We start from the raw sequence: 57,218 nt of genomic DNA, 5'->3' as shown, positions 1-57,218 counted from the left end.
GCCGCCCGCTCCGGGGACCGCGAGTCCGTGGACGCGTTCGTCCGCAGCACCCAGCTCGACGTCCGCCGGTACGTCACCCACCTCAGCGGCGACGCCCAGGCCACGGACGATCTGGTCCAGGACACCTATCTGCGGGCGCTGCGCAGCCTCCCGGGCTTCGAAGGCCGGTCGTCGGCGCGCACCTGGCTGCTGACGATCGCCCGCCGGGTGGTGGCCGACCGGATCCGGGCCACGTCCGCGCGCCCGCGGCTGGCGGGGGTCGAGGACTGGCAGTCGGCGGCGGAACGGGCCCAGCCGCGCGGGCTACCCGGCTTCGACGAGGGCGTGGCCCTCTCCGAGCTGCTGTCGGTGCTGCCGGCGGGGAGGCGGGAGGCGTTCGTGCTGACGCAGCTCCTCGGGCTGCCGTACGCGGCGGCGGCCGCGGTGGCCGACTGCCCCATCGGGACGGTGCGTTCCCGGGTCGCGCGGGCCCGGGAGACGCTCGTCTCCCTGCTCGACGCGGCGGAGGAGGACACCCCGGACTCCCCGGACATCCCGGAGGGCTCGCGGGCGACGGAGCCGGTGGCGCGGCCCGCTCCGGCCGTGCGGAAGCGCCGGCCGGCGCTGCTCGCCGGCGCGTCTCGCTGAGCCGGTCTCGCTGAGGCCGTCTCGCTGAGCACGTCACGGCCGGACGCGGGGAGCGGGCTTCGGTGAGGATGCCGTACGCCTACTCCCCGCGGCGCGGGAGCCGGAACCGGGCCGGGCACCGGGGCGTCCGGTCCGCCCGGCGTCCCCGGATGTCGGGAGCCGGGGAGGCGGGCGAACCGGGGAGCCGGGCCGGCCGGGGCGGCGCCGACGGGTCCGCTCGTCCGGCCCCGGTCGCCCCTGACCGCGCCTTTCGTTCATCCAGCTCCGGCCGCCCCGGCCCGCAGCTTCATTCATCCGACCCCCGTCGCCCCCGCCCGCACCGTCGTTCGTCCGGCCCCGGTCGCCCCCGCCCGCATCGTGGTTCGTCCGGCCCCCGTCGTCCCGGACGGCAACTTCCCCGGAATCTCTGCCGATCGACGGGAACTCCCGTGCGGTTTCGCCCGACCTCTGTACCGACGCGCCGACACCCGCGCGCGGAACAGAGGAAGGAGGCGGTGATGCAGCAGGACACGGGGAGCGATGAGTCCGACCGGTGGAGCCTGGTCGCGGTCGCCGGGATTCTCTCCTTCGTCGCCATGCTCGACATGAGCATCGTCAATGTGGCGCTGGCCGACATCGGGGAGAGCTTCGCGGTTCCCGCCGAGACCGCCCAGTGGGCCGTCCTGGGTTATCAACTGCCGGTGGTGGCCCTGCTGCTGCCCGCCGGGCGGTGGCTCGACCGGGTGGGGATGCGCCCCGCGCTGCTCACCGCGGTCGCCGGGTTCGCGCTGGCCGCCGCGGCGGCCGCCCTGGCCCCGGCCGTGGGGTGGCTGATCGGAGCACGGCTGCTGCAGGGCGCCTTCGGGGCGCTGCTGTTCGTGCTGATGCCGGTGCTGGCCACCCGGGCGGTGCGCCCCGAGGTGCGGGGCCGGGCGATGAGTGTGCCGGCGACGCTCGGCCCGCTCGGCGCGGTCAGCGGACCGGCCCTCGGCGGGCTGCTGCTGGACTACGGGGGCTGGCGCACGGTGCTGCTGGTGAAACTGCCGTTGTGCCTGATCGCCTGGGCCATCGCGCGTGCTGTGCTGCCCCGCGGCGGGCGGCTGGCCGCCCCGGGCCGGCGGGAGGCCGTGGACGCCGCCCTGATCGCGGGCGCGGTGGCGGCGGCGCTGCTGGCCCTGACGCTGGCCCCCGGGTCGCCGCGGTGGGGGTGGGCGGCCCTGCTCGTGGTCCCCCTGGTGGTGGCCTGGGCGCGCGGTCCGGGCGGCCGGCCCGTCCTGGCGGTGCTGCGGGAGGCACGGACGTACGGCACGCAGGGCGCGGTTCTGGCACTCGGTGCGGCGTTCGCCGCGGTGCACTACGTGACCGCGCTCCATCTCCAGCGCGACGACGGCCTGAGCGCCTCGGTCACCGGACTCACCCTGCTCGCCTTCCCGCTGGGCATGGCGCTGGCCGGGCCGGTGGGCGGCCGGCTGGCGGACCGCTGGAGCCCCCGGCCGGTCGCGGTGGCCGGCGGCGTCCTGGTGGCCGTCGGCTTCGTCCTGCTGGCGGCCGGGGACGACTGGCAGCCGGTGCGGATCGCCTGGCAACTCGGCATCGCCGGGCTGGGCATGGGCCTCTACGGCGGTCCCGCGCAGTTCCTGGTGATGAGCGCGGTGCCCGCCGCACAGCTGGCCACCGCCGGGTCCACGGTGCAGCTCGCGCGCAGCCTCGGCTTCACCCTCGGCCCGGCCCTGGCGACCGCGGTGTGGGGGCTGTCCGGGCCGGGTGCCTCCGGCGCACGGACCGCTCTGGCCGCCGCCGCGGTCGCGGCGTGCGCGGCGGTTCCGCTGCTCGCGCTGCGGCCCGGTCCGCGGAGAGCCGGTGCCGCGGCGGTGCGGCAGGGCTGAGGGCGCGGGCCTCCGGGTTCCGGCCGGCCCGGCTCCTGTCCCTCCGGCCCCGCCGGCTTCCGGCCCGTCCCGCTCCTGCCCCGGTTCCGCCACCCTCCGGCGGCCCCGTGCCCGGCGGCCACCCGCCCTCGGATCCCCTGTCTCCCCTTCCCCCTCCCCCGACAGCAAAGGAGCCGCGCCATGTGCGGCATCGCAGGCTGGGTCTCGTTCGACGAGGACCCGCGCCGTCAGGCCCCGGTCATCGAGCGGATGACCGCGTCCCTCGCCCTCCGCGGACCGGACGCCTCCGGGGTCTGGTGCGGCCCCAACGCCGCTCTCGGCCACCGGCGGCTCGCCGTGCTCGACCTCGAGGGCGGGGTCCAGCCGATGACCGCCGGGCCGGAGGGCGCGGAGGTGGTGCTGAGCTACAGCGGCGAGGTCTACAACCATGAGGAGCTGCGGACCGAACTGCGGCGCCGGGGCCACGACTTCCGCACCCGGAGCGACACCGAAGTGGTGCTCCGGGCCTATCAGGAGTGGGGTGACGCGCTCACCGAGCGGCTGGAGGGGATGTACGCGTTCGCCGTCTGGGACAGCGAACGGCAGCGGCTGCTGCTGGTCCGCGACCGGCTGGGCGTCAAACCCCTCCACTGGGCCCGGATCCCCGGTGGCCTGGTCTTCGGCTCCGAGCCGAAGGCGCTGTTCGCGCACCCCGCGGTCCGGCCGCGGGTGGACGCGGACGGCCTGCGCGCGGCGTACAGCCTGCTGTTCTCCACCGGCCCCACGCTCTGGGCCGGGGTGCGGGAAGTGGAGCCGGGCGGCATCACCGTCCTGGACCGCGGCGGCGTGACCGAGCGGCGCTACTGGCAGCTGGAGGCCCGGCCGCACACCGATAGCCCGGAGGAGACCGTCGAGGAGGTGCGGAGCCGTCTGGACCGGGCCGCCCGTGCCCAGCTCGCGGCCGACGTCCCCCGCTGCACGCTGCTCTCCGGCGGGCTCGACTCCACCGTCCTCACCGCACTGCTGGCGGACGAACTCCGGCTCCGGGAAGGGCCCGAGGCCCGGCTCCGCTCCTACGCCGTCGACTACAGCGACCAAGCCGAGCGGTTCACCGGCGATGTGCTGCGCACCGGCCACGACACGCCGTACGCCACCGAGGCCGGGGCGTTCATCGGCACCGACCACAGTACCGTCGTCCTCGATCCGCGCGCCCTGCTCGATCCCGAGCACCGCACGGCCGTGGTCGCCGCGCGGGACTCGCCCATCGGTGTCGGGGACATGGACACCTCCCTTTACCTGCTGTTCGGCGAGATCGCCCGGCATTCGACGGTGGCTCTCTCGGGGGAGGCGGCCGATGAGGTCTTCGGCGGCTACCCCTGGTTCCACAGCCCCCGGGCGCTGGCCGCCGACACCTTCCCGTGGCTGCTCGTCACCGGCGACGAGGCCGCCATGCCGCTGCACCCCGATCTGGCGGACACGCTGGCCATCGGCGCGTTCCAGCGGGACACCTACCGGGACGCGCTGGCCGCCGTGCCCCACCTGGACGGCGAGTCCCCGGTGCAGCACCGGCAGCGGGAGATGCAGCACCTCTCGCTCACCCGCTGGCTGCGTCAACTGCTGCACCGCAAGGACCGGTTGAGCATGGCCCAGGGGCTGGAGGTCCGGGTGCCGTACTGCGACCACCGCCTCGTCGAGTACGCCTTCTCCACCCCGTGGGAGCTGCAGAGCTCCGACGGCCGGGAGAAGAGCCTGCTGCGGGCGGTGGGCACCGGTCTGGCGCCGCACTCCGTGCTGCACCGGGCGAAGAACCACTACCCGGCCACCCATCACCCCGACTACAACCGCGGCCTGCAGGACATGGCGCGCGACGCCCTGGGGGCGCACGGCGGGACGGTCCGCGATCTCGTCGACGAACGCGCCGTCAAGCCCTGCCTGGACACCGACCCCGCACAGCTGGAGTGGGGAGACCGGCTGCGGCTGGAACGGGTCGTCGACCTCGCCCTGTGGCTGGGCCACCACCGGCCCGAACTCGTCCTCTGACCACGCCGGTCCCCGCCGCCGTCCACCCGCCCCGGCTCCCGGGAGCGCCCTCCGGTCCGGTTCAGCGAGCCGCTTTCCGGTCCCTTCCCTCGATTCCGTCCGCCGATCCCCGCAGGTTCCGCCTATCCCCGCAGGTCAGGAGCGACCGCCATGACACAGCCCGACCCCGTGCCGCTGCACGGCGCCGACTACAAGCGCGACCCCTATCCGCTGTACGAAACCCTCCGCGCCGAGGGCCCGGTCCACCGGGTGCGCTTCCCCAGCGGAGTGGCCGCCTGGCTGGTCACCGGCTACGAGGCCGCCCACCGGGCGCTGAACGACGAGCGGCTGGGCAAGCACCACTCCCGGGGCAACGCCGCCTGGCGCCGGCGCGCGTCGATCATGCCGGAACCGCAGCACTCCCAGCTCCAGGTGCATCTGCTGCACCAGGACCCGCCGAAGCACACCACGATGCGCCGGCTGGTCCTCGACGCGTTCGCGCCGCGGCGGGTCGAGGCCCTGCGCCCCCGGTTCCGGGCCATGGCCGACGCGCTGCTCGACGCGGTGCCCGCGGGCGGCGGCATGGACGCGGTGTCCTGTTTCGCCGCCCGGTTCCCGTTCCAGGTGCTGGCCGAGGTCATCGGGCTGGCGCCGGAGCTGGCCGGGCGGTTCGACCGCGACTGGGGGAAGGTCGTCCAGCCCGTGGGCCCGGACGACCCCGGCCGCCCCGCGTACGAGGCACGGCTGCGCGCCCTCCAGACGTACATCGCCGATGTCGTGGCCCATCAGCGGGCGCACCCCTCGGAGGAGTTGCTCGGCCGGCTGGTCGCGGCCCGGGACAGCGGGGAGCTGAGCCAGGAGGAGCTGGACTCCATGATCTTCCAGCTGCTGGTGGCCGGCCAGGAGCCGGTGACCAACCAGATCACCACCGCCCTCGTCGCCCTGCTGCGCCATCCCGAAGAGCTGCAGCGGCTGCGCGCCGAGCCGGAGATCCTCCCGCGGGCGGTGGAGGAACTGCTCCGCTACGACAGCGCCTTCGAGCTGACCACCTGGCGGTTCTTCGCCGAGGACGCCGATCTGCACGGCACCCGGATCCCGGCCGGCGACTCGGTGATCGTCTCGCTCTGTGCGGCCAACCGTGACCCCGAGCGCTTCCCCGACCCGGACCGGCTGGACTTCGACCGGTCACCCAACCCGCATCTCGCGTTCGGGCACGGCATCCACTTCTGCCCGGGTGCGGCGCTGGCCCGCATCGAGCTCCAGGTGGCGATCGGGACGCTGGTCGAGCGGCTGCCGGGGCTGCGGCTCGCCGTGCCGGAGGACGAACTGCGGTGGATTCCGGCGGTCCTGGCGCGCGGGGTGAACGAACTCCCGGTCACCTGGACGCCCGGGGGCTGCCCGGTCACCGGTGCGTCCGGCGGACACGGCGGGGGTGCCCGTGCCGAGACCTGCCCCGACGTCCCGGGAGGGGATGTGCGGGGGGACGGGCACCGCCCCGGCTCGTAGGGCGCGCCCGGCCCCGCTGTGCGGGGCGTGCCGGGTCCTCTCCGTTACGGCTTGCCCGCAGGTCCCCGGTCCGCGGGCGCCCCGATACGCGGGCGCCCCGGCCCGTCCAGCCGCCCCTCGGTCCGTCCACCGGTCCCCGGTCCGTTTCTTCAGCCGGTGCGTGTCCCCGTGTCACCGGCTCCCGACCGGGGGCGCCGTCCCCCACCACCCCCGTCCCACCCAGGAGTTCCCCGATGGCGTCTGCCGGCACCGTACTCACCGGCCCCGTTGCCCACCCGTCACCGTCCCCGGCCGAGCGGAGGACCTGCGCGGCGATCCTGTCGCTGCTGCTGCCGCACCGGCGCACCGTGGACACCGCTCCGGTGCCCCCGGACCTGCCGGCCGCGTTCCCCGAGCAGACGCGCCAGCTCGCCCCGTTCGTCGCGGCCGGGGAGCCGGTGCTGTTCACCCTCCCCGGCTTTCCCTGCAAGTCCCCCAACCCGGCCAAGGTCCTCGGCCATCTGCCGGACGAGGGCGAACGGCGGTCACTGCGCTTCCTGGACCGGCTGTGCGCCCGGATCGCCGCGGTGCATCCGCCCGGCGCGCGCATGCTCATCTGCTCCGACGGCCATGTCTTCGGGGACCTCATCCGGGTCTCCGACGCGCACATCGACGCCTACGGGGACGGCCTGCGGGCGATGATCCGGGACGAGGGCCTGAGCCATCTGGACACCTTCGACCTGCGGGACGTCTTCGGCGACCTGCCGTGCGAGCGGAAGCGAACCGAGGTCCACGAGCGCTACGCGCCGACCGTCGAGGACTTGCGCGCGCGGGCGAAGTCCGACGAGGGGACGCTGCGCCTGTACCGCGGAATCACCCGCTTCCTCGTCGAGGACACCGCGTCCTTCGACGGCTCGCGGTCGGCACTGCAGCGCGACTGCCGCAGACGGGCGTACGGGGTGATGCAGCGCAGCCGCGCCTGGGGAGATCTGATCGCGGAGCACCACCCCCGCTCGGTCCGGCTCTCCATCCACCCGCAGCCGCGCGGGGCCGCCAAGTTCGGCATCCGGCTGCTGGAGGCCCGGGACGCCTGGACCACGCCCTGGCACGCCGCCCCGCTGCTGCACCCTGACGGGGAATGGGAGCTGCTCCACCGCAGGGCGGCGGAGCAGCGGGGCCGTCTGGTGCTGCGGGACGGCCGTCCCAGTCACTTCGAGGCGACAGCCTCCCGTTGACCCCGGTCACCGGCCTCCGCCGCCGGCGCCCGGTGGTCGAACGCGATCAGCGGGTCGCCGGTGAGCGGATGGTCGGTCACCGCCGCCCGGACGCCGAAGACCTCCGACAGCAGCTCCGGGGTGAGGACCTCGCGCGGGGTGCCGGAGGCGACCACCGCGCCGCCGGCGAGCACGTGCAGCCGGTCGCAGAGCGAGGCGGCGGCGTTCAGGTCGTGCAGCGCGATGAGGGTGGTCCGGCGGATGTCCCGGAGCAGGGTGAGGAGTTCCACCTGGTGCCGGATGTCGAGGTGGTTCGTCGGTTCGTCGAGGACGAGCACATCGGGCTGCTGCGCGAACGCGCGGGCGAGCAGCACCCGTTGGCGTTCGCCGCCGGAGAGCGCGGAGAAGCGCCGGCCGGCCTGCCCGTCCATGCCCACCTGGGCCAGCGAGCGCAGCACGATCTCCCGGTCGGCGCGGTCGTCCCCGGCGAACGCCCGCTTGTACGGGGTGCGGCCCATGGCGACCACCTCGCGCACGGTCAGCTCGAAGTCGCTGCCGCGCTCCTGGGGCAGGGCGGCGACGTGGCGGGCGGCCCGGTCCGGGGCCAGCTCCCGGATGTCGGACCCGGCCAGCAGCACCCGGCCCGCGGTGGGCCGCAGATGGCGGTAGACGGTGCGCAGGACGGTGGACTTGCCGCTGCCGTTGGGCCCGACGAGGCCGACGGTCTCGCCGTCGGCGGCCATCAGGTGCACCCCGCTGACCACCGTGCGGCCGGCGTAGCTGACCTGCAGATCCTCGATGTCGATTCTCACCTGTCGCGCTCCAGGCGTCGGTCCAGCAGATAGAGGAGGGCGGGGGCGCCGATCAGCGAGGTGACCACACCGACCGGCAGTTCCTGGGAGTCCATGGCGGTGCGGCACACGATGTCCACGACCACCAACAGCAGGGCTCCGGTGAGGGCGGAGAGCGGCAGCAGCCGCCGGTGGTCGCCGCCGACCAGCAGCCGGCACACGTGCGGGACCATCAGTCCGACGAAGGCGATGGCGCCCGACACGGCGACCAGGCAGCCGGTGAGCACACTGGTGACGACGAAGAGTTCCCGGCGCAGCCGGGTGACGTCGACGCCCACCCCGGCCGCCGTCTCGTCCCCCATGAGCAGGGCGTTGAGCCCGCGGGCCCGGGACTGGAGGGCGAGAAGCCCGAGGGCGACCGCCGCGGCGGGCAGGGCCAGCAGGTCCCAGGTGGCGCCGCTCAGGCTGCCCATGAGCCAGAACAGCACGCTGTGGGTCTGCTGTTCGTCCCCGGTCTGGAGGACGAGGAAGCTGGTGAAGCCGGAGAGGAACTGTCCGATGCCGACTCCGGCGAGCACCAGGCGCAGCGGGGAGAAGCCGCCGCCCCGGCGGGCCAGCAGCCACACGAGGGAGAAGGCCGCCAGGGCTCCGGCGAAGGCGGCGGCGGACAGGCCGAGCCCGAGCAGTCCGCCGGCGCTCGCGCCGAGCACGATCGCCGCGACGGCACCCAGCGAGGCCCCGTTGGAGATGCCCAGCAGGTACGGGTCGGCGAGCGGGTTGCGGACCAGCGACTGGGTGGCAGTGCCGACCAGGCCGAGCCCGGCGCCGACCACCGCGGCCAGCAGGGCGCGCGGCACCCGGAGCTGCCAGACGATCAGGTCGTCGGTGCCCGGCCGGGGCGCCTCGCCCGCCAGCCGGCGCAGCACGGCGGACCAGACCTCCGCCGGGGGGACGTCGGTCGCGCCCCAGGAGACGGCGGCCGTGAGGGCGGCGAGCAGGGCGGCGCCGAGGACGGCGGCGAACGGGCCGGGCCGCAGGGGGTGGGCGCGGCCGGACCGGTCCGCGTCCGCCGCCGGCGGGGCGGGGGGACCGGTGCCGGTCGGGGCGTGTGGGGAATTACCGGGGGGCGGGGGATTCGCAGGGGGCGGGGAGTCCGGGGAGTCCGGGGAGTTCCCCGAGCTGTCCGAATTCCCTGGATTCCCTGAGTTCCCTGGATTCCCTGGATTCCCTGAGTTCCGGGACGAGGAGAGCAGCGTCATCTAGCGGTTCGCCTCCACCTTGCCCGGGTACAGGGTGCGGGCGATCCGCTGCACCGTGTCGGCGTTGCCGACCCCGGCGATGGTCGTCGCCTCGGAGCCGATCCGCAGGAACTTCCGCTCCTTGACGGCCTTCAGGCCCCGGGTGGCGGGGAAGCCGCGCAGGAAGCGCTCGGCCGCGTCGAAGGCCTTCTCGTTGGCTGCCTTGTCGCCCCGGTTGCGGACCGCGAGCTGGATCCAGTCCGGGTTCCGGTCGACGACGTCCTCCCAGGAGACCGGCTTGAAGTCGCCGTCGCAGCCGGCGAAGACGTTGCGGGCGCCGGCCTGGCTGATCACGGCGTGGCCCACCTGCTTGTTGCAGAGGGCCATGGGCTGCTTGGTGCCGGCGTCGTAGTCGAAGAAGAAGTACGTCGGACGCTTCCGCTCGGGAACGCCGTCCACCGCGGTGCGCACGGCGGACACCTTCTTGTCCATGCCGGCCACGAGCTCCGCGGCCCGCTTGCCGGTTCCGGTGAGCGCGCCCAGCCGTTCGATGTCCCCGGTGACCTCGGAGAGGTCCTTGCGGGGGCCCTTCTGCTGCTGGGCGCAGGCGGTCGAGGAGAGGAAGACATGCTTGATCCCCGCGGCCTCGAACTCCTTGTCGGTGGGGGCGTCACCCATGCCTCCCATCCCGCCCATGCCGCCCATCGACGCGAAGGCGTCCAGGTAGAGGTCGGCGCCCGAACCGAGCAGCTTCTCCTTGGGGATGACCGCCTTGCCCAGGACCGGCACCTTCCGCGCCTGCCGGTCGAGCCCGCCGGGCAGGGTGCCCTTGCCGGGCGGGAAGCCCGTTCCGGCCACCCGGTCGCCCGCGCCGAGGCGCAGCAGCATCTCCAGGCCGGAGGCGTTGCTGGTGACGATCTTCTCGGGCGGAGCGGAGAACGTCGTCTCCTTCCCGCCGCAGTCGGCCACCTTCACCGGGAACCCACGGGCGGCGGCACCAGCGCCGTCCGCCCCGCCTCCGGCCTCGGTCCCGCCACCACAGCCGGTGGCGAGGACCGCCACCGCCGCCATGACACCGCACATCATGCGAGGGCGCATGCGTTCTCCCTGCCGCTCGAATCCTCGTACGGGCCCGCTGTCCGTGGACCCGGTGCAGGTAGTCGGCGGGAGACCGTACGGAGTTCCCGGCGGGGGCGAGGAGACGTACGGCCGCTGTCCCGGGAGTGGTACGGGTCCCGTCCCGCAGCAGCCTGCTCCCTCTGGGGCGGTGTCGTTCGGCGGCCGGGGACCGCGGGGTAGGCGAATCCTGAGCAAGTCCCTGCTACGGGGCGGCGAACGTCGCGCGGTGTCCGGAGATCGCCTGATGGGGGCACGGCCGAGGGGCCGTGCCGCGGACGGTGGCGGTTCTCGGGGACGGATCGGTGGCGAGATAGCGCGCGTACTCCTCGTCGAGGTCGACCATGGTGATCCCGTCCAGGCTCATGATCATCTGTTGCGCGAGGATCCACCGCACCTCGTTGTCCTCGTAGGACGTGTGCAGTGCCCCATCGGGGACGAGCACTCCGTCGAGGCCGGGGTAGTAGTGAATGCCGATGATGCCCCCGGGCATCGGGTTCGCGACGCGGAAGACGTGCACTCCGGTCCGTCGGATCCGGGGGCACCGCGCACGCGACGCCACAGCACACGGCACGCAGACCGGCGGATGGGTGGACGTCGGCAAGAGAGCGACGCCGTCAACAGCAGGCTCCATCCACAGCACGCCCAGCTCAGTAGTGTCGGCCGCCAGCCCACACACCTGGCACAGCAGCCTTTCCATGGCCTGCCGTTGACGACGCGGATGGATCCCGGCCAGCTGAGGATGCCCCTGTCCGATGCGCTGTGACTTCCGTGCCCACAGAGCACCGAACCTGTCACGGTCGCGGGGGCTCTCGTTGAAGAACCGCAGCCCTCCGGGCAGGCGACACTCCAGCAGGCTGGTACTGCTGCGCTCACAACTCCAGGTCGCGATCCACGGCACGCCGGGCACTGCCGGAGCATCGCGAGTGGGAACGGTGGACATGAACGATCTCCTCAAGGCGAGGGAGTGGAGGTGGAGGAAGGGGTTACCCCTGTCGCGGTCACAGCGAGTTCCTGATCGACACGCAGAGCGACCGACTGGAACCAGCATGCCAGTAGCATTCCACCAGCGGAAGCAGTCTCACAGAATTCTGTGGTCGCACTTCCGCGAGCGAACTCTCGTTCTATGCAATGGAGTTACGAAGGGTGCTCGAACGTTGCGTAAGATCGCGCAAGGTGCATTGCAGGGGTGGAACGTTCGCCACCAGACCGTGGTGGATGCATGGGAGGGTGCGGGGATGAACGAGACAGTCGAGTCGGCCACACCAGCGATCGAGGCAGCAACACCTGCCCTCTGTCGGCTCCAACTTGGCAGTGAACTACGCCAGTTGCGCACGAAGTCGCGCATGAAGGCTGCCGAGGTCTGTCGCATACTCTCCTGGTCCGGGTCGAAGTTGACCCGCTTGGAGACTGCGGACAACGGCATCGTTGAGCCGGCAGACGTCATGGCTCTCTGCCAGATCTATGGCGTGTCCACCGAAAAGCAGCGCACCCTCACGGGGTACGCGACGGTCACCAAGACCAAGAAGGACTGGTGGCAGGAACCGGACGTGCGGGACGTCATTCCACCTGGCTTCAAGGCGTACATCGGCCTCGAAGCGACAGCGGAGAAGCTGGAGAACTACGAGTCGGAATTTGTTCCCGGCTTGCTCCAGACTGAGCAGTACATCAGGTCCATCTATCAGCAAGCACACACCGGTCTGCCCGAAGAGCAGACCGACCGACGGGTTGCGGTTCGGATGACGCGGCAAGAGGCTCTGCACCGAGAGGCCAGTGCCCTTGAGTTCACGGCGATCATCAATGAATCCGTCCTGCGGCGAAAGGTCGGAAGTGCCGCTGTGATGAAGGCCCAGCTACGCCACATCGCGGACCTCGCCGACTCCAACCCTCACGTCAAGATCCAGGTCGTTCCCTTCGGCATCGGGGCGCACCCCGGCATGAACGGCGCTTTCACCGTGCTCAAGTTCGGCATGCCGTCGCTCAAGCCAATCGTGTATCTCGAGAACCTCGGTGGCGCCGGCGTCTCACGCAGAGAGAACGACGTGAAGAAGTACGAGGCAGCGTTCAACGACCTCCAAGCACTTGCTCCGGGCTATCAGGAGTCCCTGAGCATGATTCACACGGCAAGCAAGGAGTTCTGATGCACATCCGAGCCGATGACCTGAACGTCGACTGGTTCTCATCGAGCTACAGCAACGACCAGGGGGGACAGTGCGTCCAGGGAGGGCGGCTGAGCGACACGATGGCGGTTCGTGACTCCAAGGACCCACATGGCCCAGCCTTCACCTTCCCTGCGGCTTCCTGGAACGAGTTCATTCGCGCCGTGAGCGACGGGCAGTTCGACGCCTGACTCCTCCGAACGCGCCTGAGTGCCCCTCCTCATCCTCGATGAGGAGGGGCACTCCCTCCCTCTCCCGCTCACCGTTGCTCCGCGCCGCCAACAGGGGGCCAGAGATGCACCGCTCGCCCATGGGCTGCCGGTACTTCTACTCGGTGGAATCCGGGCCCCGACCGTGGCCGCCGGCGACCACGACCCGGCGCAGCGTGGCGTATCGGGATGGGCTGGTCCGCTCCCGCGCCGACGCCCTGCATCAGTCGCTCGTGGGCAGTGCCCACAGCAGACTTGGCGACGCGCTGGCCAGTTGATCATGGGTCCAGCAGCCCGCCGGGGACTACCGGCCCGGTCAGTTCGCCTGACCGGGCCCGGGTGAGCGGGACTTGCTGCACCCGCGGGCCGCAGCGTCACCCGCGGCCGCGGGCACCCGTCACCGCGCCCCGACCCCTTACCGGGTCCGGGACGCGTCGGTCCGGGTCCGGCCGACGTGCGGCTGGGCCGGCACGTCCGCAGGCTCTGCCGACCGATGCCAGTCCTGGGACTTCATGCGGAGGGGGGCGTCGTCCCGGCCACCTCTGCGCCCCGGCCGTGCGATCCGGCGGCGGTCACGCGGCGGAGGGTGGGGAACCGGGGCCCGTCGAGGTCGTCGAGAGCCGCCCGGAGGTCCGGGCGGAGCGGGTCGGCGGAGCCGAGGTGCAGGCGGGTGACGCGGTGGTGGCGGATCGCACGGAGGAGACCCGCGGTTCCCGTTCCGGCCTCGCTCCCGGGGACGACGAGGGCCGCGCCGACACGCAGCGGCCAGAACAGCTCTCCCGTCACCGCGGAGAGGGCCGTGGGAGCGGTGAACAGCACCCGGTCGTCGGTGGTGAGTTCGTGCGCCGCCTGCATCCGGCGCACCCGCCGGTCGACGACGGCGTGCGGGAGGAGCACGTGGCGCGGGTGTCCGTCGGGCCCGGCGACGCGGTCGACGCAGGCGGGGTGCTGGGGCGTCAGGGGCCGGGGAGGATCGGTGCCGTGGTAGCCGGACAGGTCGCAGGCCTCGATGTCGACCCGCGGAACGTCCCCATGCCACCCGGGAGGACCGGGCTCCTGCCGCCGGGGGCCGTCCGTGGAGCCGTTCGTGACGCCGTCCGCGGCGCCGTTCGTGACGACGCACACCGGCCGCTGTCCCCCACGCACTCCGTCCGGTCCCGGCTCCAGCAGGAACGCGCCGCCGGTCTTGAGGACGGCGAGGAGGGCCACCACCTGTTCGACGGACGGTGCGACGGAGACCAGGGCGACCCGGTCGGGACCGAGTCCGAGCGTGCGGAGGTGCCGCGCGAGCCGGTTGGCCCGGAGGGCGAGCTCTCCGTACGTCAGCTCCCGGTCCGCACCGATGACGGCGGTGGCCGTCGGCCGACGGGCGGCGCAGGCCTCGACCGGCCCGATCAGGGTGGTCGGCGGAAACGCGGTCCCGCTGCTCCCGGTGCCCCGTACGAACGCCGGCCGGTCCTCCTCGGTGAGGGTGCCGAAGGGGGCCCGCGGCGCGCGGGTCCGCACCGGCTCCGGAACGGAGCGTGGGTGCGGGAAGGCGACCGTGCGCGGACCGCCCTGGAGCGGCGCGGCCGGCCGGGCAACGGACGTGGTGGGCCCGGCCGTCGAGGCCGACGGGTGCGGGGAAGGCAGGTGTGGGGCCGACGGATGTGGGGCCGACGGGGGCCGCACCGGCGCGGCCCCGGCCGGAGCCGGGAAGACCGGCCCCGGCCCCACCGACGCTCGTGGTGGCAGTGGCAGTGGCAGTGGCGGTGTCACGACTCGGCTCCCAGCAGCACCGTCCACTGCTCCAGTGCGGGCTTCTCGGCGAGGTCGGCGACGGCGACATCGACGCCGTGGTCACGGCGCCAGCGTTCGACCAGCGTCATCAGCCGGATGGAGTCGAGGCCGTAGTCCACGAGGCTCTCGTCGGCGGGGATGTCCGCCGGGTCCTCGCCGAGGACGTCGGCCACATCGCTGCGCAGCTGCTCAAAGGTGAGTGCCATGAGAGGGGTTCCCTTCCAGGAGGTGATCGGTGGTGGTGACGACGGCGCACTTCGCCGCCGCCCACTCCAGGGCCATACGGTGGTCTTGCTCGGAGAAGTCGGCGACGGCGTCGGCCACGACGAAGGCCTGGATGTCCCGCATCCAGGCGTCGGCCGCGGTCATCAGCACTCCGATGTGGGCGTAGACACCGACGATGATCAGTTGGTCGCGGCCGTCCGCCGCCATGCGCTCGGCCAGGTCCGTCCGGACGAAGGCGCTGTACTTCCACTTGGTGAGCACGGTGTCGTGCTCCCCGGGCGCGACGGCCGCCGCGATGGCCTTCTGGTGGGCGTCGTCCGGGAGCCCGGGCCCCCAGAAGTCCTGCTGGAGGCCGCGTTCGGCGGGTGTCTGGCCGCCGGGCTGCGCGGAGTACACGACGGGCACGCCCCGTCGGTCGCAGTCCTTCTTCAAGCGGCCGACGTTGTCGAGGAGTTCCGTAACCGGGGAGGTTCCGGGCCGGAACGCCGAGAGAAAGTAGTTCTGCAGGTCGTGGACGAGCAGAACGGCCCGGGACGGGTCGACGGTCCACCCCACCCGGTTGTCCGGCAGGGTGTCCGCCGGAGGCAGCGGGTAGGGGGTGACGGCAGGCAGAGCCACGGCAGTTGCTTTCGTGTGAGGTGGATCGGGAACGGAGACGGCGGACCGGAGCACGGCAGGGGACGCCACGAGCCGGACCGGGCCGGGCGGCCCGGGACGCGGTGACACCTCCCCCAGGGAGTGTCCACGCGGGCGCCACCGGCCCGGGAGTGCTCCGTCGGCCAGGTGCGGGCGAGGACCTCGGAATCTGTCCTTCGGACCGGTCCAGGACGCGTGAGCCCGCCCGATCCGAACGAAAGGACCTAGTCCTTCCGCCCTCCCGGGGAGCGGAGGTGCGCCGCGATCGCGGCCCGCAGGTCCTTCTTGCTGACCTTGCCGACGCCGGTGGCGGGGAAGGCCTCCACGAACTCGACCCGGTCGGGGATCTTGTACGTAGCGAGGCCGCGCCCGCGCACGAAGGTCTTCATCTCGACGGGCCGGACCGGGCCGGCGTCCTCCCGCAGCACCACGTAGGCGCAGGTGCGTTCGCCGAGGTAGGGGTCGGGCATGGAGACGACCGCCGCGTCGTGCACGGCCGGGTGGGCGAGGAGGTGGTTCTCGATCTCCTCCGCGGCGACCTTCTCGCCGCCCCGGTTGATCTGGTCCTTCGCCCGGCCCTCGACGACCAGGTGGCCGGTCCCGGTGCGCCGCACCAGGTCGCCGGTGCGGTAGAAGCCGTCCTCGGTGAAGGAGGCGGCGTTGTGCTCGGGCGCGTTCCAGTAGCCGCGGATGGTGTAGGGGCCGCGGGTCAGGAGGTGGCCGACCGTGCCCGGGGGCACGTCGTCGTCCCGGTCGTCGACGATCCGTATCTCGTCGTCCGGGGAGATGGGCCGGCCCTGTGAGGTGACGACGGTCTCCTCGGGGTCGTCGAGCCGGGTGTAGTTGACCAGCCCCTCGGCCATGCCGAAGACCTGCTGGAGCGTGCAGCCCAGGATCGGGCGGACCCGGCGGGCCACCTCCTCGCTGAACTTGGCCCCGCCCACGAGCAGCACCTCCAGGCTGGAGAGGTCGTGGCCGCCGCGTTCGGCCGCCTCCAGCCAGACCAGGGCGAGCGGCGGTACGAGCCCGGTGAGGGTGACCCGTTCGGCGGCGATCAGCGGGAAGGCGACCTCCGGAGCCGGCCGGGGGCAGAGCACCACGCGTGCCCCGGCGTAGAGGGCGCCGAGCGTGCCGGGTGAGCTGAGCGGGAAGTTGTGGGCGGCGGGCAGCGCGCAGAGGTAGACGCTGTGTTCGTCGACCGCGCAGATCTCGTTGGACCCGCGCAGGGAGTAGATGTAGTCGTCGTGGGTGCGCGGGATCAGCTTCGGCACGCCCGTGCTGCCGCCGGACAGCTGGAGGAAGGCGAGGTCCCCGGGCTCCGGCGGGTCGTCGACCGGCACGGGGGCGGCCGGCACATCGGCCAGCGGGGTGTGCTCCCCGGGGTCCTCCGCGGCGACGAAGACGTACCGGAGCCCGGGCACCGAGGCGCGGACGCGGGTGGCGAGTTCACGGTGGTCGAAGCCCTCGTGGACCCCGGGAATGACGTAGGCGACGGCTTCGGTGAAGGCGCAGAAGTGCCGGATCTCCGTCTCGCGGTGGGCCGGCAGGGCGAACACCGGCAGCGCCCCGATCCGGAACAGAGCGAAGATCACCTCGAAGAACTCGGCCACGTTGGGGAGCTGGACGACGACCCGGTCGCCCTTGCGGATGCCGCGGGCGAGGAAGCCGGCCGCGAGCGCGTCGGCCCGGTCGTCCAGCTCGCGGTAGGACCAGCGGCGGTCCCCGGCGGGGTCGACGATCGCCGTGCGGTCCCCGTGGCGCCGCGCCCGTTCGCGCAGCATGCCGCCGAAGGTCTCGCCCCGCCACCAGCCCGCGGCGCGGTAGCGCTCGGCGAACTCGGCGGGCCAGGTGTGGGCGGCGCGGTCCGGGCGGCTCATCGCTCCACCCCGGCGGCGTCGAGGAAGGTCCGGAACTTCGCGGCGGTCTCCGCGGTCTCGGCCTCCGGGGAGGACGCGGCGACGACGCCGGCGCCCGCGTAGAGCCGCAGCCGACGCTGCTCGGCCTCGGCGCAGCGGATGGTCACCACCCACTCCCCGTCGCCGTGTTCGTCGCCCCAGCCGACGACGCCGGTGAAGAACCCCCGGCCGAACGGCTCCAGTTCCCCGATCGCGTCGCGCGCTGCGGACGTCGGCGTTCCGCAGACGGCGGGGGTCGGGTGGAGGGTGCAGGCGAGGTCGAGGGCGGTGGTGTTCGCGGGGTCCAGCAGTTCGCCGGTGAGCGTGCTCGACAGGTGCCACATGGCGGCCGTGCGGACCAGGGTGGGCCGCGGAGGCACCTCCAGGGTGCGGCAGTGGGGGGCGAGGGCCTCGCGCATGGCGTCGACCACCACGGCGTGCTCCTGCAGGTCCTTCGGCGACTCCAGGAGGGCGGCGGCGCGGCGCACGTCCTCGGCGAGGTCGGTGCTGCGCGGCGCCGAGCCGGCCAGGGGGTTGGCGACCATGACCGGTCCGCGCCGGGAGACCAGGAGTTCGGGGCTGGCGCCGAGCAGGGTGCGGCCCGGTCCGGTGGGCATCGCGAACGTGTAGCCGCCCGGGTCGCGGCGGGCCAGCCGCTGGAGCATCGCGCGGATGTCGAGGTCGCGGGCGGACTGCAGTTCGAGGGTGCGGGCGAGCACGACCTTGCTGAACTCGCCCCGCGCCATGCGCCGTACGGCCTCCCCGACGGACGCGCCGTAGACGGACGGCGCGGGGACGGGGGTCACGGTCCAGCGTCCGGCCGCGGGCGCGGGGACGGGCAGCGCCACCAGGGGGTCCTCGACGAGCGGGGCGGCCCAGCTCACCGCCTCCGGCACGGCCAGGGCGGCCGGTTCGTCCCGGTCGAACGGCACGGCGCCCACCACCACGGGGGCGGAGGCGCCCGCACCGCGCGCCTGCCGCAAGGTGTCGGCCACTCTCCGGGCCAAGGGTCTCTCGTGGTGCGGCACGTCGGCGCGCACCCCGTGGGCCAGCAGGGTCCGGGTGGGTGAGGCGAAGAAGCGCTGCCCGTCGCCGCCGGTATAGGCGTCGAGCAGTGCGGTGGCGACGCCCACGGCCGGGTGGGCCGGGGCGTTGACCGGTGGGGGCGAGGCAACGGGTTGTGCCGTTGTCACGGGGAAGGCTCCAATTCTGTGGCAGGGCAGGGCAGGGCGGATGCGCTTGCGAGTGCGGTGCGGTCCAGGGCGGTGCAGTGCAGTGCGGGTGGTGACGAGGTGCGGTGGCGATGCGGCCCGGTGGAGAAGCGGTCCGGTGGTGAAGCGGTCCGGTGGTGATGCGACGCTCCGGCGCCGGCCGGGGCGGCGGGCGCGCTAGCGCAGGGTCGCGCCGCCGTCGACGTACAGGTCGTGCAGGGTGATGTGCCGGGCCCGGTCGGAGACGAGGAACACCACGGCCTCCGCGATGTCCTCGGGCTCGGCGATGCGGCCCAGCGGTATCCCGGTCCGGTAGGTGGCCGCGTCGCCGTCCACGACCCGGCGCGGGCCCTGCGGGTCGGTCCAGAGCTGCCGCTGCATCGAGGTGTCGGTCGAGCCGGGCGAGACCACGTTGCACCGGACGCCGCTCCGGGCGAGTTCCAGGCCCAGGCACTTGGTGAACATCGTCGCGGCGGCCTTGGACGCGGCGTACGCGGCCATGCCCGTCCGGGGCACGGACGCGGCGTTCGAACCGACGGTGACGATGCAGCCCGTCCGCCGGTCGGCCATGCGCCGGCCGGCGGCACGGGAGAGGTGGAAGACGCCGGTGGTGTTGACCGCGAAGGTGTCGGCCCAGTCGGCGTCGGTCAGCTCGGCCACCGAGGCCGGGCGGAGGATGCCCGCGACGTTCACCAGGATGTCCAGCGGCCCGAGGACCCGTTCGGCATCGGCCACGGCCTCGTCGACGGCCGCGCTGTCGGTGACGTCGAGCGGGCGCGCCATGACGGTGTCGGGGCCGATTGCCGCTTCGAGCCGTTTGAGACCGATGGCGTCCCGGTCCACGGCGGTGACCCGCGCCCCGCGCCGCACCAGGGCGTGGACGACGGCTCGCCCGATGCCCTGGGCGGCTCCGGTGACCAGGGCGTGCCGGCCGGCGAGATCCTGCTCCCGTGCCGCTTCCTCGACGGACTCCCGGACCGGCTCCTGCACCGGTGCGCCGACGGACTCCTGGACCGGTTTCGTCTCCGACATGATCAGCCTCCCCCTAAACTTAGGTAAGGCTAACTTAATCCAACTCTCAACGGGAGAGGCGCCGCCCTCTTTCTTTCTCCGGCCAAGCGCAGGCGTTTGTGTGCCACTTGACCGCTGGGACGCCACACGAGGAGCAGGAACCGAGGCAGCGGCACTCAGTGAGACTTAGGCTAGCCTTACCTCATGACCTTGCCGAATGTGCGGTCCGCCGGGCCGGACGGCCGTCCGGACTCCCCCGCCACCGCGACATCCGCGGACGCCCGCGCAGGCCACGGCCGCGCGAGCGGCACCGGCGGGCGGGCCGGCGGCCTCACCCCGGCCGCCACCGGAGCCGCACTCGCCCTCACCGTGCTCGTCCTCGTCGCGGTCTCGCTCTCCGTCGGAGCGGGTGAGGTCGGCCCCGGCGGCGTGCTGGACTACCTGCTCGGCCGGGGCGGCGCCCACGAGCGGGGACGACTCGCGCTGGTCGTCGGCGACTTGCGGATCCCCCGCACCCTGACCGCGCTCCTGGTCGGCGGGGCACTGGGCGTCGCGGGCTGTCTGCTGCAGGCCGTCACCCGCAATCCGCTCGCCGAGACAGGACTGCTCGGGGTCAACGCCGGCGCGTCCCTCGGCGTGGTCACCGGAATCGTGTTCCTCGGGGTGGAGTCCGACCACGGGCATCTGCTCTGGGCCTTCGGCGGCGCGGTCGTGGCCAGCGGGCTGGTCCTGCTCGTCGCGGGGCGCGGGGGCGGCGGTTCACCGGTCCGGCTGGTGCTGGCCGGGTCCGCGCTGGGCGCCACCTTCGGCGGCCTGACCAGCGTGCTCGTCGTCAACTCGGCCGAGGCGTACGACCGTTTCCGGTTCTGGGTGCTGGGCTCGCTCGCCGGCGTCGAGGGCTACGGGGCCCTGGCCGGTCTCGCCCCGCTGCTCGCCATCGGCTTCGTCACCGCCCTGCTGGTCTCCCGGCCGCTGTCCGCGCTCGCCCTCGGCGAGGATCTGGCCCGCAGCCTCGGCCACCGCCCCGGCGTCGTCCGCACCGTGGTCTGTCTCGCCGTCACCCTGCTCACCTCCGCGGCGGTGGCGCTGGCCGGGCCGGTCTCCTTCCTCGGGCTGCTGGCCGGATTCCTCGCCCGGTCGGCCGCCCCCACCCGGCTCACGGCACGCATCGTGCTGTCGGCGCTCATCGGCGCCGGTGTGCTGACCGGCGCCGATGTCCTGGCGCGGGTGGTCTCCCGGCCCTTCGAGGCCCCGGTCTCCGTCATCGTCGCCCTGATCGGCGCCCCGGTGCTCATCGGCGTCGTCCGCTCCGAGCGGTTCGCCGCGATGGGCATGACGGACCCGGCCGACGGCGCGGAACAGACCCGGCCCGCCGGCCCGTTGCGGACCGCGCTGCGGAAACGGCTGGGGGCGGGGCCCGGGCCGGCGGAACGGGCGCTGCGCCGGGCGTCCCGGCTGCGGCAGGGCGGGAACCGGCCGCGGCAGGGCGGGAAGCCCGGGCGGCGGCCGGCGGGACGCCCGGCGGAGCATCTGATCGTCCGCCACCGCGCGCTGTCCCTGCTGGTCCCCCGCCGCTCGGCCGTCGCCACGATCGCCCTGGCGGGGATGCTCGTGGTGAGCGTGGTGGCCTCGGCCCACGCCGGCCAGAGCGACCTGGGCCTCGGCCCCACCTTCCGCGCGGTGTTCGGCCAGGGCGACCACTTCGACGTCCTGCTGGTGCAGAAGTTCCGGCTGGGCCGGATCGTCGCCGGGCTGGCCGCCGGGGCGGCCCTCGGGCTCGCCGGCTGCCTCACCCAGACGCTCGCCCGCAACCGGCTGGCCACCCCCGAACTCCTCGGCGTCAACGACGGCGCCACCGCGGCCGTGCTGCTCTCGGTGACGCTCAGCGCCACCGGCACGTTCGGCGCCTGGTGGGCCGGTCCACTCGGCGCCCTGGCCGCCGTCGCGGTGGTGACCACGGTCTCCGGCGGCCTCGGGCAGCGCGGCTACCGGGTCCTGGTCGTGGGGCTGGCCATGTCCGCGCTGGCCTCCGCGATCACCCAGGTCGTCCTCTCCCGCCGCTCCCTCAACTCCGCGAGCTCGCTGTACGTGTGGACCTCCGGCAGCCTCGTCGGCCGGTCCTACGCGGTGGCCGTGCCCGTGCTCCTGGGGCTGGCCGTGCTGGTCCCGCTCGCCCTCGCCGCCGCCCGGAGCCTCGGGGTGCTGCGCTTCGACGACGCCACCGCCTCGTCCCTGGGCGTCACCCCGTCCCGCACCCGCACCGTCGCGCTGCTGCTCGCCGTCGCCCTCGCCGGTCTGGCGGTCGGCATCTGCGGACCGGTCGGCTTCGTCGCCCTGGCCTCGCCCGTGATCGCCTCCCGGCTCACCGGGGCCGCCCGCGTGCCCCTGCTGGGGTCGATGCTCGTGGGGGCCGTCCTGGTCGTTCTCGCGGACACCCTCGGACGGGTCGCGTTCAACGGCTCGGAACTGCCCGTCGGCGTCGTCACCACGGTGCTGGGCGGGCCGTTCCTGCTGTACGTCCTGCTCGGCAGGGACTCCGGGGCCCGCGCCTGACCCGAAGCCCGTCCTGCCCCGCCGTGCCGTGCGGCGGGGCGGGGCGAGACGGGGCGGGACCCACCACCACCGCCGCCGTCACAGATCACCGTCACAGATCGCCGTCACGAATCTCCGTCACGGATCGCCCGTCAGAGATCGCCCGTCACCGCCGTCGAACTCCACGGCCGCCGGTCCACCACCCGAGAGGGGAAGCCCGCCATGCGGAGTCCCGCCCTGCGCCACCTCGCCGAAGCCGTGCACTCCGAGGGCACCGGTGCCCTGGAGGCCTTCTGGACGCGGGTGTCGGCCACCGGCACCCCGCTGGTGGAGCCCGATCCGGAGGGGAACCCGGCGCACCGGCTGGTCACCTTCCTCTGGCGGGACGACCCGGCGGCCCCGGCCGAGGACGTCCTCGCGCTGCTGCACACCGTCACCGACAAGGACCGGCACGCGGGCGACCTGTCACCGCATCTGATGGCAAAGGTCCCCGGCACGGATGTCTGGGCGATCAGCCACCGGCTGCGCGCCGACCACCGCGCCGCCTACCAGTTCTCGGTCTCCCGCGGGCCGCGGGAGCAGGCCCTGGCCACGGACCGCGCCTCCTGGATGCGGGTGCTGGACACCGCGCTGCCCGATCCGCTCAGCCTCTCCCCCGTGCTGCCGGCCCGCGACGGACGCCATCCGTCGTCGGTCATGGAACTGCCGGACGCCACGTCGCAGCCCTGGGCGCGGCGACACCCGTCGCAGGCCCGCGGCCGTCTCACCGAGGAGCGGCCGGACGGGCGGCGCGTCCTCGTCCACCTGCCTCCGGGCCACCCCGGGGCGGCGGCGGAAGGATCCCGTCCGGCGGTGACCGGGCCTCCGGTTGATGGGCCGGAGGCAAGCGGACCGGAGGCAGGCGGACCGGAGAAGGGCGGACCGGAAACCGCCGGGCCCGGAGCCGCTGCCGATGAGCCCACGGGTGGGCACGCCGCCGCGGCCGACGGGCCGTACCCGGTGGTGGTGTTGCTCGACGGGGAGATGTGGGGTCCGGTGCTCGACTTCGGCGACACCCTCGACGGCCTCCTCACCGACGGCCGGATACCGCCCGCGGTGACGCTGATGGTGGACTCGATGGGCCGCGACCGCCGGATCGCCGACCTCGGGTGCAGCGAGGAGTTCACCGACTGGCTGGCGGACGGGCTGCTGCCCTGGGCCGCCCGGCGGTACGGCGCGACGGCCGACCCGGCCCGGACGGTGATCGCCGGGCAGAGCGCGGGAGGGCTCACCGCGGCGTTCGCCGCGTTCCGGCGGCCCGAACGGTTCGGCAACGCGCTGTGCCAGTCCGGGTCGTTCTGGTGGCCGGACGACACCGAGTTCGACAGCGGCAGCGAGTGGCTGACCCGGCAGTACGCGGTCTCCGAGCGGCGGCACGTCCGGTTCCGGCTGGAGGTCGGGCTCCAGGAGTGGATGCTGCTGCCGCAGAACCGGCACCTGCGCAATGTGCTGGAAGCGCGCGGCTACGACGTCTCGTACGAGGAGTTCAACGGCGGGCACGACTACGCGTGCTGGCGCGGTGGGCTCGCCGACGGGCTCGGGCTGCTGCTGTCCGGTCGGGAGGCCGGGCCGGCCGCCATCCGCTGACGGCCGTTCGCAGCCTCGGCGACGGGGAAGCCGCGGAGTCCGCCGCGCGGGCGGTCACCGGCGACCGCACCAGCGGGAGTCCGGACGCCTGCGGACTCCCGCAGGCGTGCGGATGGCGCAGCCCTGCCCGCAACGCGGAGTGCCGTCCCTCGCCCGACTGGGGAAGTGCCGTCACTTGCCCAACTGCGCGGCCACCGCCGCACGCCGGGCGAACTTCTCGTCCTTGGCCTCGGCCATCTCCCGCAGCGCGGCCTTGCGTTCCCGCTGGGCGAGCCGGTCCAGATAGAGGCGTCCGTGCAGGTGGTCCGTCTCATGCTGCAGGCACCGGGCGAAGTACCCCCGGCCCTCGATCACCAGGGGTTCGCCGTTCGTGTCACGGCCTCGCACGACGGCGTGGTCGGGACGGGCCACCACCCGGTAGGGGCCCGGAACGGACAGGCACCCCTCGGGTTCCTCGACCAGCTGGCGCCGCCCGGCCGGCACCTCCTCCAGCACCGGATTGGCGATGTGCCCGACGTGGCGGACCCCCCAGTCGTCGGTGATGTCCCAGACGAACAGCTGCAGATCGACGTCGACCTGGTTGGCGGCGAGGCCCGCGCCCTCCGCCACCTGATTCGTGGCGAACATGTCGTCGACCAGCCGGGAGAGCTCCGGCGTGCCGAACCGGGTGACCTCGCGGCACCGGCGGTGCAGGATCTCCTCCCCGACCACGGTGATCCGCCGACGCGCCCTCCCGGGAGGCCGACCGGGAAGCACCCGAGGAGTTCGCCGCACTCGCCCGAGGACTGGAGGACGAGAGCTACCGGCACTGGCTGAGCCACCGGGACCGGGCTCCGGCCGAGTGGCAGCACGACGCGTCCTTCAGCGCCGTGCTCCACCTCACTCCGGCGGAGATGGCCGAACTGGCCGGCTCCATCCGCCTCCTGCTCGCCGACTACCGCGAGCGGGACGGGCGGCCCGCCACAAGCCCGGCAGGCGCGGTGGCCGTGGCCGCGGTCACCCGGCTGTTCCCGCTGCTGACCGGGAACACCGGCGATACCGAGGACACCGGGAATCCGGCGCAGTCCCCGCGCCGCCGGTCCCACGGTGTCGATGAGTCGTCTGATGCATGAGCGGGACCCACTGACGCCACATCGCGGGGCACGCCCCCGACTCAGGAGCGGCGCGCCCCCACAGCTCCCCCACCGGGCCTTCCCCATCCCGTGCTCGGACGGCGGCCACCGGCCCTCCGGCCTGTTCCTTCACTGACGCGCACCCTCCCCCGGCACCGCCGGCGACCGGGCATCGTCCTCCGGGAGCGGCGGCGGTGCGGGAGCGTCCCGGGGCAGGCGCAGGGCGACGAGGGTGGACACGGCGACGAAGCCCGCGGTGAGGAGGATCGCCGCCCGGTACGGGCCGGGGCTCCCCTCGCGGGCGGCCGAGCCGCCGAATCCGGCGATCACCGCCGCCCCGGCTGCGATCCCGAGCGCTCCGCCGAGGGTGCGGACGATGGTGAACAGCCCCATCGCCTGGCCGGTGTCGGCCGGGGAGATGTCCGCGAACCCGGCGATCTGCACGGTGAGGACAGCGGTGCCGAGGACCAGGCCGACGCAGAACATCAGCCCCCGCACCGCCCAGGCGCTCTCGGCCACACCGGGCACGGCGAGCATGCCGCAGACGGCCGCCGCCACCGGCAGTGCCACGGCGGCCAGCAGACGCGGCCCGGTCCGCGGCAGCAGCCGGTCCACGGCCTGGGAGGCGAGCATCAGCCCGAGGGCCTCGGGGAAGACACTCAGCCCGGCGTCCAGGGCGGAGGCGCCCAGCGCCGCCTGGTAGAGCAGCGGGAAGACGAAGAGCACCCCCATCAGCCCGGCCGCCGTCAGCAGGGCGAGCAGTCCGGCCGCACCGAAGACCCGGTCACTGAGCAGCCGGATCCGCAACAGGGGTTCCGGTGAACGGAGTTGGTCGCGGACGGCCGCCACCAGCAGTCCGGCGCCCAGCACCCCGCTCACCGCGACCGCCGGGGCGGTCCAGCCGAGGGACGGGCCGAAGCCCAGCGCGTAGCTGAGCAGCCCCAGCCCCGGCGTGGCGAGCAGGAAGCCCCGGACGTCGAAGGCACCGGCCGGCGCCTCGGACCGGGGCGGCAGGCCGAACCCGCCGAGCAGCACGGCGAGCACCCCGACGGGCACGTTGACGAAGAACAGCCAGTGCCAGGAGAGGTGTTCGGTGAGGAACCCGCCCAGCGGCGGTCCCAGCGCGGGCATGAGCGCGGTCGGCACGACGAGGACCTTGGCCAGCTTCACCCGCTCGTGCGGCGGGAAGGTCCGGAACAGCAGCGTCATGCCCACCGGGGTGAGCAGTCCGCCCGCCACGCCCTGTACGGCCCGGCCGAGGACGAGGGTCCCGAGGTCCGGGGCGAGTCCGCAGGCCGCGGACGCCGCCGTGAACAGGGCGAGCGAGCCGAGGAAGACCCGCTTGGTGCCCAGCCGGTCGCCGAGCCAGCCCGCCACCGGCAGCGCGGCGGCGAGGGCCACGAGGAACGCGGTCTCCACCGTCCCGGCCGCCGCCACGGGCTCCCCGAAGCTGCGCGCGACGGCGAACAGCGCGGGGTTGACGATCGTGGCGTCCAGACCGTTCATGCACATCGCCGCCGTGTAGACCAGGACGACGGCGACGCGGGGGCGTATCCGCGGGCGGACGAGGAGCTCGCGGCTCACCGGAGAACCGCGTCCGGTACGGCCTCCGGTGCGGCCTCCGCAACAGCCGGGGCCGCTTCCGGGCCGGGCGCCGTCGCGGGGCCGGGCGCCTTCGCCGGTCCGGAAGCCTGCGCCGGTCCGGAAGCCTGCGCCGAGCCGTCGTCCGAGGCCGCAACCGCCGAGGCCGCAACCGCCGGGGCGGCATCCCCGCCTGCCGTCCCGCCGGCTCCCACGGCATCCGGACCGGCCCCCGCCGCGCCCGCGTCCGGGGCCAGGTCGGTCCAGTGGGCGGCGATCCACTCCACGGCGATGGCGCGCCCGCACGGCCCGTGCGCGGCGGTCCAGCCCTCGGGCACGGCCGCGAAGCCGGGCCACAGGGAGTGCTGCCCGAGGTGGTTGACCAGGACGAGGAACTCCCCGTCGCCGTCGAAGGGGTTGGCGGGTGCGTCACTCATCGGGTGTTCTCCAGGTCGGTGAGCCGGTCGGCGATCACCCGGGCGATGTGGGCGATGGGCTCGGGCAGGGTCATGTCCTTGTGGGAGCAGGCGACTTCGGTGGTGTCGATGCGCCCGCTGACGTACGGGGTCCAGGTGTCCGGGGCCAGCGTGTCGTCGATGGTGTCGACGACGGCCCGGAAGAAGAGCACATCGCCGTGGAAGCGCCGGTGGTCGTAGCCGCGGACCAGGTGGTTGGTGTTGAGGTAGATCTCGCCCAGCGCCTCGATCGTCGCCGCGTCGAGCCCGGCGAGCGGACTGCCCTCCCGGCGCAGCACCTCCACCACGTGCTCCGTCTCCAGGGGCTTGCCGTCCAGGCTCTCCGGGCCGTGGCCGCCCATGGTCAGCAGCGCCTCCAGGGCCTCCGCCCGGTCGGGCACCGGCAGCTCGCGGAACCCCTCGGCCGGGTAGGCGTCGAGGATGGCGAGCAGTTCGACCTCGGCTCCGAGATCCTGGAGCCGGGTGGCCATGGCCTGGGCGATGATGCCGCCGGTGGACCAGCCGAGCAGCCGGTACGGGCCCCGGGGCTGCACCTCGCGCAGCCGGTCGGTGTAGTGCGCGGCCAGCTCCTCCAGGGTGCGCGGCAGCGGGTCCCCGGCGGTGGCCGGGCCGACGCCCTGCGCCTGGAGCCCGTAGAGCGGTACGTCGGCGGGGAGACGGCGGATCAGTCCGGCGTAGCACCAGCTGAGTCCGCCGGCCGGGTGCACGCAGTACAGCGGTGCCCGGTCGCCGTCGCGCGCGGGGCGCAGCGGCAGCAGGACGTCGAGCGCGTCGGTGGTGCGTCCGGTGTCGAGGGTCGCGTCCAGGGCCGCGGCGGTGGGTGCCTGGAAGACGGTGGCGATGCCGACGTCGGCGCCGAGGCTCTCCTTGATGCGCCCGGCGAGGCGTACCGCGAGCAGCGAATGGCCGCCGAGGTCGAAGAAGTTGTCGTCGACGCCGACCGCGGCCAGGCCCAGCACCTCGGCGAAGATCGCGCAGAGCTGTTCCTCCCGCGGGCCGCGCGGCACCCGGCCCGCGGTGACGGCGGCGCCGGGGTCCGGGGCGGGCAGGGCTGCGCGGTCGAGCTTGCCGTTGGCGGTGAGCGGCAGCCGGTCGAGGAGGACGACCGCCGAGGGCACCATGTGGACCGGGAGCCGGGACGCGGTGTGTACGCGCAGCTCCGCGGCGGTGGGGGCGGCGGGTTCACCGGGTGCGCTGGGGTCGGCGGATTCAGCGGCTTCGGCGGGGACCGCGGGGACCGCGTAGCCGACGAGCCGCCGGTCGCCGGGGCTGTCCTCGCGGACGGCGACGGCCGCGTCGGCGACCCCGGGGTGCTCGGCGAGGACGGCCTCGATCTCCCCGAGTTCGATGCGGAAGCCGCGCAGCTTCACCTGGTGGTCGGCGCGTCCGAGGTACTCCAGGGTGCCGTCGGCGCGCCGCCGGGCGAGGTCGCCGGAGCGGTACATCCGGGCGCCGTGCTCGCCGAAGAGCGCGGCGAACGGGTCGGCGACGAAGCGTTCGGCGGTCAGGGCGTGCCGCCCCAGGTAGCCGAGGGCCAGGCCCTGGCCCGCCACGTACATTTCGCCGGTGACACCGGGCGGCACGGGCCGCAGCCGGCCGTCGAGGACGTAGACCCGCAGGTCGGGGATGGGGACCCCGATGGTGCTCGCCGCCGTTCCGGCCACCGACCGCCGGTCGAGTGCGCAGTGGGTGACATGCACGGTGGTCTCGGTGATGCCGTACATGTTGACCAGCACCGGCGCGCCGTCCGGGTGCCGCTCGTACCAGTCGGCGAGGCGGCCGGGTTCGAGCGCCTCGCCGCCGAAGACGACGTAGCGCAGGGCGAGTTCCGCTCCGCCGCGCTCCCGGTCGGCGGCGCTGAGCTGGTGGAACGCGGACGGTGTCTGGTTGAGGACGGTGACGCGTTCGGTGACGAGCAGGTCGAGGAAGGCCGCCGGGTCGCGGCTGACCAGGTGCGGGACGACGACGAGCCGGCCGCCGTACAGCAGGGCGCCCCACAGTTCCCACACCGAGAAGTCGAAGGCGTAGGAGTGGAAGAGCGTCCACACGTCGTCCGGGCCGAAGCCGAACCAGTGGTCGGTGGCGGTGAACAGCCGGGTGACGTTGTGGTGGGTGACGACCACGCCCTTGGGCCGGCCGGTGGAGCCGGAGGTGTAGATGACGTAGGCGGGGTCGTCCGGGCGCAGCGGGCGGGTCCGTTCGGACTGCTCCAGGTCGGTGGCCGGCCGATCCGCCGCCTCGGGGCCGTCGACGGCGATCACCGGCAGATCGTGGGCGGGCAGCCGGGCGGCGGTGGCGGAGTCGGTGACCAGGGCGGCCGGTGCCGCGTCGGCCAGCATGTAGGCCAGCCGGTCCGCCGGGTAGTCGGGGTCGAGCGGCAGGTAGGCGGCGCCGGACTTGGCGACGGCGAGGAGTCCGGTGACCAGCTCGATCGACCGGGGCAGGGCGAGGGCCACGACCGTGCCGGGGCCGATGCCGCGGGCGGTGAGCAGCCGGGCGAGGCGGTTGGCGCGGGCGGACAGCTCGGCGTGGTCGAGGGTGGTGCCGTCGCAGGTGACCGCGGTGCGGCGGGGGTGGCGGCGGGCGGCCTGCTCGTAGCGCTCCACGAGGGTGGTCGCGGCGGGCGGTGGGGAGGTGTGGGCGGATCCGGTGGCGTCGGACCCTCCGGCAGCCGCTGCCGCGCGGAGGGGAGCAACCGGATTCCGGTCGCCGTGGGGGCTGTTGGCGTCCACGAGCACGCGTCGGATCTCCGGCTCGCTCATCAGTGGCAGCAGGCCGAGGGGTGCGTCGGGGTCGGCCGCGGCTCCGGTGAGCAGCCGGGCCAGCCGTTCGGACAGCGCCCGGGCGGTGGAGCGGTCGAACAGGTCGGTGCGGTACTCCAGGAAGCCGGATATCCCGCCGCCGGGCAGCTCGCCCGCGTTGAGGGTGAGGTCGAACTTGGCGGTGCCGGAGGGCACGGCCGTCATCCGGGCGGTCAGCCCCGGCGCCAGGTCGAAGTCCCCGTCGGGGAGCGACTGCCAGGCGAGCATCGTCTGGAAGAGCGGGTGCCGGGCGAGCGACCGGGGCGGGTTGATCTCCTCGACGAGCCGGTCGAACGGCAGCGCGTCGTGCTCGTACGCCGCGAGGGCGGTGCCGCGGACCCGGCCGAGCAGGGTGCGGAAGTCCGGGTCGCCGGAGGTGTCGGTGCGCAGGACGAGGGTGTTGGTGAAGAAGCCCACCAGATCGGCGGTCAGTGCGTCGTCGCGGCCGGCGACCGGCGTGCCGAGGGGAATGTCCGTACCGCAGCCGTGCCGGGTGAGGAGGGCCGCGAGACCGGCCTGCACGGCCATGAAGACGCTGGTGCCGGTGGCGGCGGCGAGTCTGCGCAGGGCGGTGTGGGCGTCGGCGTCGAGCCGGAACGGCACGGTGTCCCCGGCGGAGGCGGCGACGGCCGGGCGGGGGCGGTCGGTGGGCAGTTCCAGCTGGTCGGGCAGTCCGGCGAGGGCCTGCTTCCAGTAGCGGATCTGCCGTTCGGCGACCGGGGTGGGCGCGTCGGCGGTGCCCAGGAGGGCGGCCTGCCAGGCGGTGTGGTCGGCGTACTGCACCCGCAGCGGCGCCAGGCCCGGGGCCCGCCCGGCGGCGCGCGCGGTGTAGCAGGCGGCCAGGTCACGGGCGAGCGGAGTGGTGGAGGCCCCGTCGCCGGCGATGTGGTGGAGCAGGAACAGCAGGGTGTGGCGGCGGTCGCCGTCGCTGAACAGGGTGACCCGCAGCGGGGGTTCGGCGGCCAGGTCGAAGCAGTGGCGTACGGCCTCGGTGAGGTGGGCGTCCGGCTGCCCGTCGCCGCCGGACGGGGCCGCGAGGGACGCGGTGTGCAGTTCGGGGCGCGCGTCGTGGGGCGGGAGGATCTGCTGGCGGGGCTCGCCGTCAACGGTCCGGTACACCGTCCGCAGCGTCTCATGACGTTCCGTCAGATCGCTCAGGGCGAGCCGGAGTGCGGCCCGGTCCAGCGGCCCGTCCAGGGTGAGGACGAGCGGGATGTTGTAGGTGGGGACGGGGCCTTCGAGGCGGTGCAGGAACCAGAGCCGCTGCTGGGCGGCGGAGAGCGGCAGGTCGCCGGTGCGCTCCACCGGCACCAGCGGGGGCCGCCCGTCGGGGTCGGCCGCCTCCCGGAGGTGGGCGGCGAGCGCGGCGGGGGTCGGGCGGCGGAACACCTCGGCGAGCCCGACGGCCGTGCCGAAGGTCTCGCGGATCCGTGCGGCGAGGCGGGCGGCGAGCAGGGAGTGACCGCCGAGTTCGAAGAAGCCCGCGTCGGGCGCGGCCGGCGCGTCCAGCCCCAGGACATCGGCGAAGAGTCCGCAGAGGACGTCCTCGTGCGGGGTGCGGGCGGCGGCCGGGGCGCCGGTGTCCGCCGCGGTCTCCGGGTCGGGGAGCGCCCGGTGGTCGAGCTTGTCGTTGGCGGTGCGCGGCAGCCGGTCCAGGACCAGGACGGCGGCGGGCACCAGCGGGGCGGGCAGCAGCCCGGCGAGGTGGTCGCGCAGGGCGCGCGGCTGCGGTGCGGCCCCGGCGGCGGGGACGGCGTAGCCGAGGAGCCGCTTGCCGTGCGGGGTGTCACGGGCGATCACCGCGGCCTGGGCCACCTCGGGGTGGCCGGCGAGCGCGGCCCGGATCTCGGCGAGTTCGATGCGGACACCGCGGATCTTGACCTGGTCGTCGCCGCGTCCCATGAATTCCAGGGTGCCGTCGGTGCGTCTTCGGACCAGGTCACCGGTGCGGTACATGCGTCCCCCCGGGTCGCCGTGCAGCGCGCCGAACGGGTCGGCCACGAAGCGCTCGGCGGTGAGGTCCGGCCGGCCGAGGTAGCCGCGGGCCAGGCAGGCCCCGGCCAGGTGGAGTTCGCCGGTGACGCCGGGCGGGACGGGCCGCAGCGAACCGTCGAGCACATAGGCGCGGGAGGCCCGTACGGGGCTGCCGGTACCGGGGGCGCCGGTGCCCGGGCCGCCGGGCAGCCACTGGTAGGCGTCGACGGTCGTCTCCGTCGGTCCGTACAGGTTGAGCGGCTGGACGCCCTCGGTGCCGGTGAGCCGCCGCCACAGCGGCTCCGGCACGGCCTCGCCGCCGACGACGAGGGTGGCGGGGCGGTGCCGCCCCTCGTCCAGCAGGCCCTCGGCGAGCAGCACTTCGGCGTACGAGGGGGTGACGTCCAGGTAGTCGATGCGCCGGTCCGCGACATAGGCGGTGAGGGCGGCCGGGTCGCGGTAGATGGCGTCGTCCAGCAGGTGCAGCTCGTGGCCGTGGGCCATCCAGATCAGCGGGTCCCAGGAGGCGTCGAACGCGAAGGAGGCGCTGTGGGCGACGCGCAGCGGCGACCGCCCGGCGCGGGCGACGGCGGGCGCGATGTGGTCGGTGCCGTGCCCGGCGTGCAGGTTGGCGAGGGAGGCGTGGGTGACCACGACGCCCTTGGGGCGGCCGGTCGAGCCGGAGGTGTGGATGATGTACGCCGCGTCGCCGGGGCGCGGCGCGGGCGGGGCGCCGGCGGGGCGGGCGTCGATCCGCGCCCGGGTCCCGGGATCGTCCAGCAGGAGGACCGGAACGGGGTGTTCGGGCAGCCCGCGGACGGCGTCGGTGGTGCCCACGAGGCAGACGGGGCGGGCGTCGTCGAGGACGTCGGCGGTGCGCCGGGCGGGGTGGGCGAGGTCGAGCGGCTGGCAGACGCCGCCCGCCTTGAGCACCGCCAGCAGGGCGACGACGGTGTCGGCGCTCCGGGGCAGGGCGAGGGCGACGGGGGTCTCCGCGCGGACGCCCCGGTCCCGCAGCTCGTGGGCCAGGCGGTTGGCCGCGGCAGTGAGTTCGGCGAAGGTCAGCACGGCCCCGCCGCGGACCGCCACGGCGTCGGGGGTGGCGGCGGCCCGGGCGTCGATCAGCTCCGGCAGAGTACGGCGGACCGGCTCCTCGGTGCGGCCCGCGGTGGCCCCGCGGATCTCCTCCGGGGTGAGCAGGTCGATCCGGCCGACCGGGCACCCGGGGTCCGCGGCCAGCAGTTCCGCCAGCCCGTCGAGGTACCGGAGCAGGCCCCGGTGGTGGGCGTCGAGGGCCGCCCCGTCGTACCGGGCGGCGTTGGCGTCGACACCGATCCGCAGTCCGCCGCCGGGCGCGGGGACGGCGCTGACGGCGAGGTCCTCGACCGGTCCGGCGGCGAGGTTGCGCACGGCGCCGGGCAGCCCGCCGAAGTCGAGGTCGCCCTCGAAGGGCTTGATGTTGACCATCGGCCCGAACAGGGGGCGTTCGTCGCCGCTGAGCCCGAGGTCCCGGCGCAGGTCCTCCTGGCGGTACCGCTGGTGGCGGCGGACCGCGCGGACCTCCAGCACCACCCGGCGCAGCAGTTCGGCGGCCGTGTCGCGGGGCCGGACGGCGATCCGCAGCGGCAGCACGTTGACGGTCATGGCGGGGGTGCGCAGGGCGGTGCCGCGGCGGTTGAGCAACGGCAGCCCCAGCACCACGTCCTGGGTGCCGGTGGTCCGGTGCAGGTAGCCCGCGGTGGCGGCGATGAGGAGTTCCGCCCAGGTGGCGCGGGCCGCGTGGGCGGCCTTCTCCAGCCGCTCCAGGTCACCGGGGGTCAGGTCGGTGCGGCGGCGGAGGACGTCCGGGTGGGCGGGAGCGGGCGGGAGCGCGGTGAGCGCGGGCGGCTCCGGCCGGTCGGCGAGCCGGGTGTGCCAGAAGTCGCGGTCGGCCGCGTACGCCTCGCCGGCCCGGTAGGCCGCCTCGTCCTCGACGAGCTCCCGCAGGGTGCCGAAGGAGCGGGCGGCGGGCTCCTGGCCGGCCGTCAACGCACCGTAGACCTCGGCGACCCGGCGGCCGATCAGGGTCAGCGCATAGGCGTCCACGGTGATGTGGTGCGCGCGCTGGTACCACCAGTGGCAGTCGTCCGCGACCCGGATCAGCGCCTGGGTGACGAGCGGGCCGCGGTCGAGCGGGACGGGGCGGGCCAGGTCGGCACGCATCCACGCCTCCGCCTCGGCCTCCGCGGCCGGGCGCGCCGAGCCGCGCAGATCGAGCCGGCGCAGCGCCGCCGCTCCCGGCGTGCGGCACTGCACCGGGCTCTCACCGTCCGCGGTGACCAGCACGGACAGTGTCTCCGCCTCTTCCACCGCCCGCCGCAGGGCGCGTTCGAAGAGGTCGGGGTCCAGGGGGCCGTGAATCTCCACGCAGTCACCGGTGTTGAGCACCGGGCTGTCGGGCGCGAGCGCCTGGGCGTGGAGAATTCCGGTCTGTGCGGCCAGCAGTGGCAGTCCGGTGGAAGCAGCGGCGATCTCGTGTTGACGCATGCGGAGAAACTCCCGGTGTACGGAAGGAACGGCGCACCGGACCACCGGCGCGAAACTTAGGTAAGCCTAAGCTACTTTTCTCGGCAGTAACACCACCGAGTGACAGCACCGAGTGACAGCCCCCGTGAACACCACCGGAGAAGCGGAGACCGATGTGACCGTGGCCGAACCCCTCAGGACCGTGACCGAACCCCTCCGAGCCGCACTGCGCGAACGCGTCCTGGCCCACCGCGAGGAGCTCCTCGCGCTCAGCCGCCGCATCCACGCCCACCCCGAGACCGCCTTCGGCGAGCACCGCGCCGCCGGCTGGTGCGCGGAGCTCCTGCGGGAGCACGGGTTCGCGGTGACGGCCCCGGCCCACGGGCTCGACACCGCGTTCCGCGCGGAGGCCGGCTCCGGCCCGGTGACGGTCGCCGTCGTCTGCGAGTACGACGCTCTGCCCGGCCTCGGCCACGCCTGCGGGCACAATCTGATAGCCGCCGCGGGGGTGGGCGCGGCGCTCGCCCTGGCCCCGTACGCGGACGAACTCGGCCTCACCGTACGCGTGCTGGGCACCCCGGCCGAGGAGCGCGGAGCCGGCAAGGCCCTGCTGCTGGCGGACGGCGCCTTCGACGGCGTGGACGCGGCCATGATGGTGCACCCCTGCCCGTTCGAGATGGCGGAGTTCCGCTCGTTCGCCCTCGGCACCCTCGATGTGGCCTTCACCGGCCGCACCGCCCACCCCAGCCTCAACCCGCACGAGGGGCGCAACGCGGCCGACGCCCTCACCGTCGCGCAGGTCGCCGTCGGCCTGCTGCGCCAGCAACTCCCCCCGCACTGGCGGGTGCACGGCGTGACGACGAGCGCCGGCACCGCACCCAACGCGATCCCCGACCGGGCCACCGCCTCGTACGAGATCCGCGCCCTCGCCGCGGAGGACCTGCAAGAGCTGCGCGACCGCGTGGAGGCCTGCTTCCGCGCCGGCGCCCTGGCCACCGGCTGCGAGGTGACCCTGACCCGCCCGGAACCGGACTACCTCGACTTCCGCGGCGACCCGCGCCTCACCGCCCTGTGGCAGGAGAACGCCCGCCGTCTGGGCCGCCCGGAGCCCCAGCGCCGCGAGCCCTTCGCCTGCACGGACATGGGCAACGTCTCCCACGCCGTCCCGTCGATCCACCCGGTCCTGGACATCACCGGCGGCACCTGCGGCCCCCACGAACCGGAATTCGCGGAGGCAGCGATCTCGGAGAGCGCCGACCGGGCCCTGCTCGACGGGGCGATCGGGATGGCGTGGACGGCCGCCGACCTGGCGGCGGGGCAGGGCGGCGGGAAGACGACGGGCCAGGCAGTCCGACGGGGCGTGTGACGGGGCTCCGTTCATGCCGCTCCGGCCGGAGCGGCCGGGGCGGCCCGTGTCGCGTGTCCTGTGTGCCCAGCGGCCCTACCTGCGCTGAATCGTTGCAGAGACCCGCCGGGCAACGAGCTGGGTGGAGCGGGAGGGGCGTCGAACAAATGCCTCGACACCACTCGCGGTGGTAGGGGAAGCTTCGCGCGATGACCAGAATCGACGACACACCCCCCGCGTGGGACGAGCGCACCCAGCTCACCACGTTTCTCGACTACGCACGCGACACCGCCCGGGCCAAGTGCGAGGGCGTCTCCGCGGAGAACGCTCGCAAGGCGCTCCTGCCGGGCTCACCGCTGATGACCATGAGCGGAGTGATCAACCACCTCCGCTGGGTCGAGTACTACTGGTTCCAGGTGGTCTTCCTCGGCGAGGAGGACCGGGGCCCCTGGACCGAGGAGGACCCCGACCGCGAGATGCGCATCGCCGTCGACTTCCCGCTCACGCAGTTGCTCGACGAATACGCCGAACAGAGCGCCCGCTACCGCGAACTGGTCGCCGGGAACGACCTGGGCAGCCGGGCCGAGCGCGCCGTCCGCGACGGCCTCCACGTCGACCTGCGCTGGATCGTCCTCCACCTCACCGAGGAGACAGCCCGCCACAACGGCCACTTGGACATCCTGCGCGAGATGCTCGACGGCACGACCGGCGACTGATGTTTCGAGCGCATGGGTGCGCCGGGTTGAGCGATCAAGGCCGTGATGCCAAGCGATCGGCCTCCCGGTCAAGTGCCGTGCCCGCTGGGGCGCTTGTGCCCTCAACAGCCGGCACACGGCCGCAGGGCAGGGCGCGGTCATCAAGGCTGTCCGGGCGCGGCGTGAGTACCCGGCAGGCAGCCGGCTTCCAGCCTCATTGGATCAGGCAGCCGTCGAAAGGCTTCATTTCGATCCGCACGATGGGAATCCCCAGCGCGGCCAGCCGCTGAACAGCCCAGGCTACGGCGTCCTCCAAGTGGGGGGACGCCACGACGCAGGGGAAGCGGACGCCATGCTGGCCGTCCTCCCAGCCGATCTCACCGCCGGCGAGGGCATCTGCATGATCAAACTGGTCGGATTGCTCTGCTGTGGGCTCCACCCCGGGGTGCAGGAGGAACGCCCACTCACGCACAGCCGCTGTATCGGCGGGTGAACTCATCGACCTTCTTTCCCTCCGTTCCCGGGTTCGTGGGGGTGCTCCAGATCCTCGTGCTGGCTGAGCACGGGCAGCAGATCACATATCCCCACCTGTGGCCGTTTTGGTCTCTCTTGACCTTCAGGCCGGCCTTCTCTGCCCGTTGCAGCGCCGCCTCGACAGCCGCCTTCGGGTGCCGATCACCTTTCATACAGCAGTCACCCCCTGTGTAGCGAACGAGCAACGGCGCGACAGGACACGAGCGCGACCGCGGGAACAGCGCGCGAAATGCGGCAACCAAGAGCGTGAACGAGCAGCCGGTACTGAGCGGCGGTACCAACGGCCGGGTGAGCCCGCCGCAAGGGCGACCGTGCCCATGCGGTCTTCGACGGAAGACCGCATGCGGCGGTCAGCCGAAGATGAGCTCGGCGTCCTTGTCCCAGCAGTACGTCATCACGGTGACGAGTTGCCGGGCGTCGTCGACGCGCCGCTGGAGAACGGGATCGCTGTCCTCGTGCTGGAGCCGACCGATGATTTCCTCCAGCCTGGGCAGCATGGCTGCGCACTGTGCAGGCGTGAGAGAGCCGTCGTCGTCCGGGTGGTCGAGCAGCGGTGCCAGCGTGGTGGAGATGCTGCTCCACGTACGGTCTCCACCGAACCCGGTCATCTCAGCGAGGGTGAAACCCTCCACCTGGGCCAGCCACTCCCGGAACATATGGAAGCCGGTGTAGGACCAGGAGACATCCGGGCCGGCGACATCGCCGTCTCCACAGAAGAGCATGAGCCCCATTCCAGTCCTCTCCTGTGCTCCTCGCCTGCCCGGTGCCCAGGATCAGTTACCGGGAGATCTGCCGGCAACTGAAATGAGTCGCCGCATGGATGTCGTACGGGACAGCCCTCAGCCGCGGCGTGCCGCGACAACCGCCGCATGGGCGGGTGCGGTGAGGATTTCCGTGGCGTCCAGGGCCGGGTGGGTGAGGTAGAAGAGGCGGAGCTCGTCCACATCGCCCTCGAAACGAGGCGGCCAGTCCGGCGAGGGGGTGAAGTCGTCCAGGATGAGAAGGCCACCCGGAGCGAGCAGTTCGACGACCCTCTCGGGGTCGTCACGTTTGCCTCCGCCGTCGCAGAAGAAGACGTCGAAGGGGGCATGCCGCTCCAGCAACCGCCAGTCCCCGGTGAGGACATCGACGCGGTCGTCGTCCGCGAAGACACCGGCCGCTCGCCGGGCCAGCAGCTCGTCACGCTCCACGGTCACCAGCCGGGCTCCGGCGCCGAGCCCACTGTGCAGCCAGGCGGTCCCCACGCCCGAGCCGGTGCCGCTTTCCGCGATGACGCCATGGGGTTTGGCGGCAGCGGCCAGCCTGAGCAACCTGCCCACCTCAGGGAGGCAGCTCTTCCGGAAGCCCGCCTCGGAGGCGACTCGCTCCGCGGCCGCCACGCGAGGCGGAACCGCACGCTCTGCCATGGTCACGCATCCCCCTTCACCGTGACCACGACGCTATCCGCCGGCAGAGGTGTCCGCAGGAAGTTCCGCCCCTCCATACGTGTGGGGGCAACTCGACCGACCCCCGAAGCCGCGTGTGCCGGCACCGGTCGAACCGGCGTCGGCACGCTGCCAGTTCGGCGAACAGCGAACCACCGCCACCAGCCCAGGCACAGGAACCTCGTCAGCCCGTCCCAGGACTCCAGCGGCAAGGCTCTTTCCATCCATCAGGACTTCTTCAGCGCCTCCGCGATGTCGTCCAGCACCACCCGGCCCGCCAGCGGGCCGCCGCGGGTGGACCAGACCGAGCCGTCCACGGTCACCACATGGTCGTCCTGCACCGCGTTCAGTTCCTTGAAGGCGGGCTTGCGCTGCACGTCCTTCAGTGCCTTCTCGCCGTCCGGGGTGAGGGTGCTGAGGAACAGCCAGTCGCCGTCGATCTCCTCGATCTTCTCCAGGGAGAGCGACGGGGTGTGCGCGTTGCCGTCCTTGTTCTGGGACTTGGGGCGCTTCAGGCCCATGTCCAGGGCGACCCCGCTGGCGAACTGCCGCTTCTCCATCCAGCTCGGGCCGTCCGGGTTCCAGCGGACGATGCTGACCTCGGCCCCCTTGCTCTCACCGAGCCCGGCACCGGCCTTCTTGGCGGCGGTTTCGTAGTCGGCGATGGCCTTGTTGGCCTTGTCGAGTTCGTTCACGGCGTTGCCCACGCCCCGGAAGGACAGCTTCCATTCGTCGGTGGGCGCCATGGTGACCAGGGTCGCCGGGGTGATCTCCCGCAGCTGCTTCAGGACCTGTTCGTCCTGCATGTCGCCGGCCAGGATCAGGTCCGGCTTGGCCGCGACGACCTTGTCCATCACCGGCTGCAGCAGATTGCCCACCACATCGATGCCCTCGACCTTGTCCTTCAGATAGGCCGGGGGCTTGCTCAGGCCCTGGCCGTTGGTGATGCCGACCGGCTCGAGGCCGAGCGCCAGCACGGCGTCCAGGTCCTCCTGCGTCAGGGTCACGATCCGCTTGGGGTGAGCCGGAACCTCGACCGCCTTGCCGGTCGCGTCCTTGACGGTCCGGGTGGCGTCCGAGGAGGTGCGTCTCTTGGTGTCCGACGAGGACTTGTCGTCACCTGAACCGGAACCGCATCCGGCGGCCAGCAGGACGGCGGCGCCCACTCCGGCGAGTACCCGCACGGCGCGGCGAGAGGCGGAGAGGGAGGGGCGGTTGAGCAACGTCATGTACGGCTCCGGCGTGAGAAGGCGTGGGAGAACCGCCCCGGGAGAAGAGTCTCCACCGAGGCAGCCTTAGGTTAGCCTTACCTTATGCTGAATTCGCAAGGGGTTCGCGCGCCCCTGCCGGGGAAAGTTCTGCCGTCCGTGGAACTCCGGGTCGAGAAACTCACCGCCGGATACCCCGGACGCCGCGCGGTCACCGACGTCGATCTCACCGTCGCCCCCGGCCAGGTGGTGGTGATCGTCGGCCCCAACGGCTGCGGAAAGTCCACCCTGCTCCGCTGCATGGCGCGGCTCCACCAGCCCGAGTCCGGCCGGGTGCAGGTGGACGGCAGCGACCTCTGGAAGCTCCGCCCCCGGGACGCCGCCCACCGGGTGGCGCTCCTCCCCCAGTCCCCGCAGGCGCCCGAGGCCGTCACGGCGGCCGGTCTCGTACGGTACGGACGCCACCCGCACCAGGGCCTGTTCCGCCAGTGGTCGCACGAGGACGAGCGGGCCGTGGCGGACGCCCTGGACGCCACCGGCGTCTCCGAGCTCGCCGACCGCCGGCTCGACCGGCTCTCCGGCGGCCAACGGCAGCGCTGCTGGCTCGCGATGACGCTCGCCCAGGACACCCCGGTGATCCTGCTGGACGAACCGACCAGCGCCCTCGACATCGGCCACGCGGTCGAAGTCCTGGGGCTCGTACGGGAGGTGGCGTCCGCGGGCCGCACGGTCGTCATGGTGCTGCACGACCTCGCCGCCGCGGCCCGGTACGCCGACCGGATCGTCGCCCTGCAGGACGGCCGGGTCGTCGCCGAGGGCCCGCCCCGGGAGGTCGTCGACGCAGGTCTGGTCCGCCGGCTGTACGGGATCGAGGCGGACATCCTCCGGGCCCCGACCGACGGGGCTCCGGTGGTGGTCCCCGCGTCCGGCGGGCCCCTCCCCCCGTCGGGGGTCTCCGCCGCCGCGCCGCTCACCGAGACCTGAGGCGCCGCCCCCGGAGGGTCACCGCCCGTGACCGTCGGTCGCGGGCGGCCCCCACCGCAGGGAGGCCTGTACAGCCGCGGCCCCGGGGGACAAGGCGCCCGGAGCCCGGGCGAGCCCCCGCACTCCGGGAGGCCGTCCCACGACCACCGGCCCCGCCGCACCCCCGCCCGGCCGGATGCCGCGGAACGGGCGCTCCGCGATGGCAGGCCGGAGGCGGAGCGGAGACCATGGATGCAGCCGGGTATCAGCGATGGCACGAGGGGCCCGGACCGGCACCAGGCAGCGCGCCCACGGTCGCGGAAGGAGTGCCTGGGATGAGTGCATCCGAGTCCTTCGGAGCCCATCCCGGGGCGGCGGGCACCGGCCCGTCGGCACCGGGCGGCCTGCTCGACGTGCTGAACGTCGCGGCAGCCGTCCTCGACGCCGACGGGCGCATCCGGCTGTGGAGCCCGCAGGCCGAGCAGCTCTTCGGCTACACCGCCGAGGAGGCCCTGGGCGAGTACGCCGGCCGGCTGCTGGTGCGCGAAGAGCACATGGAACTGGTGCTGGGGCTGTTCGCCGAGGTCATGGCGGGCGACGACGGCTGGGCCGGAGTCTTCCCGGTGCGGCACAAGGACGGCGGCACGCTGCTGGTGGAGTTCCGCAACATGCGGCTCCAGGACAAGCAGGGCGACTACTACGCCCTGGGACTGGCCACCGACCAGGCCACCCTCCGGCGGGTCGAACGCGACCTCGCGCTGTCCACCCGCCTGGTGGCGCAGTCACCGATCGGCCTGGCCGTGCTGGACACCGACCTGCGGTACGTCACCACCAACCCGGCGCTGGAGCGCCTGAACGGCGTGCCGGCCGCCGAGCACATCGGCCGGACCCTCGACGAAGTCCTGCCGGACCTGGAGACGGCGCCCCTGGAGCGGGCCATGCGCCGGGTCCTCACCACCGGTCTCCCGGTCCTCGACCAGTACGTCGTCGGCCGCACCCCGGCGGATCCGGAGACGGACCACGCCTGGTCGGTGTCGTTCTACCGGCTCGAATCGTCCAACGGGAAGGTGCTGGGGGTGGCGGCGTCGGTGGTCGACGTCACCGAGCGCCATCTCGCCGTCCAGGAGCAGCGGCGGGCCGCGCTCACCCTCCAGCGGAGCCTGCTCCCGCAGCATCCGCCGCCGCAGCGGCCGGGGCTGACGCTGGCCTCCCGCTACGAGCCGGCCCGTGCGGTGGACGAGATCGGCGGCGACTGGTTCGACGTCATCCCGCTGAGCGAGGACCGGACCGCCCTGGTGGTCGGTGACGTCATGGGCAGTGGCATCAGCGCCGCGGCCATGATGGGGCAGCTCCGCACCGCCACCCGCACCCTGGCCGACCTCGGCCTGGATCCGGCGCAGGTGCTGCACCATCTGGACCGGCTGACCGACGGGCTGGACCACACCATCGCCACCTGTGTCTACGCCGTGCACGACCCGCACGACGGGCAGTGCCGCATCGCCCTCGCGGGGCACCTGCCACCGGCCCTGCTGCACGCCGACGGCCGCCGTGAGCTGCTCGACCTGCCGACGGGCGCGCCGCTGGGGGTGGGCGGCGTCGTCTTCCGCACCACCACCCTCGGGCTGCTGCCGGGCGATCAGCTCGTGCTGTACACCGACGGGCTGGTCGAGACGCGGGACGAGGCCATCGACGTCCGGCTGGCCACCCTGCTGGACAGCCTCGACAACGCGGACCGCCCGCTGGAGAAGACCTGCGACCATCTGCTGCGCACGCTGCGCCGCCCCGAGAACCGGGAGGACGACGTGGCCCTGCTGATCGCCCGGACGCACGCCTTCGACCACTGACCGGTGTGCCACCGCCTGCCGGCAGGTTCTGATTTCCTGTGCCCGCAGTGCGAGGTTTTGCCGAACGGTCGATCACCTGTTGCCCCTGGTCACGTAGCTTTCAGGCATCCATTGATCGCGATGCGGACCTCTCCCGGCATGAGCGGGAGGGGCCCGCTGGGAGGCATGTCATGAGTGTGGTCAACCTGTCCCGGACCGCGGCCGCGCTGTCGGGCGCATGGAGCTCTCGTCCGCTGGGCGAGGTGGGGACGGCCTGCGTCAAGGTGCTGCGCATGGACGAGCTGCCGGTCGAGGAGGAGACGCATGGCACCGCCGAGGTGCTGCTGGTACTCGATGGCCGGCTGGAGTTGAGCGTTGAAGACGCCGAGGTGACCGTGGGGCCGGGCGAGATGTACGCCGTGCCGGCGGGCGCCCGGCATGCCGTTCGTGCAGGAAGCCGAGGAACCCTGGTGATAGTGGAAGTGCCTGAAAGCTGAGGGCGGTTCAGGCGGCCCCCCGGTCGGTACTGGGTTTGCTGTGCGGACGGCGGCCGTCCCGCCCGCCCGGCCGGGAGCGCCGAGCGGAACGGGACGGCCCGGTGGTCAGCGGCCTCCGGCCGGCCGCGTGTCCTCGTCGTCCTCGGTGGCCAGCAGGTCCTGCAGTTCCCGCACCGCCGCACGGAGCCGGTCGGCGAAGGCGTGCATCCCCTCGGCCACCGGGCGCAGGGTGCTCAGGTAGACGTTGAACCGGTCGGGCAGCAGGACGTAGGCGACGCCGATGCACCGGCTGCTGGTCGACCCGAAGCCGAAGTACTGGATGTGGGTGGAGGGCGCGGAGCTGGTGCTCAGGCAGTCGTCCCGCATGACGAGCCAGCCCGGCGTGCCGTACAGCCCCGGGTCCTCCGGCACGCCCAGCGACGCGCCGCGCCGCTTCCGGATCAGCTGGAGCTCCCACAGGTGCTGCTCGGGTGCCTGCCCCTGCTGGCACTGCTTCGCCCGTTCCACATGCCGGTCGGCGGCGGCCCGGAACGCCGCCCGGCGGGCCGCCCGGTCCGCGCCGGGGTCCTCCATCGCGGCCACGAACCGCAGCACCTCGGGCGTGACGACCCGCATCGCCTCGGTCCGCCCGCGCCGGAACTGCCGGGTGGCGATCGACTCGTAGGTCGGCCCGACCGTGCCCTTGGCCCGCTGATGGGCGAGTTGGTAGGCCATCTGCACGAACGCGTCGGGCGAGATGCGCAGCTGCTTGGCCCGGTTGCCGCCGAAGTCGTCGAAGGAGACCGTGGTGGTCGCCGTGGCGGCGCCGTACTCCGCGAACGCCTCGGCGGCGGACCGTACGTCCGCGCGCAGGGCCGCGTCGAGCACGAAGGTGACGGGCTCGACGGCGGGCAGACCCTGGGACCGCGCGCCCGACTGCCGGGCGTGCTCCTCGACCGGGGTGCCCAGCAGGGCGTCGACGAAGCTGAGGATCGTCGTCCCGTCGAGCTCGCAGTGCTCCACGTTGATGCCCGCCCGGCCGTCCTCGAAGACGATCAGGGACACCGCCTTGTCGAACCACCGGTTGCCGCTGTTCCCGTACAGCAGCTGGTCGCAGGTCTCCTGCGTGTCCCCGGGGGCGAAGTCCTCCAGACACACGCAGAACAGCGCCGACTCGACCGCCTCGAGCGCGTCCGCGTTGCCGGGGTCGCAGGCGACGAGGGCGTCCCGGCGGCCGGCCCACTCGGCCCGCGCCATGGTGGTGAGATGCCCGACGGAGGCGTCCTGCGGGGCCGGCTCCGCCCCGGCCTTCATGACGGCGGCCAGCCCCGCCGCGAGGTCGTCGGGGGTGTGCGGCAGCCCGTCCTCGCCGAGCACCTCCATGCGGAACAGGTTGCCGCGGTGGAACACCACGATGTGGCGGGCGGACGACGGGCCGGGCCGCTCCTCGGAGTACGGGGCGCGCACCGAGTCCAGCTCCCGGCCGGGGATCCGGGTCGTGGAGAACAGGTACTTGTTCTGGTCCATCGAGAGCGCCCGGCCCCGCTGGACGATCGGCGGAACGCGCTCCGCGTCCAGGTTCCGCTTGTAGGCGACGGCGGCGGTGATCAGCCCGGCGGCCCGTTCCACCTGGCTCTGCCCGGTGTCCTGGAACAGGAAGAAGAAGTTCGCGTTGAGCGCGATGCGGTCGCGCCGGCCCAGGTAGCGGTAGGGCCAGAAGGTGTCGAGCCAGCTGTGCACGCCGTCCTCGGCGTCGTACCGCTCCAGGGCCGCGTGGAGGGTCCGCCCGGGGCCGTCCGGCCGGAGGAACGCCTCCACTTCCGTGCGGGTCCGCTCCCGCTCCGCCGCGGTGAGCAACGGCTCGCACCAGGCGAGGAACCGTTCGCAGGTCTCCTCCAGCGTGGGCAGGGGCACGCGCGGCAGGGTGTCGTCGTTCGCAAAGGTACGGGTGGCCGGGGTGGCCGGTTCCTGACTGCTGTTCACTGGGTTCCTCGATTGGTCACTGGTTGCCTGGATCTCGGGACGGGGTGGTGCCGTCGGTGACTGCAGCCCGCCGCAGTCACCGACGGGACGGCGGACGAACGTCACCCGACGGCGTGTCGCTCGGGCTCGCGCGGCCGGGAGACGTGGAGCCGGGCGTAGAACCAGCCGTCGGCCTCCAGGCCCGACGGGTCCACGCCGACGGACGACAGGGTGTCGAGCACCCGCGACTGCTCCTCCGGGGAGGCGAACCGCCGCTGTTTGAACAGGCCTTCGACGTGGACGGTCTCGTAGCCCGCGGCGGCGAGGCTCTCCTCGACCGCGTCGAACGGGAACATGCGCAGGACGAAGTGGGCCATCCACGGCTTACGCGCGCCGCCGTGGGCCTCGACCACCCGGGAGAGCGTCTTCTCGGTGACGTAGCCGACGCAGCCCGTGGAGATGACCAGGTCGGTCCCGGCGAGCAGCGCGCGCTGCTCCTCGGTGGGGTCGTACGTCTCCAGGTCGGCGTGGACCGCACTGTCGAGGAGCCCGGCCGCCAGCGCATACGAGAGGGCGGGCCGGGAGGCGTCGAGGCCGGTGAACCGGGCCCCGGCGGGGCGTTCCCGGCCGGCGACCCACTCCCGGTCGCGGGCGAGCAGTTCGTCGCCGGTCAGGCCGGGGGTGTCGCCGTCGCAGTACCGCTCGTAGAGCCCGTCCATGGTCGTGTTGCAGGTGAGCAGGGCGGCGTTGATGCCGTAGGAACAGCCGATGTCCAGAATGTGCGGCGTACGGACCCGCCGGACGTCCCGGTATTCGTGGACGAGTTTCGTGAAATAGGGCTTGGCCAGCTGAGGGATGCAGTAGTCGAGCTCGCGCAGCGTACGGAAGTACGCACGCGGGTCGGGTTGCGTGTAGATGTTCTCGAGGGAGACTTTTCCGGTCGGGTCGAATCGCACGGGTGCACTCCTGACGTGGATGCAGAGCGGTCGACGGGCCGAGGGAGGGTGGTTTCACCGCACCGGCGGCCTCGCTAGTCCAGCAGCTGATCGACGCGCACCGCACGGCCCTCGGCCGCCAGATGCTGTGGCATCACGCGGCCGAACAGCTGTTTGGTGCGCGCCACGCTCCCGATGACTCCGGGGCGCTCGCTGTAGGCGAATATCGCGGTGTGCCGCGCGGTGCGGCCCGCCACCTCGCTCACCCGGTGCAGCGAGTAGCGGCCTTTGAACAGTTGCAGATCGCCCGGCCGCAGGGTGAGCCGACGGATCAGCCGCTCACCGCGGCCGGTCAGGACGTCCCGGACGTCGTCGAAATTCTCGGCCTGCGCGGACCGGATGTTCGGGCAGTACTCGAAGACACCGCCGTCCTCGGATTCCTGGGTGAGCAGACTCACGGTGAACTCGTTCGTGTCGAAGTGCCAGGGGTGTTCCATCCCCGGGTTCACCACATTCAGGCACAGCCCGGAGAGCGGGTCCCCGAGTTCATGGAGCCGGGGCAGTTCGAAGCAGTCGGCGATGAAGCGCTGGAACAGCTCGTCGGAGTAGAGCTGATGAATGATGAATTCCCGGGGAATGCGGTCGCGGGCCACGAAGGCATTCCCGCGCTCGATCGCGATGCGCCCCGGATGGCCCTCCGGAACGGTGGAGTCGACGTCGATGTTGTAGGCGTTGACCGTTTCGACGTCGTAGTGCGCCCGCGGCGCGATGGCCGCGCATTCCTCGCGGAGCGCTGCGGCCAGGGACGGCCGGATGAATGCGGGAAGGACGCTGCACCCCAGCGTCTCCAGTTCGCCGCGGGTGCGGATGACCATGGTTTTCCAGTCGGCACTGTCCGGATCGGACAAGGGGTAGCGAACCGTGTCCACCACCTGCTCGACCGTACGAGTTACCGAAGTGCTCATGAGGATCCTCTCCACGCGCAAGTTCATCGCGCCCGTCCGGAACACCGGAGCGGGCGTCGACAACAGTTCTGGCCACTCGTGCGGGAGAAGCAGATCGGCCCAGCACTGTCAAGGCCGCCGCCTCCCGCGAAGGAACTGCTCCCGTAACGCCTTCCTGTCTCTTTCGAACCCCAGAGGGGTGTAGCACATTCGTCACGCTCCATTCAGGGTCCCGCGACGTGTGTGACGCGATCCACTGCGATCCGCTGATGAAGATTCAGCACAACCTCACATAACGGAAACTGACATCACATCAATGCCTGCGGGCAGGTTTTGACGGCCCGCGAAGAGGAGAACATCGGAGTCGGTGCGGTACGGCCGATCCGTGGCCGTCTTCACACGGACGTGGGCGTCCGCGCACAGGCGTTTCCCCACCACGGAGCCGCCCCCGGCGGATGGCAACGGCCCGCGGCGCTGTCTCCGACGGCGCCCGGTCGGCCCGGCGTCCGTTTCGGCCCGGTGTCCGTCGGCCCGGCGTCCGTGAGTCGCCCCGACGTGCGCGGGGGAAACTTCACGCCCTCGGCCCTCTTCCCGGCCACCCGCACAGTCGGCGTACAAGCCACGGCGGCGTAGACCTCCCGCGGGGACAGGACGGCCGCCGGTGCCCCGTAGGGGTGCCCTGCCGCTCCCGGCCGCCCGCCTGAGCTCCGACCGGATCGTGCGCGCGGTCCGGACTCCGGGACTCCGGGACTCCGGGACTCCGGGACTCCGGGACTCCGGGACTCCGGCACACAGCGGACACCGAGACGCATCGGCCGGCTACGCACATTCCCGCAGCACCCCCTCCGCAACCCCACGTATCCGGCCGGCCACCCCCGGAACGCTCATCACGTTCTGTGCTGGGATCGACCCCACCTGCTCCCGCGTCCGCGGATGGGCCGATGCAGACGGGAACCGACATGTGGGCCGCACTGACCTCGCTGCTGGGTGTCGTCCTCGGTGGGGCGCTGTCCTTCGCGGCCCAACAGTCCGCACGCCGCTCGACGGAACGCGCCGAGGCGCGGCGCCGCAGCGACGAGGCCGCCGAGACCCGCCGCGCCGACCGGATCTCCCACCTGGTGGCCTTCATCGTGGCCGTGCAGGAGGCCGAACGCGTGGCGGTGGACCGCTGCCTCGACCGGTCGGCCGACGAGCAGGCGAGGCGACAACGGGCCGAAGAGACCATCGACAGGCTGTGGGTGCTCCAGAAGACGATCCATATGCTGTGCGCCCCGCAGGTGAACGACGCCGCGCGCGTCCTGGTGTTCGCGCTGCAGGAGGTGCTCAGAGACGGCCCGAGTGGCTCACCGGAATCGGTGGTCGAGCAGGTGGCCGCGCATATCCGCCCGAGCCGCAACGCCTTTCTGGACACGGCCCGCGACTGCCTGGGCTGAGGGCTGTCCCGCATTTCATGACGGATCGGCGCACGGCATCGGATGCGAAGCTCACCGTCCGGCAGGGTGGGTGCGGTCGTACGGTCGGTCGGACCGCTCCTGCCTAGGCTTTGCGGGCGAGTAGGTGAACCTCCTGAAACTGCCGTCGGTCGGTGGGCTGAGGCTCGCGAACCATCCGGGCCACCTCGGCCAGCCCGGACTCGCGCAGCATCGCGGCAAGGTGATCAGGCGACCACCGATAGGCCGGCGCGACGGCGTGATCGAAGACCTGCGTCGGGTGGGACGGATCACCGCTTGCCCAAAAGCCGACCAGAAGGTGGCCGCCAGGTGCCAGCACCCGGTGGAACTCCGCCAGGATGGCGGGGAGTCCTTGCGGCGGAGTGTGGATGATGGACCAGCGGGAGAGGACGCCGCCCAGCGCGCCGTCAGCGATCGTCAACGCGGCCATCGAGCCCACGTCGAACCGCAGGCCCGGATAGGCCTGTCGAGCCGACTCGATCATCACGGGAGAGGCGTCGATACCGAACGCCGCCAGCCCCAGCTCGTCCAGATGAGCGGTGACATGGCCAGGCCCACACCCCAGGTCCGCGACCTGACCACCCCCACCCGCCCGTACGGCCTCGGCGAAGACACCCAGCATGGCGCGGTCCAGGGGACTGTCACGCAGCGTGTCGCGGAACAGTTGCGCGTAGGTGGGGGCAGCAGCGTCGTAGGCATCGCGGGTGGCACTGAGGACATCGTGTTCGACCATGCTCGCGACAGTAGTTCCTGACGCTGAGGCGAGCCCGACCAATGCCAGGAACACTGGCTGCTCGACCAGACGGCCAGCACCATCGCCTGGCTGTTCCTGGGGCAGGAGCCCGCGCGCCCGTTCGGCGCCACTCTTCCTTGATCATGAGGGCAATTCCGCCAATAGAGTCGGCTGGACGGTACCAACGGGGGGATCGATGACACCAGCGGATGCAGTGCCCATAGTCTTCGTTCACGGGACGCGCTTCAGCGCGGGGCAGTGGAGCGTGCAGCTTGCCGCGCTGCGGGACGAGTTCCCGGTAGCCGCTGTCGACCTGCCCGGCCATGGTGAGCGCTCGGCTCAGCCCTGGAGCCTGCGCAGTGCGGCGGAGATCATCGCTTCCGCGGTGGACTCGCTCGACCGTGGGCCGGCTCTGGTCGTCGGGCACTCGCTCGGCGGATACGCCTCGCTGGAGTTCGCGCGGCGATATCCGGAACACCTGCGCGGACTGGTCCTCGCGGGAGCCAGCGCCTCAACCCGCGGCCTCTGGGCAGCGCCCTACCGGTGGGTCGCCAGGCTGGTCCCTCATATACCGGCGGATCGGCTGGCCCGGTGGAACGACCGGTTTCTGCGGCGGCTCTATCCACCGGAAGTGGTGGAGGCGACCATCCGTTCCGGCTATGCCTTCCATAGCCTGCCCGCGGCGTGGGGCGAGGTACTGGGACACTTCGATGCGAGTGCGATGCGGTCTGTGAAGGCTCCGGTACTGATCCTCAACGGCGAGAAGGACCCCGTCTTCCGGGCCGGCGAGTCGGACTTCGCCCGTGCACATCCCCACGCACGCGTCGAGTTGATCCCGCGGGCACGGCATCTCGCGAACTTCGACGCCCCGGGCGCCTTCACCGATGCCGTCCGCCGCTTCGCTCGGCAGCTCCCTGCCGTCGGCTGAGTGCGCCGTCGCCGGACCCCCGGGCCCCCTCAATTCCCACCGGTGACAGCGGGGCCGGGACGGCCCGCGGCTGTCGTGTACCACCACTGCTGCGCTGCGGGACGGCCCCTCCGCTTCCCTACTCCCCTACTCCCGGTCGTCCGGATTCCGATTGTCCGGGCAGTCCGCCGCGACCCAGGTGGCGGTGAGGTCCCGGCAGACGATGTACAGCGTTCCGGGGCGGAAGGCCACCTCGTGGGAGCAGCCGTATGCGTGCGGGAGGATCTCGTCCAGGATGACGGTGCCGGGAAGCCCCAGTTCGGGTGCCTCCGGTATGTCAATCCGGATCTCCGTGACCTCCGTGTAGCGGACGATCAGGTCCTCGTCGTGCTTCCAGCAGTTGTGCCGGAAGTGGATTCGGTAGTCCGGGCACTCGGCGCTGGGCACGGTGAGCTGCTGGAACTGCAGATCCTTGGTGCAGCGCGTACCGGAGAACCGGTAGTGGTCCGGGTCGGCGGCGAAGGCACGCGCGCCGGGCGGCAGGCGGTCGACCAGCTCGGGCAGTTGCTCCATGTACGGGGTCGGGTCGATGACCCCGGTGCAGGTGCCGCGAACCGCGTCGAGGTCGACGTACTGCATCGGACTGCTCCTGCCCCGTTCACCTGTTGCCGCTGAAAGGCCTCATGGTCGCATGCCGGATGAGTCACCGGCGTGCTCAGCCGTCCCCCTGCCGGCGTTCCGGGATTGCCCCGGACGGAAACCGGCTCTCCGACCGGCCCTCCGACGCGTCCGCCGACCCGTCCGCCGACCGGTGCCGCCCCGGGGCGACGCGCCCACCGGAGCATGCTCTGCCGCGGACACCGTCCGCCACACGCCCATACCCGCCCCCGTCCCCACCCCGAGCTGCCGGAATGACCAAACAGCAGGGAGAGAGCGGTGAGAAGCAAGGCCCCGGCAGACGTACTGGTGGTGGCACGGCAGCAGCATCCACGAAGTCGAGGTATCCCTTGTGAGCACCACCGGAACAGAGACCGTCCGGGTCGACCACCGCGACGCGGACGAGCAGCAGGGCCGGCGCATCACCTCACCGCTCGTTCTGACCATGCTGCTGCTCCTGGTGCTCACGGCGCAGGGGCCGCTCCGCCGGGCCCTGGCCGCGCCGGTGATCCAGAGCTGGACGACCGTGTTCGTCGCGGTGTTCGTGCAGGCGCTGCCCTTCCTCGTGCTCGGGGTGCTGCTGTCGGCGGTCATCGCGGTGTTCGTCCCGCCGGCGTTCTTCGCCCGGGCGCTCCCGCGCCGGCCCGCCCTCGCGGTACCGGTCGCCGGCGTGGCCGGTGCGGTCCTGCCCGGCTGCGAGTGTGCCTCCGTGCCGGTGGCCGGGGCGCTGATGCGGCGGGGGATCACCCCCGCGGCGGCGCTCGCGTTCCTGCTCTCCGCTCCCGCGATCAACCCGATCGTGCTGACCGCCACCGCTGTCGCCTTTCCCCGCAACCCGGAGATGGTCCTCGCCCGCTTCGTGGCGAGTCTGCTGCTGGCCTGTGCGATGGGCTGGCTGTGGCAGCGCCTGGGCCGCACCGACTGGCTGCGCCCGCCGGCACGCCCGTCCTCCGACGGCCTGAGCAAGGGGGCTGCGCTCTGGGGGGCGGTACGGCACGACGTGATGCACGCCGGGGGCTTCCTCGTCGTGGGCGCGATGGCCGCGGCCACCCTCAAGGCCGTGGTTCCGGCCGGCTGGTTGCAGCGGGCGGCGGACAGCCCGGTGGTGTCGGTCCTCGTCCTGGCGGTCCTCGCGGTGCTGTTGTCGATCTGCTCCGAGGCGGACGCGTTCGTGGCCGCGTCGCTGTCGCAGTTCTCGCTCACCGCCCGGCTGGCGTTCCTCGTCGTCGGCCCGACGATCGATCTGAAGCTGCTCGCGATGCAGGCCGCCACCTTCGGCCGGGGGTTCGCGCTGCGGTTCGCCCCGGCCACCTTCACCCTGGCCGTTCTTCTGTCGGCCCTGGTCGGGGCGGTGGCGCTGTGAACCGGCAGGCACAAGCGGTGGTGCTGTTCCTGGTCGGCGGGGCAATGCTGCGCGCCGGGCTCACCGACCTCCATCTGCGCTACGTCAAGGCCGGGCTGCGCCCGTTGGTGCTGGTGGCGGGTGCCGTGCTGATCGTCGCCGCCGTCGCCACCGCCTGGTACGAACTCCGTCGGCCGCGCACCGCCGGGGACCGCCCGGCCGACGGGGAGCGCCCGGCCGCCAAAGACCGCCCGGCCGACGGGGAGTGCCACGACCGGTCCGGCCACGCCCACCGGGAACCCCGCGTGTCCTGGCTGCTCGTGCTGCCGCTGTGCGCGCTCGTCCTGGTCGCCCCGCCGGCCCTGGGCTCCTACAGCGCCATGCGGACGGGGACGGCCCTGCAGAAACCCTGGGGCTTCCCCGCCCTCCCCGACGGCGATCCCCTCCGGCTCGATGTCGTGGACTACGCCGGCCGCGCGGCCTACGGCAACGGGCGGTCCCTCGGCGGCCGCAAGGTCACCGTGACCGGCTTCGTCGCCCTCGACCGCGGCGGCACACCCCAGCTGACCCGTATGGTCCTCAACTGCTGCGCCGCCGACGCCCAGCCCGTCAAGATCGGACTGTCCGGCAAGGTGCCCCCGGTGCTGCAATCGGACACCTGGCTCGAAGTCACCGGCACCTACACCGGCAAGCGGACCAAGGACCCGGTCAACGGCGGCATCATCCCGTACCTCGAGGTCAGCCGGGCCCGACCGGTCCCGGCCCCGCGCGACCCGTACCAGAACTGACCACGGGCCCGGGCACGGCTCGGCGGGAGGGCCGCGCGGACGGCGGGCGGGCCGGTCAGCGCCCGGGGAGCGGCAGCAGCCCGCGCTCGTAGGCCCGCATCAGCCGGCGCGGCACCTGGTACTCCACACCGTCGACGTGGATCGGGGCGAGGTCCGGGGTGCTCGCCTTCCAGTTCGCGCGACGGGTGCGGGTGTTGCTGCGGGACATCTTGCGCTTGGGCACGGCCATGAGTGGAACCTCCTGAAGGACGTCGGGAGACACGCACGCTACATGAAAATGAATGTCATAAACAACAAGCGCGGAACCCCCTGCCCGGCACGATCCCTGCGTCCCGCCCCGTCTCCTTCCCGCGCGGTGCGGACGCGTCCGGACGAACGATCACGCCGGGCGGCACCTGCTCACCATCGACCCCACCCAGGGGTCGGCGAGCGGCCGGCGAGAGAGCAGCGAGAGCCAGGACGCTCCGGCCTCCCGGGCCCGCCCCTGGCCGACCGTCTCGCCGGCCGTGGCGGTACGGCGACCCCGGGCACGGGCCGCGCCCGGGGCCCGCAGACCGTCGGCCATCGGCCATCGGCACCTGCGAAAGCGCGCCCGTCACCCCCGCTCAGTCGGCCAGGCCCCCGGCGAACGGCAGCGTCCGCCAGTGCTCGACGGACGGCTTCAATGCCTCGACGAGCAGGGGCAGTTGCGGCGCGAGCGCGAGGCACGCCACCGCCCGGGACATCCCGACGGCGTTGACCAGGCGCAGGACACGCTCGTCCAGCTCCCGCAGGCCGCTGCGCCGCGCGGCGGCGTTGTACGCGGCCTCGCAGTCGGGCCCGAGAGCGGCCAGGTCCCACTCGACCGGGCCGAGCGTGACCAGTTCGAAGTCGGCGTACAACTCGCCGCCGGTCGTGGCGACGATGTTGACCGCGGGGGCGTCCCCGTGGATCGGCTGGAGGTCGGCTCCGGGGAACGCCGCCTCGAACCCGGCGCGCGAGGCGACCATCGGCTCCAGGACCTCCCATTCCCGCCGCGCGCGGTCGAGATCGGCCGGGTCGAGGAGGTCGGGACGCGATTCCAGGGCGGCGAATCCCCCCGTGGTGAATTCCGGTTCGGCCGTCGCCAGGAACGGCAGCTCACCCGGGTAGTCCCGGAGCGCGGCGTGCAGGCCGGCCACCAGACCGGAGTTGCGCACATAGTCGGGCTCGACGCTCCGGTGCTCGACGAACTGCCAGAACGTCATGGAGAAGCCGTCGCGCCGCACGGGTTCCCGGGGCACCAGCGGACTGGGCGGAATCACCGGGGTGCCCCGTTCCGCGAGCCACGACACGACATCGAGCTCCACCCGCTGCCGCGCCGCCTGGGTGTCGAGGTCGATGTGGGGCGGCAGGACCGTGGGCACCCGGACCACCACCGGTGACGGGGCGAGGTGCACGACAACGGAGAACACGTCGTGGAGCACCCTCGCATCGGTCACCGTGAGCCCGAGGTCGCGCCCGGCGGCAATTGCCGCTGCGAGGGCGCGCGACGTCCGGGCGGCGAGCTGATCGGGAGTCATGGATGTTGTCATGCGCCCGATACTGCCGGTCCGGCGACGGGTCGTGCTCGGAATTTCGTGACGACGCCGGGTGCCGGAGGGGGCGGCCCCTCCGCGTGCAGCGGCCCTCCCCGGCCCTCCGGTCGTCGTCACGGCCCGGTCACGTCGCGGGAGATCTCCTGGGCCAGCTTCACGATGACGGGGATCGCGGCGGTGATGAACAAGGAGCCGAAGGTCAGATCTCCCAGCGCGTAGAAGCACTGCTGTGTCGTGCCGTTGACGACGAGTTGGCTGGTCTCGCGCCTCACGCGGAGGCCGCCGTGCGGGTGCACCGATGCCGCGGATGCTGTGATCAGTGACTGCACCAGGGGCGCGGCGGCCGTGGGGACCCGGTGTGCCGCGACGGAGGTGGCGTTGACCACCGTGTCGGCGTCGATCCGTCCGTCCCGGGTGACGGCACTGAACCCCCGGCCGGTGCGGCTGACGTTGTGCAGCCCCCGCACGATGCGGAGTTGCCCCGCATCGCTCATGGCCGACAGGTGGGCGGCGGTGGAGGGCGGCATCGGGCAGCACAGGGAGTGGATGGCGCGGTAGTGGTGGCGCAGGAGTTCGGCGCGGTCCCGGTGCGGCATCAGCGGCCAGACGTCGACAGCGACGGGCAAGGTGTGCTGCAGGATGCGCAGTCCGAGGCCCGGCGCGTCGACGAGATCCAACTGACGCCGGAGGCGGCGCGCGGGGTCCTCGTGCAGCGATGCCAATTCGGTCTCCAGCTCGGCCGGACCCTGGCCGGCGGCGGCGAGTTCGTCGCGCAGCACCCGGACGACCTCGGTGAACCCGACCTCTCCCCGGCGGCTCAGGGCGTGGAAGTGGTCAGGAGTGAAGTGCTGGAGGGCATGTGCGACCGGCCGCTGCCGGACCGCGGGCAGCACCCCCTGCCGGGACAGCAGGCAGACCGGCCCCTGGTGACGGTTGGCGCGCAGGGTGAGCGCCACATCCACGGCGGTCAGTCCCGTGCCGAGGACGGCGACGGTGTCACGGGGGTCGATACCCGCCAGCGTGTGCGCCACGGGATAGGGGTCGGGGACGAACCCCGGCTCCGGTCCGTCCAGACCGAACCGGTCGTGCGGCGCGCCCGCTCCCAGGCACAGGACCACGCGGTCGGCCCGGTGGGACCCACCGCGCTCCGTGGTCAGCGTGGCGCCCCCGCCGCACGGAGCGGCGTGGACCACCCGTTCAGGTAGGACGCGGACGATCCAGCCGCGGGCCCGGAGCCGGGCCACACTGTCGTGCGCCACCGACTCCAGGTAGTCGCCGAAGAGCGTCCGGGCGGGGAAGGCCGCGGCGTTGAAGGGGTCGGCCCGCCCTGCTCCACCGGCCGCCGCCTCACCAGCCGCCGTCGATCCACCGGCCGCTCCCGCCGCATCGGCCTTGCCGGGCGCCCCGTCCTCGCCCACCCCGTCCTCGCCCACCCCGTCCTCGCCCGCCCCGTCGGCCTCCCGCCGCCGGGCGGCTGCGAGCCAGCGATCGAAGTGGCCGGGATCCCCGGCACGGACCGACATGGCACGCGAGGGCAGATTCACCAGGATGCAGTCGGCATCCCGCTGATAGGGGCGGCCGCGCCACAGGCGGCCCGACGGCTCGAAGACGGTGACAGCGGCCGGCGGCCCGGACCGCTGGGACAGCGCCTCCAGCAGACACACCGCTCCCCCGCCGCCCCCGACCACTGCGATCTCACGCATGCGGACCATGCCGTGCACCCTCCATCGGCCCGCGGCCACCGCACCGGTGCGCCACGGATCCTGCCGGCGCCATCTCCCATTCTGCTCGGGCGGGCACGGCCGGCCAGCCGGGAACGACCGACGGGCCCCGTCGCCCACAGCCGCCCCGTTTCATACGTGCATTCATGCGCACACATTGGCTATGGTCGGTGTGACCGCTGGTACACGTCGCCACGGAGGGTTCATGCTGTCCGTTCTGCGCCATCGTCCCTACCGCCACTTGTTCGCCGCGCAGGTGATCGCGCTGGTGGGGACCGGGCTCGCGACGGTCGGGCTGAGCCTGCTCGCCTACGACATCGCCGGCCCGGACGCCGGATCCGTCCTCGGGACGGCGCTGGCGATCAAGATGGTGGCGTACGTCGGGCTCGCTCCGGTGATCAGCGCGATCGCCCACCGCCTGCCACCCCGGCCGCTGCTGGTGAGCGCCGATCTGATCCGGGCGGCAGTGGCGTGCGGCCTGCCGTTCGTCACCGAGGTCTGGCAGGTCTACGCCCTGATCTTCCTGCTGCAGTCGGCCTCGGCCACCTTCACCCCGGCCTTCCAGGCGCTGATCCCGAGGGTGCTGCCCGCGGAGGAGGACTACACCCGGGCCCTCTCGCTGTCCCGGCTGGCGTACGACCTGGAGATGGTGTTCAGCCCGGCGCTGGCGGCCGCGCTGCTGTCCTGGATCACCTACAACCGGCTCTTCCTGGGCACCGTCGCCGGATTCCTCGCCTCGGCCGTCCTCGTCCTGACCGCCGCCCTCCCCGCGCTGTCGCCCGGCCGGACCGAGCGGGCCCCGGGCTTCGTGCACCGGACCACCCGGGGCATCCGTCTGTTCCTGGCCACTCCGCGCCTGCGCGCCCTGCTCGCCCTCACCCTCGCCGTCGCGGCGGGCGGCGCCATGGTGATGGTCAACTCGATCGTCTACGTGCGCGACCACCTCGGCCGGGCCACCTCGGACGTCCCGCTGGCCTTGGGCGCGTACGGCGCCGGTTCCATCCTCGCCGCGCTCCTGCTGCCCCGGATCCTCGGCCGCGCCACCGACCGCACCCTGATGCTGCCGGCGGCCCTCACCTCCGCGGTCCTGCTGCTCGCACTGGCCGCCGGCACCTGGGCCGGTCGCGGCGCATGGTCGTGGCCGGCGCTGCTGGCGGCCTGGGCGCTGTTCGGCGTCACCGAGTCGGTGATCATGACCCCCACGGGCCGTCTGGTCCGCCGGTCGGCCGCCCCGGAGGACCTGACGGCCGCGTTCGCCGCCCAGTTCTCCCTCTCCCACGGCTGCTGGCTGCTCGTCTATCCGCTGGCCGGCTGGCTGGGATCCACCGCCGGCCTGCCGGCCGCGGCCCTGGCCCTGGGCGCGGTGGCCCTCGCCGCCGCACTGGCCGCCCGGCACCTGTGGCCGGCACCGGACCCCGACCGCGTCCCCCACGTCCACACCGGCCTGGACCACGGACATCCCCACCTGTCCGGTGCGCAACGGTCGGCCGCCGGGTGGCAGCACGCCCACGACTTCGTCATCGACGACCTCCACGCGCGCTGGCCGGCGCGGGCCGCCGCCGACCGACCGGTCCACTCCGGCCCTTCAGGCGCCTAGGGCGTGTTTCGAAAGTAGCGTCGTCCGCCCGAAGGGCGGGGCCGGAGGTGTCCGGTGCGTGCGATCGCAAGGCGGAGGGAGGAGAGCGCAG

At 73.1% G+C, this 57,218-nt stretch carries 47 protein-coding genes (1 of these 47 running past the window's edge); 20 read left to right on the top strand and 27 right to left on the bottom strand.

Annotated elements, in window-relative coordinates; all coding sequences use genetic code 11:
• From ABT112_RS00235 to ABT112_RS00215, 5 genes are all read left to right on the top strand, one after another.
• Positions 1-627: the 3' portion of a sigma-70 family RNA polymerase sigma factor gene (locus tag ABT112_RS00235; protein WP_351503806.1), read on the top strand. It extends 36 nt beyond the left edge of the window; only the last 627 of its 663 coding nucleotides appear in the window; the start codon falls outside the window, past its left edge; it ends in the stop codon at positions 625-627.
• A gap of 497 nt (positions 628-1,124) precedes the next feature.
• Entirely contained in the window at positions 1,125-2,492 is a 1,368-nt protein-coding gene (locus ABT112_RS00230; protein WP_351503804.1) for an MFS transporter, read from the top strand.
• A gap of 180 nt (positions 2,493-2,672) precedes the next feature.
• Positions 2,673-4,511: an asparagine synthase (glutamine-hydrolyzing) gene (gene asnB, locus ABT112_RS00225; protein ID WP_351503803.1), complete on the top strand. Its 1,839-nt coding sequence runs from the start codon at positions 2,673-2,675 to the stop codon at positions 4,509-4,511.
• A 150-nt stretch (positions 4,512-4,661) separates the two neighbouring features.
• The gene (locus ABT112_RS00220; protein WP_351503801.1) at positions 4,662-5,996 is read left to right on the top strand and encodes a cytochrome P450 family protein; all 1,335 of its coding nucleotides are present in this window, start codon (positions 4,662-4,664) and stop codon (positions 5,994-5,996) included.
• A 233-nt stretch (positions 5,997-6,229) separates the two neighbouring features.
• On the top strand, positions 6,230-7,210 hold the full coding sequence (locus tag ABT112_RS00215) for an L-tyrosine/L-tryptophan isonitrile synthase family protein (RefSeq protein ID WP_351503799.1): 981 nt from the start codon (positions 6,230-6,232) through the stop codon (positions 7,208-7,210).
• Here ABT112_RS00215 and ABT112_RS00210 read toward each other — a convergent pair.
• From ABT112_RS00210 to ABT112_RS00195, 4 genes are all read right to left on the bottom strand, one after another.
• A complete protein-coding gene (locus tag ABT112_RS00210) occupies positions 7,183-8,001 on the bottom strand; it encodes an ABC transporter ATP-binding protein (RefSeq protein ID WP_351503798.1) in 819 nt (272 codons plus the stop codon). The genes ABT112_RS00215 and ABT112_RS00210 overlap by 28 nt on opposite strands.
• Positions 7,998-9,239, bottom strand: a complete 1,242-nt coding sequence (locus ABT112_RS00205; protein WP_502975195.1) for a FecCD family ABC transporter permease — start codon at positions 9,237-9,239, stop codon at positions 7,998-8,000. Before ABT112_RS00205 ends, ABT112_RS00210 begins: the two co-directional genes overlap by 4 nt.
• On the bottom strand, positions 9,240-10,316 hold the full coding sequence (locus tag ABT112_RS00200; protein ID WP_351503796.1) for an ABC transporter substrate-binding protein: 1,077 nt from the start codon (positions 10,314-10,316) through the stop codon (positions 9,240-9,242).
• A gap of 223 nt (positions 10,317-10,539) precedes the next feature.
• Complete coding sequence (locus ABT112_RS00195; protein WP_351503794.1) at positions 10,540-11,277, bottom strand: hypothetical protein; 738 nt, start codon at positions 11,275-11,277, stop codon at positions 10,540-10,542.
• Between the two features lie 295 nt (positions 11,278-11,572).
• Between ABT112_RS00195 and ABT112_RS00190 the strand changes: the two genes are divergently transcribed.
• Positions 11,573-12,475 (top strand): helix-turn-helix domain-containing protein, encoded by a 903-nt coding sequence (locus ABT112_RS00190; RefSeq protein WP_351504152.1) that lies wholly within the window; start codon positions 11,573-11,575, stop codon positions 12,473-12,475.
• Positions 12,475-12,684: a DUF397 domain-containing protein gene (locus ABT112_RS00185; RefSeq protein ID WP_351503792.1), complete on the top strand. Its 210-nt coding sequence runs from the start codon at positions 12,475-12,477 to the stop codon at positions 12,682-12,684. Before ABT112_RS00190 ends, ABT112_RS00185 begins: the two co-directional genes overlap by 1 nt.
• Before the next feature lie 528 nt (positions 12,685-13,212).
• Here ABT112_RS00185 and ABT112_RS00180 read toward each other — a convergent pair.
• The 6 genes from ABT112_RS00180 to ABT112_RS00155 form a co-directional block, all read right to left on the bottom strand.
• Positions 13,213-14,208, bottom strand: coding sequence for an AMP-binding protein (locus tag ABT112_RS00180; protein WP_351503790.1), 996 nt, complete (start codon positions 14,206-14,208; stop codon positions 13,213-13,215).
• 248 nt (positions 14,209-14,456) lie between these two features.
• Positions 14,457-14,687 (bottom strand): phosphopantetheine-binding protein, encoded by a 231-nt coding sequence (locus ABT112_RS00175; RefSeq protein ID WP_351503787.1) that lies wholly within the window; start codon positions 14,685-14,687, stop codon positions 14,457-14,459.
• A complete protein-coding gene (locus tag ABT112_RS00170; protein WP_351503785.1) occupies positions 14,671-15,324 on the bottom strand; it encodes an isochorismatase family protein in 654 nt (217 codons plus the stop codon). Before ABT112_RS00170 ends, ABT112_RS00175 begins: the two co-directional genes overlap by 17 nt.
• Before the next feature lie 242 nt (positions 15,325-15,566).
• Positions 15,567-17,219, bottom strand: coding sequence for a (2,3-dihydroxybenzoyl)adenylate synthase (locus ABT112_RS00165; protein ID WP_351503783.1), 1,653 nt, complete (start codon positions 17,217-17,219; stop codon positions 15,567-15,569).
• Positions 17,216-18,430, bottom strand: a complete 1,215-nt coding sequence (gene dhbC, locus ABT112_RS00160) for an isochorismate synthase DhbC (RefSeq protein ID WP_351503781.1) — start codon at positions 18,428-18,430, stop codon at positions 17,216-17,218. The genes ABT112_RS00165 and dhbC overlap by 4 nt, the downstream gene beginning before the upstream one ends.
• A gap of 195 nt (positions 18,431-18,625) precedes the next feature.
• Positions 18,626-19,480: a 2,3-dihydro-2,3-dihydroxybenzoate dehydrogenase gene (locus ABT112_RS00155; RefSeq protein WP_351503779.1), complete on the bottom strand. Its 855-nt coding sequence runs from the start codon at positions 19,478-19,480 to the stop codon at positions 18,626-18,628.
• Positions 19,481-19,663: 183 nt separating this feature from the next.
• Between ABT112_RS00155 and fhuB the strand changes: the two genes are divergently transcribed.
• A complete protein-coding gene (fhuB, locus tag ABT112_RS00150; RefSeq protein WP_351503778.1) occupies positions 19,664-22,012 on the top strand; it encodes a Fe(3+)-hydroxamate ABC transporter permease FhuB in 2,349 nt (782 codons plus the stop codon).
• A gap of 201 nt (positions 22,013-22,213) precedes the next feature.
• Positions 22,214-23,617: an alpha/beta hydrolase-fold protein gene (locus tag ABT112_RS00145; RefSeq protein WP_351503776.1), complete on the top strand. Its 1,404-nt coding sequence runs from the start codon at positions 22,214-22,216 to the stop codon at positions 23,615-23,617.
• 171 nt (positions 23,618-23,788) lie between these two features.
• On the opposite strand, the gene def is transcribed toward ABT112_RS00145, so the two are convergent.
• On the bottom strand, positions 23,789-24,391 hold the full coding sequence (def, locus tag ABT112_RS00140; RefSeq protein WP_351503774.1) for a peptide deformylase: 603 nt from the start codon (positions 24,389-24,391) through the stop codon (positions 23,789-23,791).
• Between the two features lie 95 nt (positions 24,392-24,486).
• On the opposite strand from def, the gene ABT112_RS00135 reads away from it, so the two are divergent.
• Positions 24,487-24,729, top strand: a complete 243-nt coding sequence (locus tag ABT112_RS00135; RefSeq protein ID WP_502975193.1) for a hypothetical protein — start codon at positions 24,487-24,489, stop codon at positions 24,727-24,729.
• A 129-nt stretch (positions 24,730-24,858) separates the two neighbouring features.
• Here ABT112_RS00135 and ABT112_RS00130 read toward each other — a convergent pair whose 3' ends face one another.
• The 3 genes from ABT112_RS00130 to ABT112_RS00120 are packed head-to-tail and all read right to left on the bottom strand — an operon-like array spanning position 24,859 to position 34,087.
• Positions 24,859-26,313, bottom strand: coding sequence for a DHA2 family efflux MFS transporter permease subunit (locus tag ABT112_RS00130; RefSeq protein WP_351503772.1), 1,455 nt, complete (start codon positions 26,311-26,313; stop codon positions 24,859-24,861).
• Positions 26,310-26,747 (bottom strand): MbtH family protein, encoded by a 438-nt coding sequence (locus ABT112_RS00125; RefSeq protein WP_351503770.1) that lies wholly within the window; start codon positions 26,745-26,747, stop codon positions 26,310-26,312. The genes ABT112_RS00130 and ABT112_RS00125 overlap by 4 nt, the downstream gene beginning before the upstream one ends.
• Positions 26,744-34,087 carry a non-ribosomal peptide synthetase gene (locus ABT112_RS00120; RefSeq protein ID WP_351503769.1) on the bottom strand — a complete coding sequence of 2,448 codons (7,344 nt, stop codon included), beginning with the start codon at positions 34,085-34,087 and terminating at the stop codon, positions 26,744-26,746. The genes ABT112_RS00125 and ABT112_RS00120 overlap by 4 nt, the downstream gene beginning before the upstream one ends.
• A 160-nt stretch (positions 34,088-34,247) precedes the next feature.
• On the opposite strand from ABT112_RS00120, the gene ABT112_RS00115 reads away from it, so the two are divergent.
• Positions 34,248-35,432: a M20 family metallopeptidase gene (locus ABT112_RS00115; protein WP_502975212.1), complete on the top strand. Its 1,185-nt coding sequence runs from the start codon at positions 34,248-34,250 to the stop codon at positions 35,430-35,432.
• Positions 35,433-35,620: 188 nt separating this feature from the next.
• The gene (locus ABT112_RS00110; RefSeq protein ID WP_351503767.1) at positions 35,621-36,127 is read left to right on the top strand and encodes a DinB family protein; all 507 of its coding nucleotides are present in this window, start codon (positions 35,621-35,623) and stop codon (positions 36,125-36,127) included.
• A gap of 193 nt (positions 36,128-36,320) precedes the next feature.
• Here the strand turns inward: ABT112_RS00110 and ABT112_RS00105 are convergent, their stop codons facing one another.
• The 4 genes from ABT112_RS00105 to ABT112_RS00090 form a co-directional block, all read right to left on the bottom strand.
• Positions 36,321-36,605 carry a hypothetical protein gene (locus tag ABT112_RS00105; RefSeq protein WP_351503765.1) on the bottom strand — a complete coding sequence of 95 codons (285 nt, stop codon included), beginning with the start codon at positions 36,603-36,605 and terminating at the stop codon, positions 36,321-36,323.
• 385 nt (positions 36,606-36,990) lie between these two features.
• Positions 36,991-37,371 carry a hypothetical protein gene (locus tag ABT112_RS00100; RefSeq protein WP_351503763.1) on the bottom strand — a complete coding sequence of 127 codons (381 nt, stop codon included), beginning with the start codon at positions 37,369-37,371 and terminating at the stop codon, positions 36,991-36,993.
• A gap of 108 nt (positions 37,372-37,479) precedes the next feature.
• Positions 37,480-38,046 (bottom strand): O-methyltransferase, encoded by a 567-nt coding sequence (locus tag ABT112_RS00095; protein WP_502975191.1) that lies wholly within the window; start codon positions 38,044-38,046, stop codon positions 37,480-37,482.
• 245 nt (positions 38,047-38,291) lie between these two features.
• Positions 38,292-39,293, bottom strand: a complete 1,002-nt coding sequence (locus tag ABT112_RS00090; protein WP_351503760.1) for an ABC transporter substrate-binding protein — start codon at positions 39,291-39,293, stop codon at positions 38,292-38,294.
• 138 nt (positions 39,294-39,431) lie between these two features.
• Between ABT112_RS00090 and ABT112_RS00085 the strand changes: the two genes are divergently transcribed.
• From ABT112_RS00085 to ABT112_RS00075, 3 genes are all read left to right on the top strand, one after another.
• Complete coding sequence (locus ABT112_RS00085; protein WP_351504147.1) at positions 39,432-40,256, top strand: ABC transporter ATP-binding protein; 825 nt, start codon at positions 39,432-39,434, stop codon at positions 40,254-40,256.
• Positions 40,257-40,570: 314 nt separating this feature from the next.
• The gene (locus ABT112_RS00080) at positions 40,571-42,079 is read left to right on the top strand and encodes a SpoIIE family protein phosphatase (protein ID WP_351503758.1); all 1,509 of its coding nucleotides are present in this window, start codon (positions 40,571-40,573) and stop codon (positions 42,077-42,079) included.
• Between the two features lie 170 nt (positions 42,080-42,249).
• Complete coding sequence (locus ABT112_RS00075) at positions 42,250-42,555, top strand: cupin domain-containing protein (protein ID WP_351503757.1); 306 nt, start codon at positions 42,250-42,252, stop codon at positions 42,553-42,555.
• A gap of 105 nt (positions 42,556-42,660) precedes the next feature.
• On the opposite strand, the gene ABT112_RS00070 is transcribed toward ABT112_RS00075, so the two are convergent.
• The 3 genes from ABT112_RS00070 to ABT112_RS00060 form a co-directional block, all read right to left on the bottom strand.
• A complete protein-coding gene (locus ABT112_RS00070) occupies positions 42,661-44,517 on the bottom strand; it encodes a choline/carnitine O-acyltransferase (RefSeq protein WP_351503755.1) in 1,857 nt (618 codons plus the stop codon).
• A gap of 101 nt (positions 44,518-44,618) precedes the next feature.
• On the bottom strand, positions 44,619-45,452 hold the full coding sequence (locus ABT112_RS00065; RefSeq protein WP_351503753.1) for a class I SAM-dependent methyltransferase: 834 nt from the start codon (positions 45,450-45,452) through the stop codon (positions 44,619-44,621).
• Between the two features lie 74 nt (positions 45,453-45,526).
• Entirely contained in the window at positions 45,527-46,396 is an 870-nt protein-coding gene (locus ABT112_RS00060) for a HalD/BesD family halogenase (protein WP_351503751.1), read from the bottom strand.
• 920 nt (positions 46,397-47,316) lie between these two features.
• Here ABT112_RS00060 and ABT112_RS00055 point away from each other — a divergent pair.
• Positions 47,317-47,808: a hypothetical protein gene (locus ABT112_RS00055; RefSeq protein ID WP_351503749.1), complete on the top strand. Its 492-nt coding sequence runs from the start codon at positions 47,317-47,319 to the stop codon at positions 47,806-47,808.
• Positions 47,809-47,911: 103 nt separating this feature from the next.
• Here ABT112_RS00055 and ABT112_RS00050 read toward each other — a convergent pair whose 3' ends face one another.
• Complete coding sequence (locus ABT112_RS00050; RefSeq protein ID WP_351503747.1) at positions 47,912-48,559, bottom strand: class I SAM-dependent methyltransferase; 648 nt, start codon at positions 48,557-48,559, stop codon at positions 47,912-47,914.
• A 196-nt stretch (positions 48,560-48,755) separates the two neighbouring features.
• Here ABT112_RS00050 and ABT112_RS00045 point away from each other — a divergent pair, with 196 nt between their 5' ends.
• A complete protein-coding gene (locus ABT112_RS00045) occupies positions 48,756-49,487 on the top strand; it encodes an alpha/beta fold hydrolase (protein WP_351503745.1) in 732 nt (243 codons plus the stop codon).
• A gap of 126 nt (positions 49,488-49,613) precedes the next feature.
• On the opposite strand, the gene ABT112_RS00040 is transcribed toward ABT112_RS00045, so the two are convergent.
• Positions 49,614-50,105 carry a hypothetical protein gene (locus ABT112_RS00040; protein ID WP_351503743.1) on the bottom strand — a complete coding sequence of 164 codons (492 nt, stop codon included), beginning with the start codon at positions 50,103-50,105 and terminating at the stop codon, positions 49,614-49,616.
• Between the two features lie 439 nt (positions 50,106-50,544).
• Between ABT112_RS00040 and ABT112_RS00035 the strand changes: the two genes are divergently transcribed.
• On the top strand, positions 50,545-51,486 hold the full coding sequence (locus ABT112_RS00035) for a permease (protein ID WP_502975210.1): 942 nt from the start codon (positions 50,545-50,547) through the stop codon (positions 51,484-51,486).
• A complete protein-coding gene (locus ABT112_RS00030) occupies positions 51,483-52,253 on the top strand; it encodes a TIGR03943 family putative permease subunit (protein ID WP_351503739.1) in 771 nt (256 codons plus the stop codon). Before ABT112_RS00035 ends, ABT112_RS00030 begins: the two co-directional genes overlap by 4 nt.
• A gap of 55 nt (positions 52,254-52,308) precedes the next feature.
• Here the strand turns inward: ABT112_RS00030 and rpmF are convergent, their stop codons facing one another.
• The 4 genes from rpmF to ABT112_RS00010 form a co-directional block, all read right to left on the bottom strand.
• On the bottom strand, positions 52,309-52,482 hold the full coding sequence (gene rpmF / locus ABT112_RS00025) for a 50S ribosomal protein L32 (RefSeq protein ID WP_351503738.1): 174 nt from the start codon (positions 52,480-52,482) through the stop codon (positions 52,309-52,311).
• Between the two features lie 150 nt (positions 52,483-52,632).
• Positions 52,633-52,818, bottom strand: coding sequence for a hypothetical protein (locus ABT112_RS00020; protein ID WP_351503736.1), 186 nt, complete (start codon positions 52,816-52,818; stop codon positions 52,633-52,635).
• Positions 52,819-52,858: 40 nt separating this feature from the next.
• Positions 52,859-53,806: a phosphotransferase gene (locus ABT112_RS00015; RefSeq protein WP_351503734.1), complete on the bottom strand. Its 948-nt coding sequence runs from the start codon at positions 53,804-53,806 to the stop codon at positions 52,859-52,861.
• Between the two features lie 116 nt (positions 53,807-53,922).
• Positions 53,923-55,521 carry an FAD/NAD(P)-binding protein gene (locus ABT112_RS00010; RefSeq protein WP_351503733.1) on the bottom strand — a complete coding sequence of 533 codons (1,599 nt, stop codon included), beginning with the start codon at positions 55,519-55,521 and terminating at the stop codon, positions 53,923-53,925.
• A gap of 214 nt (positions 55,522-55,735) precedes the next feature.
• On the opposite strand from ABT112_RS00010, the gene ABT112_RS00005 reads away from it, so the two are divergent.
• Positions 55,736-57,127 carry an MFS transporter gene (locus ABT112_RS00005; protein ID WP_351503731.1) on the top strand — a complete coding sequence of 464 codons (1,392 nt, stop codon included), beginning with the start codon at positions 55,736-55,738 and terminating at the stop codon, positions 57,125-57,127.
• Positions 57,128-57,218: the final 91 nt, after the last annotated feature.

The sequence above is a fragment of the Streptomyces sp. NPDC002055 genome, assembly GCF_040296705.1.
Taxonomy (GTDB): domain Bacteria; phylum Actinomycetota; class Actinomycetes; order Streptomycetales; family Streptomycetaceae; genus Streptomyces.
Note: the sequence above shows the minus strand (reverse complement) of the source record. Positions and strands in the feature narration are given on the sequence as shown.

Coding starts and splice junctions, on each gene's coding strand:
- ABT112_RS00230 (WP_351503804.1), top strand. CDS start 1,125: ATGCAGCAGGACACGGGGAGCGATGAGTCCGACCGGTGGAGCCTGGTC.
- asnB (WP_351503803.1), top strand. CDS start 2,673: ATGTGCGGCATCGCAGGCTGGGTCTCGTTCGACGAGGACCCGCGCCGT.
- ABT112_RS00220 (WP_351503801.1), top strand. CDS start 4,662: ATGACACAGCCCGACCCCGTGCCGCTGCACGGCGCCGACTACAAGCGC.
- ABT112_RS00215 (WP_351503799.1), top strand. CDS start 6,230: ATGGCGTCTGCCGGCACCGTACTCACCGGCCCCGTTGCCCACCCGTCA.
- ABT112_RS00205 (WP_502975195.1), bottom strand. CDS start 9,239: ATGACGCTGCTCTCCTCGTCCCGGAACTCAGGGAATCCAGGGAATCCA.
- ABT112_RS00200 (WP_351503796.1), bottom strand. CDS start 10,316: ATGCGCCCTCGCATGATGTGCGGTGTCATGGCGGCGGTGGCGGTCCTC.
- ABT112_RS00195 (WP_351503794.1), bottom strand. CDS start 11,277: ATGTCCACCGTTCCCACTCGCGATGCTCCGGCAGTGCCCGGCGTGCCG.
- ABT112_RS00190 (WP_351504152.1), top strand. CDS start 11,573: ATGAACGAGACAGTCGAGTCGGCCACACCAGCGATCGAGGCAGCAACA.
- ABT112_RS00185 (WP_351503792.1), top strand. CDS start 12,475: ATGCACATCCGAGCCGATGACCTGAACGTCGACTGGTTCTCATCGAGC.
- ABT112_RS00175 (WP_351503787.1), bottom strand. CDS start 14,687: ATGGCACTCACCTTTGAGCAGCTGCGCAGCGATGTGGCCGACGTCCTC.
- ABT112_RS00165 (WP_351503783.1), bottom strand. CDS start 17,219: ATGAGCCGCCCGGACCGCGCCGCCCACACCTGGCCCGCCGAGTTCGCC.
- ABT112_RS00155 (WP_351503779.1), bottom strand. CDS start 19,480: ATGTCGGAGACGAAACCGGTCCAGGAGTCCGTCGGCGCACCGGTGCAG.
- fhuB (WP_351503778.1), top strand. CDS start 19,664: ATGACCTTGCCGAATGTGCGGTCCGCCGGGCCGGACGGCCGTCCGGAC.
- ABT112_RS00145 (WP_351503776.1), top strand. CDS start 22,214: ATGCGGAGTCCCGCCCTGCGCCACCTCGCCGAAGCCGTGCACTCCGAG.
- ABT112_RS00125 (WP_351503770.1), bottom strand. CDS start 26,747: ATGAGTGACGCACCCGCCAACCCCTTCGACGGCGACGGGGAGTTCCTC.
- ABT112_RS00120 (WP_351503769.1), bottom strand. CDS start 34,087: ATGCGTCAACACGAGATCGCCGCTGCTTCCACCGGACTGCCACTGCTG.
- ABT112_RS00110 (WP_351503767.1), top strand. CDS start 35,621: ATGACCAGAATCGACGACACACCCCCCGCGTGGGACGAGCGCACCCAG.
- ABT112_RS00105 (WP_351503765.1), bottom strand. CDS start 36,605: ATGAGTTCACCCGCCGATACAGCGGCTGTGCGTGAGTGGGCGTTCCTC.
- ABT112_RS00100 (WP_351503763.1), bottom strand. CDS start 37,371: ATGGGGCTCATGCTCTTCTGTGGAGACGGCGATGTCGCCGGCCCGGAT.
- ABT112_RS00095 (WP_502975191.1), bottom strand. CDS start 38,046: ATGGCAGAGCGTGCGGTTCCGCCTCGCGTGGCGGCCGCGGAGCGAGTC.
- ABT112_RS00090 (WP_351503760.1), bottom strand. CDS start 39,293: ATGACGTTGCTCAACCGCCCCTCCCTCTCCGCCTCTCGCCGCGCCGTG.
- ABT112_RS00080 (WP_351503758.1), top strand. CDS start 40,571: ATGAGTGCATCCGAGTCCTTCGGAGCCCATCCCGGGGCGGCGGGCACC.
- ABT112_RS00075 (WP_351503757.1), top strand. CDS start 42,250: ATGAGTGTGGTCAACCTGTCCCGGACCGCGGCCGCGCTGTCGGGCGCA.
- ABT112_RS00060 (WP_351503751.1), bottom strand. CDS start 46,396: ATGAGCACTTCGGTAACTCGTACGGTCGAGCAGGTGGTGGACACGGTT.
- ABT112_RS00055 (WP_351503749.1), top strand. CDS start 47,317: ATGCAGACGGGAACCGACATGTGGGCCGCACTGACCTCGCTGCTGGGT.
- ABT112_RS00050 (WP_351503747.1), bottom strand. CDS start 48,559: ATGGTCGAACACGATGTCCTCAGTGCCACCCGCGATGCCTACGACGCT.
- ABT112_RS00045 (WP_351503745.1), top strand. CDS start 48,756: ATGACACCAGCGGATGCAGTGCCCATAGTCTTCGTTCACGGGACGCGC.
- ABT112_RS00040 (WP_351503743.1), bottom strand. CDS start 50,105: ATGCAGTACGTCGACCTCGACGCGGTTCGCGGCACCTGCACCGGGGTC.
- rpmF (WP_351503738.1), bottom strand. CDS start 52,482: ATGGCCGTGCCCAAGCGCAAGATGTCCCGCAGCAACACCCGCACCCGT.
- ABT112_RS00020 (WP_351503736.1), bottom strand. CDS start 52,818: ATGGCCGACGGTCTGCGGGCCCCGGGCGCGGCCCGTGCCCGGGGTCGC.
- ABT112_RS00015 (WP_351503734.1), bottom strand. CDS start 53,806: ATGACAACATCCATGACTCCCGATCAGCTCGCCGCCCGGACGTCGCGC.
- ABT112_RS00010 (WP_351503733.1), bottom strand. CDS start 55,521: ATGGTCCGCATGCGTGAGATCGCAGTGGTCGGGGGCGGCGGGGGAGCG.
- ABT112_RS00005 (WP_351503731.1), top strand. CDS start 55,736: ATGCTGTCCGTTCTGCGCCATCGTCCCTACCGCCACTTGTTCGCCGCG.